Source organism: Fusibacter sp. 3D3 (assembly GCF_001748365.1).
Taxonomy (GTDB): Bacteria; Bacillota; Clostridia; order Peptostreptococcales; family Acidaminobacteraceae; genus Fusibacter_A.
This window is the reverse complement of sequence record NZ_BDHH01000012.1, coordinates 115,344-160,574: the sequence shown is the minus strand read 5'-3', so window position 1 is coordinate 160,574 and position 45,231 is coordinate 115,344. Positions and strand designations below refer to the sequence as shown.

The following is a 45,231-nucleotide window of genomic DNA, read 5'->3' as shown; positions in this document are numbered from 1 at the left end:
TTCATTGATATGAGGGCGTTCATAACGTCGCATGTCTTGATTGGTAGTGGTCTTTTGATGGATCGCAAGGTGCTTGATAAAGCGATTGACCGTTGATTCTGATAATTCAGAGGGTTTTATACTCCCRGTTTCTCGAAGCTGCCTGAAAATTGCAGCAGAAGACATACGCGGGTAGTTGGATTTAAGGTATTTAATCTGTTCTTGAAGCTCATCATCAAGTTTGCGAGACTTTCCCGTATCCGATCTAGAGGCAGGTAGTAGTGCGTCGAAACCGCCACGTTGATAACTGTTATACCAATGTTTAATGGAAGCGGGTGCAAAATGCTTAATGGTGCCCTTTGGGGTACTGACACCTTTACTTGAGGCATCACGAAAGAAAGCCTCCTTAGATTCGTATTGATCAGATAGACCAGAAATAAGTGGAGCGATGATAGAATAGCGCATCAAAGCGATTGCATGAGTTTGATCGTGAGTCATAGTATGTTCCTCCTTTAGAATTATCTTCATTATAGGAGCAAATATAAAGTTGGTCGTGTTAGGTTATGTGGGTTTTAGAAAAAGGAGATTAGGCGTTCGTTTAATCTGCATAAACTGGCGATTGAAGTTTGAAAAAGAGCGCTTTACTAAATTGTTTGAAGGGCAAAGAGGTAAAGAAGCAGCAAGGAGGCGGTTTAACCAATGACAGAGATATTGTTTAATAACATACCGAATATTGCTCTCATCGATAGAGGGCGTGTCTTCCATGATAGGCGTAAAGTCATCAGAGCGTTTATGGCAGTTTATAATACGAACTTGGTCATGGAGAGAGATCTGAGAATAAGGGACTATGGAGGCTAATAGAATGGCATGAGTTGTTTTACAAAATGAACAGATGACACGTCTGATGCGTAAGGTTACTGAAGCATCTTCATACTTAATATCACGGTTATAGTAACCATGAATAGACATGCATCCCGAATGGCCACAAATACATCCCAACTGATGATTCTGAAGATTATTTAGGACATTATCGTATAAAATTTGAGAAATAGGATTGCAATTATCCGTTAAAATCGTTATCATATGAATTGTTATAGACGAGGTCTATCTCCTCTCTGTAATGAGTTTCAGCAGAAGTCAAACTTTGGTCGGGGAGACTTCTGTTGTATGAATGAAACTTAATGTATTCATGATAACATAAGAAGTTAGCGAATAAAATAATTTGATGCATCATGCAACAGATTAAAATGTCCACTAACTTCTTTTATTTTGACTGAGATAGGGTTATTCAAAAGTAAATAATGTGCGGGATAACACTATATGAAAATTTTAATAGATCGTTGCGAAATAAAAACCAAAGTTATCCACAAGCAAAATTGAAATATCTAAAAAAGTTCAAAAAAAAAGCGCAACAGAATAAAGACTTACTCAATTTCGCAGTAAGTTATTCTATGCAACCATAGTTTTTATAGACAAATGACCAATGTTTAATTTACTTTTATGAATGATAATGAAAGCAATCAATTGTGTGATGCCAGCTAAAAAGATGTTTGATTTCAGGGTTAAGGTTTTATTGACTTTGGAAATATTGATTTGCATAAAGGATTTAAGTTGTGCGATGGTTCTTTCACAAACCGTTCTTATTTTGTAAAGATTGATCCATTCATTACTATTTCGAGGCATAGCAGCATTGAATCTGAAATTATGGTGAACAGTGATGTTTTTAATTCTTCCATATGGTGAATTGGTACAAGGATTATCACAATCAAGAATAACGGATTTTACTGAATCAGACATTGTAAGAGATCTTTTAGGGCAAATAAACTGAATACGATCTGCTCTATTGGCTCCTTTAATCACCCCAGCATAGGTCATTGGTAACTCAGGATCGTTGGGACAAGTAGGGATACCGTCTTCATTAAACAGGGGTTGAGGCAGCGTAGAATTATTTCGAGGATTAAGGTTGATGATAGGTATGATGCCTTTTTTGTAAAGATACGCATAATTATCAACTGCATCAAAGCCTGAATCCCCAAGAAAGTAGTTGAATTTAGAATCTGGGTGTAAATCGAAAAACGTTTCAAGTGAAGGGATAAGAGATTTAGCATCATATTCATCTTTGATTTCTTGAGGCGTAAGGTTAAGCTGTAGCGTATTGTCGGCATTATAAAAATTAATATCTCGAATTAATCCAAACCCGTTGGTAGCGAGGATGACCTTTTGATAGTATCCGAAATGCCCATTAAGATAAGTCAGTTTAGCTTCAGGGTTAGAAGAACTTTGTTTTGGCATCTTTGATTGGGCATATTTTTCTACATCAAAGGTCTTGTCGTACTTATGAGATTTAGCGTAAGTTTTAACGGTTTTAAGAATAGATTGATAGAATTTAGGGTTATTTTCCTTAACGTATAACTCGAAACCAGTTGTATCGGTAATGAGTATTTTGGCGAGGCGATCATCTGCATCTATTGCAAAATCAGAGGTAAAATCAACAAGATGATGAAACATTTCGAGGATTTGGTCATAAAAGAGAGTCTTGAACCTAGAAAACTGAGAGGGATGAGGTGCTCTGGAAAAGCCTAGAAATTTTCTAAAATCACTTGAAATGTTGATGATAAAAATGAGAGTGGAAATGGTAGGTAGACCGAGCAAGTTGTAAAAGATAAATGCTTTGAGCATACCTTCAAGTGGAAAATCTCTGTTTTTTCCAACATTAGAGTAGTAAACACTGTAGAAAGATTTTGGAATAACATCATCTGTGTCAATAAACTGGTTAAAAAGAGAAAAAAGTTGATCTGATTTGTATGAAGTGAGTTCATCAAACTCAGCATCAAGATCAAACAGGGAAACCTGATTAGAAGCAGAAATTAGCATTATTACCTTCCTTTCTTTTGAGTATGAGTTATCAACAGGAACACACCTTATTTATACCCAAAATGGAGGGTAATATGCTATTTCTATAAATAAAAGCAAGTATTTTCAATGCTTACAGAGTTTCGCAAGAAACTAGTCACCTATACCATAGGAGATAAAACTGTATATGATCAACCCATGTATGAAAGAAGCGAAGAACTGAATGACAAAACTGAAGCTGGAAATAATTATGCCTATAGAATTCCAGATAATCAGATTTTAGAAACTGCTCCAAGCTTCACCTTTACAATTACTGCAATAGATGTTGCTGGTTTACAAACAGTTTCAGAACCATCGACAGTCTCCATTATTCACAATTATCACGTAACAGTGGGACCACCTAGTAGTGCTGATGACCATACTCAATTAAAACCTGCCACACCTACTCAAGACAATAACACTGACAACAATACTGATGATTATACTGACAATACGCATGTAACAACGATCACTTCTACGATTAAGGAAGTCCTTGCACTTGAAAGCGACACAGAAAATATCACCGTTACAGGACAAATTGCTTATTTTGCAACAAATTATGCGCATCCAGTTATTCACGCTATCATTGATGGCACCCCTTATTCACTCTATATCTATGGCTCAGCACCTGCAGACTCTAAAATTGGGGATCTAGTAAAACTAACAGGTACTTACTCAATCCAGACTGGATTACCGATGCTTAGAGCAATTACCGCTAGAGAAATAGTAGGATCTAGTACTCAAGTGGCACCAGAAACAGTTACTATATCAGACCTAAAAACAAATGGGTTAAACATGCTCGGTCGATTTATTAAGATCAAAGACGTTACACTCGGCACTTATAGGGCATTCGGATTAACTGAAATTTCAGATGTCACTGGTAATATGAATATTTATAAAGCTGCTGCCTATCCAACACTTGTAGAAGCTGGTGATAAGGTTGATTTATATGCTACAGTTGCTTGTGATGGCTCAACCGTACAGTTAAACACGGGGACAAAAGAAGCCAACACCTATAATGTCTATGATACAATTAATGACACTACCCCCCCCCTTGGTTATCGTGCCAGATAATTTAGCCGAGGCTCAAACAAGTCAAGATTATTTTATTTCAGTTACTGCTAAAGACAATAAGGATATTCAAGATGTTACCATCACATATACCATTGCCAATAAAACTGTATCTGATCAACAAATGACTCAAAACACCTATAATGGCAATTATGATTATAGAATTCCGCAAGATCACCTTTTAGCAACTGTTCCAAATTTCACATTTACAGTTACCGCAACAGATGTAAGCGGTTTGAAAACAATTACTAAGATATCCACAATCACAATCAATGACAATCTTAAAATCACTACTATATCGCCCTCTCCTGACACTAGTACGGATTGTAAAACCCTTCCTATAGGTGTAACATTTATAAATGGTGGGGCTTCTCCAAAAATCACTTATACACTTAAAAACAACGGCGAAGAAATCATTACAGATAAAGAAATTCCCGTTAGGAGTGCAGGGATTGCCCTTGACGAATTAGGCCCACTCCCAGTGGGTAATTATACTGCAACGGTTAAGATTGTGCGATCAGAAGACGGCACAACGATGAGCCGAGAATGGCACTTTACAGTAACTGAATAAAACTTAAAAGCTTACTCTAAACAACTTTATACGCTTACAGCTGAGTACAGCGACGCTTTCAAACATATAAATAGAACGCCTTTGTTTTAATAAATTACTTTATTAAAACTTAAGCGTTCTTTTTAAATTATTTGTCATCCGTATTTTAAATTTATACTATTTGTGGTTTTCATCAACCCACGCTTTTGCAATTTCAACGGCTTCTTCAGATGGAATAGAAACACAAGACTCTTTCTCATAATGATCTATGTCTGCCCAAGCTTCAGTCGCACCGCCACCAAGTATTGAGGATAATCTTACGCCATTTGAATCATAAACAATGCGTTTATTTTGATATGAAATACTGTGTTCCGCCTTTTTCACTTTTTTCGTCTTTTTCGTATTTTTCGCCTTTTTCACTTTTTTCACTTTATTCACTTCCCTTCTAGTGCTCTTCTATATGGTATTGTTACCCCTTTATAAAAGAATTAAACAATAAACGAAAACGGTTCTCAATTAGATTTTTATTCTGTGTTTTTCTCTGCTCTCTCGTAAAAACAAATTCAGTTGCTTTGGCGTTTTCAGGGAATCTTCAAGCTCTGTTTTGTGGAATATAAATTTGGGGTCCGAAAAAACTTTTGCCGATGTTGGACATCGCTTGACGCAGGCACAACATTTAATACAAACACCTGTGATCAACGCGGGATGTTCTTGGTCTATAGCGCCCATTGGACATATATTGATACAAAGACCACAATCCGTACAGGCCTCTGTGGTTATAGGCTTGATCGTCCGAAAATCAAATAAATCACCGTTTGCATTCTTCGGCCTATAATAAGGTTTTAAGTCATCACGAATATAGGCTCCCCCTAATTGATCGAGTAGTCTCTGATTAAAAAAAACACGCTCTTTTTTTTCCGCTTCGTCACGCATTTGAACTTGCTGAATTTCATGAAGTGCCTCCGAAAATTGTCTCATCACTTTAACATCCTGCTCATTCGGTCTCCCCATAGCAAGTTTATCCGAAAAAGAATGCTCTCCAATAAAAGCGGCAGCTCCCAGAAGTGAAAACCCTTTTTCGTGTAATATGAGCCCAAGTTCATTGAGTGCAGAATCATAGTGTCTGTTGCCATAAAGCACAATTGGTACCGCATATGCTATTTTAGCCTTGGGTATAGAGCAAAGTGCATCAAGCGTTTTCAAAAGGATATTTGGGATTCTCCCCGCGTAGACAGGAACGCCTAAAAGGAGTACATCTGATTCTTGAACGTCTTCAAGAGCGGTCTCAAAAAAAGACGGAAAACTTAAACGCGATTCTGATCCTGTGAAATCATAAAATTGAATGGCTTCATCTGCTCTGTATCTTGAAAGCCCTCTACATACCGTTTCAATTGCAATTTTCGTAGTGCCTGTAGCACTAAAATAAAACCCTCTAATCATGATATCCCCTTTTCTTGTATTTATGCCTCGTATTTATGCTTTGTATTTAATCCTTATTTTATCATCTATGCCCTGTACTGACAAAGCTATTTGAATTTTGAGTAAAGTCATGTTAAATATTTGCGCAAATATTGTAAAGTCTTAACAAATAAGCTGTCTGAATATTGTAAATATTATTTTTTTTATATATTATGAGATAGGTACATATATAAACTTTTTTATATGCAATGTATCGCAAATTTAAACATTAAAAGGTAGGGGATCCATTTGAAAAAATTACAATATGCTTACATGTATAAAATCATCCCATTGGTGATGACTGCACTCATTTTATGCGCTGCAATATACTTGCTCAATACACCCGCTAAAGGTGAAATTCCCACTGCTGCAAGCAAACTGATCTTTGAAAAAGCACATGTCTCCAAACTCTTAACGGAAAACGCGTCGCCAGACTATTGGACTGAAGGGCTTCGATTGGGGACGCAAGAAGTCATCGTCACCATAGATAGCGGCGACTATGAAGGTGAAGAATTACACGTTACGAATTATTTAAACGCGTACGCAAATGTGGATCTTAAAGAGAGTACTCGAATTGTTGTCCGTCTTGATGTAGATGAACAGAATAATCCCTATATTGTCTATATTGCCAATTACGATCGAAGTATCGTCTTGATTGCGCTTGCACTCTTATTTGCAATATTACTCATCCTTTTAGGCGGTAAGAAGGGCATTTCGGCTCTGTTTGGGCTCTTATTTACAATTCTAAGTATTTGGTTTTTACTCATTCCACTTATACAGCGTGGTGTGCCTTCAATTCTTGCCTCTATTTTAATCGTTGCCATTACAACTGTTGTCTCTCTATTTTTACTCAATGGTTTTTCGCTTAAAACATTTTGTGCGACCTTAGGTTGTATTGGTGGGGTAACCATAGCAGGCCTTATGGCTTATATGACTGGGATTATGACGCCAATAAACGGTTTCAACATGATGGAAGCTGAGGAACTCATTCTACGCGCGTCTGACAGCGGTCTTAAAATCAGTGGCTTACTGGTCAGCGGCATCTTAATTGCCTCATTAGGCGCCGTTATGGATATCGCTTTAACCATCACTTCTGCCGTTTCTGAATTACACGATATGAACCCAAAGGCAAGTCGAAAGGTACTTTTTAAATCCAGTTTGAATATTGGGCGAGATGCCATGGGCACAATGGCAAATACACTTATACTCGCATTTGCAGGCGCTTCGCTAAATACACTCATTCTCTTTAGAGTCTTTGATTACCCTTACTTACAAATTTTTAACAGTGATATGATCGCTGTGGAAATCATACAAGGCCTTGCGGGTTCTATCGGCATCATCCTCACCGTTCCCTTTGTGGCCGCGCTTAGTGCCATGATGTACGCCAAAGCAGAAAAGTAATCTTTCTCAGTTGAATATGTTTGAGCCCTAATCTAATTGTTTTTTTGGGCGTTCAAACATACACATATAGCATTTTACACTAGAATTAAGGAGGAAAGCATGCGCATTAAATTCAAACGCTTTAAAGCAAAACAGTACGTAAGTTTATTCTTGGCTTTTGTGCTCAGTATTGGAACCACAAGTATACCTGTAAGTGCCGACAGTCCGTCGATCGCCAATCACGTGATCATCAGCCAAGTCTATGGTGGCGGTGGTAATTCTGGTGCACCTTACACAAACGACTTTATTGAACTCTACAATCCAACAAGTGCTGCAGTTGATTTGAGCAGTTGGTCTGTTCAGTACGCAAGCGCAAGCAGTACTTCATTTGCCGTTACGAATTTATCTGGCAGTATAGTCTCAGGTGGATACTACCTCATTCAGCAAAAAGCAGGGACTAGCGGAAATGGCACAGCACTTCCAACGCCAAATGCGACTGGAAGCACTGACATGAGCGGTACTAAAGCCAAAGTTGTCTTAGTCTCCAACCAAGACTCAGTGACCTCAGTGACGGACTCTGACATTGTGGATTTCGTAGGCTACGGGGCTGTTGCCACTGGTCACTATGAGGGTTCTGGTGCAACGCCAGCGCCAAGTAACACAACTTCAGTTATTCGAAAAACTGTCGGTGTTGACAGTGATGACAATGCTGCAGATTTTGAAACTGGACCGCCCAACCCAAGAAGTGGTCCACCCTCTATTGAAACTAAATGTGCAACCCCAACAGCAAGTATGCCTTCATGTGCAGTAACATCGGGTCAAGCCATTACCTTTACAACCACTACAGCAGATGCAGTCATTGAATATAATACCCTCTCAGCAGATGCCCCCGCACCGAATTGGACCTCTGGCAGCAGTGTTACAGTGACTGTTGATACGGATTATTACGTGCGTGCCATTAAATCTGGACTAGATGGCAGTAATGTTGAAAAATTTTCTTATACAGTAGACAACACAACCCCTGTAACAATTGAAACTGCCAAATTAGCTGCTTTAGATACAGAAAATATTAAAGTAGAAGGTGTCGTCACTTATATCAGTGGTAAAAATGTCTATATTCAAGATACGACTGGTGCTATATGCTTATACTTGACTTCAAATTCTGCCCTATTAAAAGTGGGCGATGAAGTCATTGCAATTGGTAAACGTGCCCTTTACAATAATCTTATCGAATTATCTGGGGTTATTGAACCCGCTGTATTCATCAAATCGCATGATCATGCGATTCCAGACAGAGGCATCACAACCATTGCAGATCTTATAGCGACCCCAACTGATAAAACGCTTGGCTACAATCACATGGGCGAGATTATTAAAGTAAACGCAGCAACACTGACAAATACGGCGTCTCTTTCACAAGAGGGTTCTGAATTAATCATTAATCCATCCGTCAACTTATCTCACTTTCCTGGTGTTTCCCTAGGCGATTCCGTGGATGTCACGCTTCGCATGTATGATGCCTCTGGCACTTTGAAAGCTGAAATCATTGATATGGTCAAAGCAGGCATGGCAAATCACCTTTTTGTCACAGCTTCTCCAGAATCCAGTTCTATTAAAAATGGTAGCAAAATAACTTTAAATTGTAATGAGCCTTCTGCACGTATCTACTACACTTTAGACGGTACTCATGTGACGTCAAGTAGTTCAGTTTACGTAGATCCAATTACCATTAATGGCAATATTGGCGATAAAGTAACTTTAAAAGCTTTTGCCACAGCAACTGGAAAAGTTGACAGCACAACAATGAGTGCAGAATATACAATTAAAGATCCTAATGTCGCTTCTACCATTAAAGAAGTCTTAGAACTGCCTTCTGAAACTAAAGATATTATCGTCACAGGACAGATCGTCTATTTTGCAACTGGTTTCTCTAATCCAGTCATTCAATCCGTCATCGATGGTAAAACCTATTCACTGTACGTCTTTGGTGCTGCGCCAACGGGTGCTCAAATAGGGGATCAAGTTGAATTTACTGGGACCTATACCCTCTACAGTGGTTTACCTGAACTTAAAAACATCACCGCTTCAAAATTATTGAGTTCTGACACGCCAATGGCACCAGAAACAGTTACAATAGCTGACCTTAATGCCAATGGTTTAAATATGCTTGGCAGATATATTAAAATAAAAAATGTCACCCTTGGTGAATATAAAGCCTCTGGTTCAACGACAATCACAGATGCAACAAGTTCTATTAATCTCTACAAAGCCACTCCATATCCAGCACTTGTGGAGCAAGGTGAAGTGGTCGATTTATATGCCATGGTTGCTTGCTATAATACAACAGTTCAGTTGTACGTTGGTACAAAGGACGCGAATGGTTATAACGTCTACGATGTGGTCAACGACATTAAAAGCCCTTTAGTGACCTTGCCCGATAGCTTTTTAGAGGCTAAGACAAACCAAGATTATACCATTTCAGTCACTGCAGAAGATAATAAAGATATTCATTCCGTCAGCATTAGCTATGTTATCGGTGATCAGACGGTATCTGATCAACTGATGACTCAAAATACAACTACTAAGAAATATGAATATAGTATTCCAAGTGCTCAAATTATAGCCACTGTTCCAAATTTCACATTTACAATTACTGCAACGGATGTAACGGGTTTAAAAACCGTTTCAAATCCAATTACAGTCACGATTGATGACAAACCTCAAGTAACCGCTGTCACACCTGCTCGCAACAGTAGCACAGGCGACGAGAAGGCACCTACTATTTCTGTATCACTTGAAAATGCAGGGGCATCACCTACTGTTACTTTGACACTTAAAAAAGACAACGTAAACCTCATTACAGATCAAGCCATGACTAAAACGGATCAGACGACCTCTAACACTTACAGTTATAAACCAAATACGCTTGTAGATGGCAGTTATACTGCAACGGTTACGATTGTACGTTCAGAAGATACCAAAACTAAAGTCGAATCTTGGCTCTTCACAGTGGGCGAATCCAAATACAAAGCTTATTTTGGACAGCTCCACGCACATACCGCGGAGTATTCTGATGGTTCTGGCACACTTCAAGACGGTCTGAACTATTTAACGCACATCCCTGAGAGCGACAATGTAGATTTTGTCTCATTTACAGATCACTCCAACTACTTTGACACTAAAGATTCAGCCAATCCAGCTGAAGCGCTCAATGACAAAAGTAAAATGACTGCTGAAAGTCTTTTAAAATGGGAAACCTACGTTTCTGCTATGGATACTTTCAATCAAAGTCACGCGGGTTCACTATTGGCTTTTTCTGGATTTGAAATGACATGGTCTGGCGGTCCTGGCCATATCAATACTTTCAATTCAACAGGTCTTGTGAGCCGTAACAACACATCGCTTAACAGCAAGACTAACGATGCTGGCATGAAAGCATACTACGAAACCTTAATTCAAAATACAGATCCACTTGCAAACTTATCACAATTTAACCACCCTGGAAAAACATTTGGTACATTTTCTGATTTTGCTTACTGGTCACCCGCATATGATAACAAAATGGTCGCTGTTGAAATCGGTAACGGTGAAGGTGCGATCAACTCTGGCGGTTATTTCCCGAGCTACAGTGAATACACCAAAGCACTTGATAAAGGGTGGCATGTTGCCCCTACAAATAACCAAGATAACCACAAAGGCAATTGGGGTAATGCGAACACTTGTCGTACCGTCATCATCACTGATAATTTCAATGATGATGGGTTGCTCACTGGTCTTAAGAATATGTCTGTCTATACAACAGAAGATAAAAATCTCAATATCAATTATACAGTTAACGACCTTATGATGGGCAGTATTATCAGTGAAATTCCGACGACACCTTTAAAGTTTGCCATCGACATTGACGATCAAGATTTAACAGACACCATTTCAAAGATAGAAGTCATCACCAATAGTGGTCGTGTTGCAAAAAGTCAAACTTTCACGAGCAATGTTGCCAATTGGGCTTTCGAACTACCCGCTGTTCAAGGTTATTACTATGTCCGCGTTACTCAAGCAGACAAAAATATTGCTGTAACCGCACCAGTTTGGATTGGACAAGCACCACTTGTTGGCATCAGTTCTGTCAATACAGAAACTAAAATGCCCATTACAGGAGAACCGCTTAAACTCACCACCACACTCTTTAATAATGAAAAAAGTGCTGTAACGCTTAACTCCATTCAGTATGCTCAAGGTGATACAGTCCTTTATACTGAAAACCTTAACAAAGAAATCGTTTCAGCAGGCACAGCAACACATGCGTTTGATTACACCCCAGCTGCCGCTGGCAATACGTTGCTAACAACCACCGCAACTTTCACAATAAACGGACAAGAAAAAACATTTACCTCTAATGTTGACCTTAATGTCCGTGCAAGTGAAAATCTTGTTTACGTGGGCATTGATGCCAGTCATTACAACGAGTATGTAGATGGAAATTACAAAGACAGCATGGGGAATTTCACCAACATGGCCGTCGATTATAACGTCCGTGTCGTTGAACTCCGCACAAGCGAAGCCTTAATTGAAGCTACAAAAAATCCAAAATACGAAATGCTCGTTTTAACACCGCCCACACGTCGAAATGGTACTGCCTTTTTATTGGGCTACAAAAACTACACTGATGCTGAAATAACGGCAATTTCCGAATTTTCAAAATCAGGTAAAACCGTCATTATCACGGGATGGGGCGACTACTATGAAGGCTATACAAAGTATTCGGATGGTACCACGTACACTTTGCCTGCAGATGATCAAATGTCAGCACAGCAAAATAAACTGTTAGCTGCTCTTGGCTCAACCCTCCGCGTCTCTGATGATGAAATCAAAGATGATGTACAAAATGGGGGTCAGGCGCAAAGACTGTACCTTACCAATTATGATCTGTCGAATCCTTTCTTATCTGGTGTTAAACCAGCAGAGCAAGTCTACTCCAATTATGGAGGTTCCACAATATATGCTGTGGGCGCAGAAGGTAAGCCAAGTGAAATATTATCATCTAGTGTGAGCCCAATGGTATTTGCTTTTGAAACCAGCTACTCTTCAGACGATGATAAAGATGGTACAACTGGCATTGATGGTGTATCCGTTCCAAAGTACGACAATAAATACCTCGTAGCAGCTTCAGAAACGGTTACACATAGTGGCGGTGTTAATTCTACCGTTATCGTGGCTGGATCTGCATTTATGAGTAATTTTGAAATTCAAGCGACAATGGATAGTTATGCCACACCTCAGTATAGCAACTACACCATTTTAGAAAATGTGATCCAAAAAGTTAATCCACAACTCATTACAGATATTTCAAAGGTTCAAGCTGCTCTTGAAGGAGAGTCTTTCACCATTCGCGGAATCGCAACCTCTAATGCTTCTGCATACGATAAAAACACTGCATTCTTCGATTGTATCTATGTTCAGGACAGCACTGCAGGTATCAATGCCTTCCCCGTTTCTGAAAACATTAGGGCAGGTCAAACTGTAGAAATTACAGGTAAAACAAGCTCTTACAACGGCGAACAACAAATTGCTGTAGAAAAAATAAAAGTGATCGATGAAACCCTAAAAACATTGCCAACCCCTATTCACTTGACAACTGCACAAGCTAAAGATGGCAGTCATTTAGGCAGTTTAGTCACCGTAAATGGCACGGTTACTTCCATAACCACCCCTAACGGTGTTGTTGAGAGCATTTATATTAAAGACAGCTCTAACACAATCTGTCGCATTTTCATCGATGGTTATATTACCAGTACGAAGACCATCGAAAACTTAGCTGTTGGCTCAAGCATCGTTGCAACTGGACTCTCATCCATCGACACCGAGGGCGCACGTATTCGCATACGCGATAGAGCTGATATCGTTTTAGACAATAGTTCTGGTGGCGCCTCAAAGGACGATAAAGATGATAAACCCACCAACACAAATACAGGTACAAGCACTGGTCCTAATACCAACACACAGACAAGTTCTAAGACAGAAGATGTCTCTAACACTGAGACTACAACAACTTCAACAACTGTGACAGGTAAAACGCAATCACCAGATCACATCAAGGCATCCATTTCAGACACCACCGCCACAGACCTCATCGCAGGTGCAAAAAAAGCGGAGACAGCAGGTAAAAAATCTGTCATTGAAATTAAAATGGATACCACTCAAAAGGAAAATACAGTTGAAGTGGTCATCACTAAGGAGTCCTTCAATAAGATTGCCACAGAGACTAAAGCTGAAATGAAAGTCAGCACAAATGTCGGCGCTCTTAAATTTAATCAAGAAGCTGTGAAGCATATCAACAATTCAGCTGCAGAAGGTGACGTCAGTATAAATATTTCTAAAGTTGATCCAAAGACGCTTTCAAATGAGATGCGTGATGCTGTCAGCGACAGACCTGTCTATGACTTTTCGGTCAATGTCGGCGAGAAAAAAATTGCTTCATTTGGCGCAGGTAGTGCTGAAATAAGCGTGCCGTATACACTTCAATCCGGAGAAGACCAAAATGCAGTCGTCGTATACTATGTAGATGACACTGGTATGCTTCAACCGATAAGAGGTAATTACAATGCTTCTACTGGCACAGTCGACTTTATGACAACGCATTTCTCCACTTATATGATCGGTTACAACAAAAAAACTTTTACAGATGTCAATACCTCAAGTCCATATTATAATGCCATATCAAACCTTGCTGCTCGTGGCATCACCGCGGGTACATCAGAAACCACGTTTAGTCCAAATGCATCCCTAACAAGAGGGCAATTTATCGTCCTTATGATGAATGCTTATGGTATATCACCAGATGCAAATGCCACAAACAATTTTGCAGATGCGGGTAACACGTACTATACAAATTATCTTGCAACCGCTAGACGCCTTGGCATTGCAAGTGGGGTAGGCGATAATAAGTATGCACCAAATGCATCCATCAGCAGACAAGATATGTTCACACTGCTTTACAATGCACTTGGCACACTGAATGAATTACCTGAAAAAACACCGACAATTGCTATCACCCAATTTAGTGACACCTCCACAGTTGCATCTTATGCATTCATGCCTACAAAGACTTTTGTAGAAAGAGGTTTAGCTTCAGACCATAATGGCATGATTGAACCAAAAGCATTAGCGACAAGAGCTGAAATGGCAGAACTCCTCTACAATCTGCTCTTAATCCAATAAAGCACTTTCTAAAATAGCACTTGATTCAATCAAGATAAGCCACACCAATGCTATCATTAAAAACAAAGGGATGAAGGTTTAAATCTTCATCCCTTTGTTTCATTTATTTTATATGCCTTTATATTTTTTTCACCGGAATTTGAAGTTCAGTAAGCCATTCATTTTCGTCTTCCTTATTCCAAATACCGTCAATATAAGACTCACGCGGCAACCCTCCCACCACATACGCATTCGTCTCTATCCATGAAAAAGCAAATGCATACGCATCGGGTAGTGTAGTATATGGGCCCTTATGCATCACACATAAGGCATTTTCCACGGCATCTATCTTCTTATACTTAACTTTTTCAGAATCTTCACAGTACGCCACAACAGCTTCACAAACTTCTAAATCAATCTCACTTTCTTTGTACTCGCCATCATGATAAATATTGAAGCAATACTCTGGTACTGCACATACGGCACCCTTTTCTCTCATTTCTTCTCCCATTTTAGGAATAATATCAAAGTAAGACTCATAATTAGGAGCGATTAACCGCATAGAAGCCACAATCACTTCTGGTAACGCTTTGATTACAGGTGAATAATTCATATTCTGCTCTCCTCTTAAATACCTCGAATAATTTTGAAGCCGACTGAGCTTAGAAGTTTCTTCTTTAATCTTAATCTCAATTTCCTTTTCCTTAAGTGTTAAAAAAACATCTATGCCCTTCTGTTGATCTATCAACTCTTGAATCTCTTGAAGACTAAGTCCTAATTGTTTAAGCGCAATGATTTTATTGAGCCTGAGCAGTTCTGCACTGCCATAATAGCGATAACCCGTCTGTTGATCCACAAAAGCAGGTTTTAGAAGGCCTATCTCATCATAGTGTCTCAACGTCTTGGTGGTAACTCGATTCATCTTTGAAAATAGTCCAATTTGAAACATGGGCACACATCCTTATCGGCTTAAGATTCATATTCGTATTTAAAAGTTCTTACTGCTATAATCATACCCAAAATCGCAGTAAAAATCAAAATCCAAATTGCATTCATAGAATCTGTTTGCCATTCACCCAAAGAAGTCGCTTTCAAAAGTTTTATGCCTTGTGTCAGCGGCATAATGTCTGCGAAAAACCGAAGCCCCTTTGGCATGAGTTCGTAGGGAATCGTCGCACCCGATAAAAAGAACATGGGAAAATAGAAAAGCGTACACAGCATATTAGCGATTTTTTCAGATTTGGCTATACTTGCAATCATAGCGCCAATGGCATAGATTGCCACCATGAGTAACCCATAGGACAATATAAACAAAACCGGATTGCCAATCATTCTATAACCAAAACCGAAAACCGCTATGCCCACCACTGCCACACTTGAAATAATCGCATAGGTCATATTATTGAGAAATTGCGCTAAAATCAATAGTAGTGGCGATGCAGGCGATGCTTTGAATCTTTTTAATATTTTCTTTTCTCTGTATCCCGAAAGTGTTAAAGGGACCCCCATGAGCCCCGTTGCGCAGATGCCTACAGTCAGTACCGCTGCAACAGATTGCTGCAAAAGCGTATAAGGTGCGTTTTCATAAGCGAGTTTATCCCCATAGAGTATGCCCAGTAAAAGCATAATGCCAATGGGGAGAAAAATTCCAAAGAGGACACCCGAAAATTCTCTAAATGCAAGTTTAAATTCTGTTTTATAAAATATCAAAAGCGACTTCACCATGAATCATCTCCTTCTCATCGATAAAATACAAATAAGCTTCTTCTAAATTCTGCATGCCTGAAAGTGCAATAATATCTTGTGGCGTACCCGAGGCCACCGAAACCCCATGATTGATAATATTCACTTCATCACAAAGTGCCATGACTTCATCCATATAATGCGATGTTAGAAAGATCGTCAAGCCGTTTTGATTCAGTTTTTTTAACAGTGTCCAAACTTCACGTCTGGCCTTAGGATCAAGTCCCGTGGTGAGCTCATCTAAAAATACCATTTCAGGTTTCTGAATCAGTGCCAGTAAAACAGACAGTTTCTGCCTTTCTCCACCTGAAAGTGAAGCCACATAATGTCTGGATTTTGCTTCTAAATTGAATTGCTTGAGCAACCCACGCCAATCATCTGGACTTTTATATAGTGCCGAAATCATTTCACATATTTCATAAACTTTAATGCGCTCTGGATAAAAACTAGATTGAAATTGAACGCCTACACGTTGATAGAGCTTTTTTCTATCTTTTGTTGGCGATAACCCTAAAACCGTGATTTCACCTTTTAGATAGGGTTTCATGCCTAAAACACAGTCAATTGTCGTGGATTTTCCCGCACCATTTGGTCCTAAAAGACCATATATTTTGCCTGCTTCCACCTTTAAATCAAGATCATTCACAGCGGTTAAATCCTTGTATTGCTTTACAAGACCCTTTACTTCAAGTGCTATTTTGCTCATATTTATCACCTCTCACTTTAAGTCTAAAGGTTCCCCTAAGGTTAAAGTCAAGTACTCCATTTCGATTTTAAAAAAAAATGACTATAGCAATCCATTTTTAGATTGTTATAGTCATTCTTAAGTTAAGGCTATTTTGCAACAGCGCCTTGAACATTGGCGACTTCTTTTAGAGCATTTATGCCGTTTATGGCGGAAGGGAAACCAGTGTAAACGGTCATCAAGTACATAATTTCTGTGATTTCTTCTTTTGAAAGGCCTATATTGAGGCCCGCTTTTATGTGAAATTTCAGTTGTGGTTTTGCATTTCCCAAGGCTGTAAGTGCTGCTATCGTTGCGATTTGTCTATATCTTAAGTCTAAGTTATCTCTTGATATCACATCTGCATAACTATTCACCACTAATTTGACGAGATCGGGGGCAAAGTCATTGTAAGTACTTTCAAGTATTGCCAGTTGCGCTTCATCTAAAACAGCAAGCATTTTACTACCTTGCTTAAACCGATCCGGTTCTGAACATGTTTTAGTCGCCAATGCGCCTTCTTTATCTTGAATCCCTTGTTTTTTACGAGCCTCCAAAACTTCTTTTAAAGCATTCATTGCGTTGATTGTGCTTGGAAATCTTGAATATCCAGACATTTGAAGCATTACTTCTTTAACTTCATTGATGCTACATCCCACATTTAAAGCCCCATTTATATGTACCTTTAACTGAGGTTCAGCGGTGCCAATTGCGGTTAAAGCTGCTACCACAGCAATTTCCTTGGACTTTAAATCTAGTACCGGTCTTGCATATGTCTTCATCTTTTCTATTGGCATACCCGTCGCTCTTAATCTCATGATCATATCAAGCCAGACTAAATCCTTTTCTGAATAAGCCCTTTTTCCCGATGCATCTCTCTCTATGTTTTGAATCAATCCAATACTTTCATAATATCTCAAAGTATGTGCTTTTATCTTGAACCGTTCAGATACTTGACTAATTTCCATTTCATGTCCTCCTTTATAAAGTTAAACAACAAACATTTATCGTTATACGATAAATGTTTGTTGACATTTTGTGTATGGATCCGTATAATCAAAGTAACTAGTGGCAATCTTATGATCCCCCAAAATGAAAGGAGCCTTTATGAATCAATTATCGCTATCGAAATGGCTAAATCTAATTATCGTTATTGTTGGTCTATGTGGTTTACTCGTCTATGCATGGATTGTACCGTCACTTGGACAAGCTATGGTGGCAAATTACCCAGAGTTTGCATTCAGTTATTGGCCTTGGTTAATCCTGATCATGATCACGGCAGTTCCGTGTTATATTGCCTTAGCCTTTGGCTGGAAAATCTCTAAAAATATAAGAGACGACCACTCTTTTTCAACTGAAAACGCAAAACTATTAAAATGGGTCGCTGTACTCGCCGTTGCAGACACAGGATTCTTCTTTGTGATGAATATCGTGTTTTTGCTCCTAAACATGAACCACCCAGGGTTTGTGCTGATCGCTCTAATTTTATTAATCATTGGAATTGCAATATCAGCAGTTTCAGCCACGCTATCCCATCTTATAAGAAAAGCTGCAGACCTTCAAGAACAAAGCGATCTAACCATATGAGGAGGCCAATATGAACGATGAAATTATTTTCAACATTGATGTTATGCTTGCCAAGCGCAAAATGAGCGTCACCGAATTAGCGGAACGCGTAGGTATCACGATTGCCAACATTTCTATTTTAAAAAATGGCAAAGCTAAGGCTCTAAAAATTTCCACTTTGGCGAAACTTTGCGCTGCACTTGACTGTCAGCCTGGAGATCTACTGGAATATAAAAAAGAGGCGAATTGAAAATGAAACGATTAAAAGTATTAAAGGGTTTATTCATCATTGGCTGTATTTGTGCCTTATTTAGTTGCTCACATAAATCAAATATAGATTACATCTCTAAAGATTTAAGAATTAGCTTCCCTGATAATCTTGAATATAATCTTGTTGATACACATGGTGGATTTCATGGCGATGGCGAATTACTAGTTACTGTGAACTTCGATGAAAAGAGCAGAAAAAATCTACTGGAGGATATTAAAAACAACAAGTCTTGGAACAAATTGCCTCTTGCACTTGATTTAGAACTACTCATGTATGGCGGCGAGCGAAATGGTCTAACATATAGTTATAAATTAGCGGAAGACGTTGGCATACCAACTATAGAAAATGGCTATTGGCTATTTATAGATCGATTTAATGACATAAATATCATTCATGATTCCAAAAATATTTTTGATAGAGGTTCATTTAATTTTACATTAGCTCTGTTTGACACTGATAATAATGTCTTATACTATTATGAGTTCGATACTTAATAGTAATATCACTTCTACCAATAATGATTCGTAAGCGCACGCATTTCCTCAATCTTTTCAATGATAATATGCCGATCTTCAATAGAAATAAGCCCCTTATCCTTTAAGTAACCAAGACTGCTGGTCACCGTTGGACGACTAAGTCCCAAATTGTTGGCAAGGTCCTCGTGCGTATACTGATGCTCAATTCGAGTTCTCTCTATGAGATCACAACCTTCTTGCATAGAGCCAATCCTCAAGATGGCACTGGCAATGATCCCTATGGAGTCGTTAAATCTCGCATCTGCAATTTGAAGCATCAGCAATCTATACTTGCGTGCGATCGAGTGTATAAAATAACGATAAATTCTAGGCGTTTCCTCAAGTGCTGCCTCTAAAACTGCCCTTGATACAATACTGACCTCTGCTTTTTGAGTGACGTAAGTGATCTCACAGGTCCGATCACCGTCAAAATAATCCATTTCTCCAAATATAGTCCCCCGTGTAAGTCTAAAAAAGGTTCTCTCACTGCCATCCATGCTTACGAGGCCTTGACGACATTCGCCTGAAAGCACAATATAGACATACTCTGCATCTAAAGGGTCAATCCATGTATTTTTCTTAAATGTTTTAATCATGCCCTTAGGTGCAAGTATCTCTGCAAAGTAATTGGTCATCATTTCCTGATTAATAGGATCAAATAGTTCTCGATACATTGAATCACCTCATCTAATCTAATTTTTAATATCATATCACATTCACAAGGGTTTTGAATCATTGAATTTTGAATCTTAATAATGCTTGACACTAAACCGTATCGCTAGTATAATACAGTTATACCGTATTAATGCGATAATACAGTTTGAAAGGTTGACCCATGATTTCATTTGATCACTTTACAATTGAAGAGGGAAGTCCCATCTACACCCAAATTACAAGACATATCAAGCATGGGATTATAGCAGGGATTATTCAAAATCAAGACGAAATGCCCTCTAGACGTATGCTGTCTGCACTATTGGGTGTAAACCCTAATACGATCCAAAAAGCTTATCGCCAGTTGGAGGCAGAATGCATCATCACGTCTCATTCGGGTGCAAAAAGCTATGTAACCCTCACCGATATTCAAATCACAGATATTCGATCTCAACAGCTTGAAGGCGATGCCAAGTCACTGGCTATCGCTATGAAACAAATGGGGGTTTCCAAAGAGGAAGCCATTGAATTGCTATCAAAAGTTTGGGACTGAAACAAGGAGCGCTAAAATGAAAAAATATTTATCGGTATTAATGATTGCATCAAGAAGCACCCTTTATAAAGTAATCGGACTCCTATTTTTGATGACTGCAGCTGAAATCTTAGCTTTTGTTAAGTTATCAAATTCTGAGAATCTCTATACTCTGGAAACTTTCATCACCGAAAGTCACATTCCACTCATCAGTGGTATCGGTTTTCTTGCTCTATGCTTTATTTTGAGTATGGTGGGGTTTGAGACTTCTGGGAGCAAGATTCGATATAGTATAAAGAGACTTCCTGTTCACGAGAAGACGATTGTTTCGCTATGGTCCCTCTATCACATGGGATGTTTCCTTATATTTTGGGCCCTCCAATTGCTCATTCTTTTATTTTTATGTTATCAATATACGCGTATCACAGATCCCCTGTATTGGCATAATCAAACCCTTTTCCTTGCCTTCTACCAAAATCCATTTCTACATAGTCTTCTACCTTTAGAAGAAGGCAGTCGATGGGTACGAAATGGCGCCATGATATTTGCACTTGGGATCACTTCTGCTTCTTTTTCACTCAACCAAAGGCGAGACAAAAAAGGCATTTCAATCGTCGTTTTGGCTGCTCTGACCTTTCTAAGCTTTTCTCAGGACATGGGCGATTTTGGTGCCGATCTTTTTCTTATAATCGTCACTTTATCGGTTTCAATCTATGCCTTCTATAAAATTTGGTGGGGTGACTGTCATGACTGTTAAGATAGGCGATTACACCCCTATGGGTATTGACTACAGACAAGAGATGAAGTGGATATGCATTGGCCTTTGTATAAGCACGCTCTATAGCTTTGGTTTTCTTTTTTCACTTTCAAATTACTATCATGCGCTCTTTACCACGATCAATCAAAAACGCGTACTCATAAAAGGGGCGTTTATGCCTGATTTTGTCGAGGTATTGGGGCAACATTTAATAGGGTTTTTCATCGTTTCACTCTGTATGATTGCACTGGTTATATACCATTACTTCTATCACTATCAAGATAGCAAGAGTATTTACCTGATGCGAAGGCTTCCCAACCGTTGGGCGCTTTTGAAACGATGCGTATCACTTCCTCTTTTTTCAGTACTAACGGCCATACTCATGGCACTGTTTCTATTGCTCTTCTATTTTGGAATTTATTTTTGGGTTACCCCAGAAGCTTGTATGACACCAAATCAGTGGCATAAACTATGGCATATCTATTTAGGAGTATAACGATGTTAGAGATAAATGATGTAAGTAAAAATTATAAGGGTTACCGAGCACTTAAACAGGCTACATTAACGCTTCCAAGAGGTGAAATCATTGGTCTTTTCGGTGAAAATGGCGCAGGTAAAACGACTTTGATGAAATGTATTCTCGGCTTTTTAAACTATAAAGGCCAGATTACATTAGATGGGCATCCCATCAGCCGAAAAAACATTGCACGTCTTTCCTTTGCAACTTGTGAGCATTCTTTCTTCCCAAATTTAACGGCTTCAGCACATAAAGCGTTTTACGAACTTCATTTTCCAACCTTTCGTGAAAAACGCTTCAATGGCCTTATGACTTTTTTCGAACTCCCCACGCACAAAGCGATCCGTCATTTTTCAGTTGGTCAAAAAAATCAATTTGAAGTTATTTTGGCACTCTGTCAAGGTGCTGACTATATATTGATGGATGAACCCTTTGCTGGCAATGATGTCTTTAACAGAGCAGATTTTTATAAAGTTTTATTGGGCATTTTGGAACCCACAGAGACTGTTCTCCTCTCCACACATCTCCTTGAAGAAGTCGAGCAGATTATCGGTCGAGCTATCTTGATTCGTAAAGGTGAAATCGTCGGAGATATCTCTATAGAAGCTCTAGAGGATTCTGGAAAGACACTTATAGATATTGTAAAAGAAACCTACCAGTATAAATCAGATCGCGTGGTCAAAGCACTTTCTGATTTAACCGATGAACGCTAAAGAAAGGATTTACCATGCGGAAAAGTCTATTTTTAATGTTTTTTTTATTAACCTTGTCTGTTGGAACGCTATATAGTGCAAATACTTGGGTTAACGGCTACAAGACTGCTATTGAAATTAAGGAAACCACGCTATTCGGTGATAAGTCCGCTGCAACAGGCATCACGATAGAGAGCTTGACACATTATGCGAATCATCTTTTTTGGGAGACACAATTCACGACAGAAGACCCTCTAGAACTTACAACAGCGTTTACTTTTTCTCAGGCAAGAAAAAATGCCGAAAGGACTAGCCCCCCTCAAATGATGTTATCTTCCAATATTGATTTTGGTATGAGCGGAAACGGCCTTGATCTCGAAGCAGAACAAAGCCTTGCTCTAAAACCTGCCGCAGATGTTGCCACTCGTACGCCAAATGGTGAGATGAGAACTGAAACGGTCTTGCTAAGTGACTACTACGCTTTTTATCCTCTATCGATGGATGTCGATACGCCAAACGGTTTCGATAATAAAACGCATACGGCGCATATTGTCACGAATTATTTTCAAATACCAGTTCCCAAACGCCATATGCTTGACGTTTCCGTGACTAAAAGTAGTACCGGACAGCTTACTACCATTGATACCCAAAGTATTTCAGGTAGTATTTCACTTTACGCAGAGTCCCTCTTATCCAGTTCAGGATACTACTATATTATTAAATCCTATGACGAACACAACGGCAATTCTATGGTGTTGCCTCATAAAGTATCGGGGATTCACTTCCTCCCATTTCAAAAGGTAGGCGGTATTTCAGAACCGAATCTTACACACATGAACTGTGTCTACACTTTTGAAAATGAAACCGTCAGGGCTCTTAGCCTCATGCAAGATGTTGAAGATCAGACTTTGCTTTTGATTACAGAAGAAAATGATGTGATAATGCTCTCCGTAATTGACCAAGATTCGATGACATTGATCCAAAAAACAGAAATCACAAAGGCATCCCCTGATGTATCCTTTTCTGAAATCAAATCATTTGGCGATTTTTTAGTGGCGTATTTTTCAGATCAGCGCTTTTACTTACTCTCAAAAACAGCCGATCGACATTATGAACTTCAAATGTCTGAAAATTTCCCTGAAATTGTAAATATGGCTTATATGCCCTTTGATCGCATGCAGATGACCTACGCTCATGACCGTCTAGCGATTGCATTTTATAAGGAGCAGTATAAAAGTAGCCTCTATCTAATCGTTTACGATAAAACTGGACTTGCATATGTTGGGCAATACGACCAAAATACAGATCGAACACCGGAACGACAAAACCATAAAAACGTTGTCCCCTTGGATCAAGCGCCGCTGAGAATCACATTTATATACAAATAGGAGGCTAATGTTTTAAACAAAAGAAGCTGTTGCAAATCTAGTCACCTAGACGATTGCAACAGCCTCTTTTGTTTCTTTCTTATCAAAGCGCAAATACTCAGTCCGATGCTCTACCTTCGTAACCCTTGCGCAATCCTATCGATTTAACTAACAGATTGTCCCCTCCGTTTGTTTCAAATCTATATCCACTTCACACGCCGTTTTCACTGCGATGCCAAGCGCTTTCGAAATGCTTTCAAGCCCCATAGAAGGCATATTGGGTTTATCCAGTACTTGTTCTTCTAAGAATGGGACATGTATGAAGCCTCCCTTGATCTCGGGAAACTCTGTGCTGATCATGTGCATAAGACCATACATAATATGATTGCATACATAAGTTCCCGCCGAATTAGATATGGCAGCAGGTACACCACCAGCTCTGATGGCATTTGCAATTGCCTTGATGGGCAATGTGCTAAAATAGGCAGCAGGCCCCCCCTCAACAATCGCTTGATCTACAGGTTGATTTCCGCCATTGTCTGGAATTCTCGCATCATCAAGATTAATGGCAACACGTTCAACACTTACTGTGAATCTACCGCCAGCTTGTCCGACGCAAATCACAACTTCAGGCTTTTCTCTTTCAACGGCACTTTTTAAAACCTCGATGGATTTATAAAACGCTGTTGGGATTTCAGCCTTAACGAGTTCGATTCCCTCAAATGCATCTGGGAGCAGCTTCACAGCTTCATACGCTGGATTTTTACTTTCACCACCAAAAGGGTTAAACCCTGTGATCAATACTTTCATTTTTAAGTCCTTTCTGAAATGATGTCTAATTTACGGTGTCATTAATCTCTAGAATGCTAGAAAATACATAAGTGCCACATGTGTTACCCAAAGTGATAACGCTATTGGTGCTTGTGCAATGATAACTCTGTAAGGATTCTTCGTTTCAAGCACTGCGGCTGGAACAATATTAAAATTCGCTGCCATAGGCGTAAGCAGTGTGCCACAGTACCCCGCAGTCAGTGCAAGTGCACCTGCAATTGCAGGATCTGCCCCTTGGGACATGACAAACGGTACACCAATACCCGCTGTGATAACTGCAAATGCCGCAAACGCATTGCCCATGATCATTGTAAAGATCATCATCCCTGCACAATATGCAACAACTGCAAGTAATTTACTATCATCTGTAATTACACTGCCAATACCGCCTGAAATCACTTCTCCAACGCCTGCTGCTGTGAAGAGTGCACCCAGTGCTGCTAAAAGTTGTGGTAAAATACTGGATGGGCCTACCTGCTGTAACAATCTACTCCCATCATAACTTAACTCGGATACCGTCGCTTTCGTGAAAATAACCCCTAAAATAGTGGCGATAAATGCTGCGATTCCAAGTCCCACAAGCGCTCCCAATGAGGGCACAAACTGTGCAACTAAAAAAGCCACCACACCAATCGCCAGTGCTGGAATAAAAAGTTTATTCTGAATCGTCTTGGCTTTTTCTTGTCTAAACTGTTCTTCTGAATTCTTAAGCGAACCAAAAGTGACTTTTTTAGTCGCCGCAAGGAGCGCCATAACCACTAATATTATACCTGAAATGTACCCTGGCATATACTGTCCAAAGATAAATACGATTCCTAAAAGCGTCCAAAATAATGCCGTAATTTTTGCAGAAGGATGTGCCTTATCATTAATTGCATAAACAGCTGTTACAATTGCAACAAGTCCACAGAGGACGTACATAATTTCAAGCAACATATCTTTCATGACCATCACACTCCCTTCTCTGAAACAGGTTTAGACTTAGCAGATAACTTTTGATCCAATTTCCAATAAGAGATGCCCGAATAAATAAAAGCAATGATTGCAATTGGAATAGAAGCTTTGGCAACATCAAGCGGATTTGCTGTGGTTCCCAGTTCTTCTAAAGTCCCCACGATAAGCAATACACCTGCTGATGCAACAAATAGATTTTGTCCAAAGAAGTTGCCGTAGTTCTCTGATGCTGCTGCATGCCCTTTAATAATTTCCTCTTCAGCTTCACCTACCATTGGATTGTTATTTTGGGCAGCACCAAATGCCATTGGATTAATCAGTGGTCTGATAAATTGTACATGACCTCCTAATCGCACTGAAAGCGCGCCTGCGATTAACCGAATCAATGTGTAGATCGAGAGCACACTACCTGCTGTCACTTTCTTCATAGAAGAAATTAAATTCGCCGCTTGCTCCCTTAAACCGTAACGCTCCAGTATTCCAATAACTGGTAATGTCAGCAAAAAGAGTGACATATATCTCGTCTTAACAAATGAGGTGCCAATCACATCGAAGATTTGCATCAAATCCATTCCCCCAACAAGACCAGTTGCAATACCTGCTGTGATGACCACAGCCAAAGTATCATACTTCTTAATAAAACCAATAACAATAATTAAAATGCCGATGAGCTTTAACATAAAACGTTCCTCCTTTTCCCCTGCGGTTATTATTACTTTATTGTAATTTGTGAAAAAAAGCTGTTATCATCTCATCGTTTTTTTGTCATCTGGCTTACATTTTTTTTGTAAGATAAATGACTTTCTTATAATCCGTTTCGCTCTTCTAAAAAATTTAATTATTTTTCGATCACCATACACATGGTCTTAGAAGTTTCTTCAAACGGCTTCCCTGCAACATCTGAATAAAAGTCCATTTGGTTATAGGCAAATGCACCAAGCCGTTCTCTAATACTTCCTTTTGAAAAATAATGCGTCCAGACCCTCGCCAAGCTCATTTTTTCATGTGCATCCATCACAAGATACTGAAAGAGTTTGATATCTCCCTCATAATCAAACTGTTGCGCCATACAAATATAAGGATTTGGTTTCCAATAACCTGATTTCTCTTGTAAATGCCAAACAGCGGTATCACCTTGATCTTCAAATTGATGTTTCGTCAAAACATCAAAGATGAGCTTGCCCCCTGGTTTGAGCCATCTGTCGATATTATCAAGCAATTTAAGCTGCGCCTCTACTTTTAAAGCGCCAAAATCACAATAAATCAGTGTAATGACATCAAATTGCGCCTCTATATTCACATATAAATAATCCGCACACAGATAATCAATCTCTAACCCTTTTATAACACTCTGTTCACGTGCATACTGAATAGAACGCTCTGAAAAATCTACGCCAGTGACCTCATATCCTTTTTTTCTGAAACGCTCTGAATAAAGGCCTGGTCCACAACCTAAATCGAGTAACTTTGGGAAAGCAGTCACAGGTGCAATTTGAATAATCCAGTCCACAGAGGCATCCATAAAATCATCATTTCGACTTGCCGCATCCGTTGATTTTGACAAATGAGCTTCTAACATGCCCATCGATATATGTGCGTCTTTCCAAATATGCAGATCACCCTCTTCATAAAGTTTTGGCCTATTTAATTTAGAAGCCAGAGCTTCAAAGGTGATGCTTTCTTTTGTAATATTCTTTTTATCTAACATTGCAAATGCCTTTCTCAGCCTCTCTATGGAGGCCTAATTAAAAAAGCGCTATAGATTAGATCTATAACGCCTCAGCAATTTATTCTATGCCTAAAGCTGGAGATCTAAACTCAAAATCTTTCTGAATAAAAATGGAATCACAAATCAACCCAGTCTAATGTTTAATAGACCACGGTCGTTCCACTTCTATTGAGTTTAAGATTTTTGCGTTCATCTCCATGCTCTTCTTACACTTTTCGATTATTAAGCATCAAGCAAAGCCGGATGGCATACCACCTTTCAGTTCTTCTTATATACACTCTCATCATAATTTTATATCTTTATACCGTCAAGAGAAAAAACAATTATAATTTTTCAGCCAATGATTTCCCAAAAGATTCACAACTCTTAATCGCGTCTTCATCGGGCTTCCACAGAATGCTTAGACCCTCTTCTAATATTTCAAATCCACATTTTTTGAGTTCTTCAGTCATAATTTTAGGGGATTCTCCACTCCAGCCATAACTCCCAAATCCAGCTGCTTTTTTATTCTTAAATTTTAGCCCTTTTATGATTTCAAGGGTTGAAGCCATTGCTGATAATATTCCCTTGTTGATCGTAGATGACCCTGCCACAATGAGTTTTGCTTTGAAGACTTCAGCAATCACGTCATTTTTATCTGCTTTGCTCACATTGAAAAGTTTGATATTTAAAGTCGGATCAACTGCCTTAATGCCCGCTGCTATGCCTTCAGCCATGGTTCGAGTGGCATTCCACATGGTATCGTAGAGTATCGTCACTTGATGCTCTTGATAATTGTCCGCCCATTTCAGATATTGTTCTACAATCTGCGTTGGATTATCCCGCCAAATGACACCATGAGAGGTACAAATCATGCTCACAGGGACATTTAACCCAAGGATCTCATGAATCTTTTTAATCACAAGTGGGCTAAATGGCGTTAAAATATTAGCGTAGTATTTAAGCGCCTCTTGATAGAGTTCTCCTTGATCCACTAAATCATTATACATAAACTCAGAAGCATAATGTTGACCAAAAGCGTCGTTGCTAAATAAAATCGAATCCGCTGTATAATATGAAAACATACTATCTGGCCAGTGGAGCATCGGGGCTTCAATAAAAACCAGTTTTCCTGAACCTAAATCCAAGGTGTCCCCTGTCTTAACTTCAACGAAATTCCAATCTTGATGATAATGACCTTTTAAAGATTTAACACCATTTTTAGTGCAGTAAATCGGCGTATTGGGAATGAGTTTCATGAGCTCTGGCAGAGCACCACTATGATCAACCTCTGCATGATTGGCTATGATGTAATCAATTTTATTAAGGTCGATTACGGATTCTAAATGACTGACATATTCTTTTGAAAAAGGCATCCAAACCGTGTCGATTAAAGCGACTTTTTCATCTTGAATCAAATACGAATTGTATGACGACCCTCTATGCGTGGAGTACTCTTCGCCATGAAATTTTTTAAGTTCCCAGTCAATTTTACCCACCCAAGTTATTTTTTCATTTATTTTAAACATACACTTTCTCCTCTCAATACCTCAGTATATTCATACCTCAGTATATTCATACCTCAGTATATTCATACCTCAATAGCATAGCCTCTAAGCACTTAATAATAGAGGCCCTCTTCAATCTGCTTTTTAATGTGCTTTTTAATCTGTCAGCCTTTTAAAAAGGATATTATTTTCAACGTGCACGTGCATATACATATCTGCCACTAAAGCTTTTAATTTTTCATAAGTAAGTGCATAAGTTGTACAGGCATTCTCGGGTAATGTAAAATGATCTGTCAAATCTGTCAATTTGTGAAGTGCCTCTCCAGCACCATCGTGTTCTGCTTCAAGTTCCAGTATCAATGCTTTTACATCAGTATCTTCTGAAATGATCTTAGGAAATAGTTTCACTTCTTCTTTCACTAAATGTGCTTCAAGTGCCATCTTTAACTGCCCAAACGTCTTGTGAATTTCATACAATTCTGGGTGTCTCTCTCCATGCACGTTTAATAGCTTGAAGAGCAACTCTGATATTAAAGGCAATTCTTCACGAAGATAAGCATGATGCATGGTCACAATTCTATTAATCAAAGCCTCGCTACTGAGCTCACCCATCATGAGTTGATCTTCTTTTTCAAACTGATCAAGCGTATTCAAAAGTTCAGTATTTATCTTTTCACTGATACGACCACAATCTGTTTCAATGGCTTCTTTAACAGTTCGATGACCCCCACAACAAAAATCTACATGATACTTCATATAGACTTTCACCAACTGCGGGTAATGTGTAACACTATCTCCAATGGTTTGTTCATAATTAAAAGTTTTCATATGCGCCTCCTAAATTTTTATAATCTTGCTCTTATTTTCTGCTGTTCTTGTCTTTACTATACGCCTTCTCTCTTTTTAAACCTGTGATTGACCTCACACTTTTAAAACTTTGATTATATTTTTAAAGTTTAAGCGGACGCAAATGATGGTTAGGGTGTCAAAAGTCAGTTTCGCATCCCCCCTCTATCCTATGCTGTATTGCGTACTCCCCGTAAACGACATCATATGGTAGTGGGATGCTCAACTTTTAGATTTGACACCTTAAACATGATATAATTATAAAGAACCTATTGCATCGAAAGGAGCTGGATATGACACCCTTTAAAATTGTACCTCAAAATGGATGTGCCACTTGTGGTCATAAATTATGCGCAAGAAAAGTATCCTTATTTTCTAATATGGATGATCTGCAGTTGCAAACCCTATTGACTTTAATAGAGCGCAAGCATTATAAAAAAGGAGATGTCGTCTTGAATCAAGGCGATACTTTTGAACGCTTATACATTATTAACTCTGGGGGACTAAAGGCGAGTACATTCGGTGAAGATGGCAAAGAGCAAATTCTGTACATTCTAAACGAAGGCGATAGCATTGGTGAACTCTCACTCTTAAAACGTGAAACTGCACCTTATAACTTAATCACTATTAAACCCTGTCATCTCTGTACGATCCCAAAAGACCGCTTTGACTCTTATTTAAAAGAAAATCCTGAAATGATGTTTTCGATTCTCGAGTCTGCCCATGAAAAAATTACTTCTTTAGAAAACCTCGTTACGGCAATTTCTTCATCTGATGCAGATGTGCGCTTAAAATTTTTGATTCAAAGGCTCTGTAAACAAAGCGGAAAAATCACGCCAGAAGGCATCGTTTTGACACTTGCTTTAACACGTGAAGACATGGCAAATTTTGTAGGTGTCACTAGAGAAACCATTAGCCGTAAACTCTCTAGTCTAAACGCAAATGGCCTTATTGATTTTATAGATCAAAAAACCATAATGATCAAGTCAAATGACTATTTTGATCTCTAAGGAACAACCCACTCAAACTGGCATAAAACAATCCATCTATTGTCAGGATCACATTAATCCTTAATAATAGATGGATTGTTTTATACTTTAGGTTGTAATAACTTCTCAATTGCTGAAATCATTTTTTCTGGAGATGCTGAGGGCGCATATCGCTTAACGACATTTCCACTTGGATCAATCAAAAATTTAGTGAAATTCCATTTGATTTCGGATCCCAAAAGCGAGCTTTTTTCCTTCGAAAGATACTTAAACAGCGGATGAGCATCATCGCCTTTGACATCCACTTTATCAAACAAGGGAAACGTAACACCATAATTGATTTCGCAAAAGTTTTTGATATCTGCATTAGAGCCTGGCTCCTGATGCGCAAATTGATCACACGGAAACCCCAAGATCACAATCTTTTCCGGACCATATTGCTTGTATATTTTTTCAAGTTCTTGGTATTGAGGTGTAAATCCACATTTACTCGCCGTGTTCACTACCACCACGATTTTCCCCTCATAGGCCTTCATACTCACCTTTTCGCCATCAATTGTTACCGCTTCAAAATCGTAAAATCTCATGATGTCACCTCTTTTCTTCAATGCTATTTTGTTTATATCCATTAAAGAAATTTTCAAGCATATATTGATTTTATTTAAGATTTGGCTCCTATAAGTCAACTCTTCTTTGAGATGCTCTTTAAAGTTATTTTTCACATCTGATCAATAAAAAAAATTTAAAAATACGAGTAAATCAAAATAATATGTGTTAGAATGTATGTTGCAATACAATATTTAATTAGGAAGGATTTTAATTTGAGAAACAAATTTGCACTAAAAATTAACAAGTACTTTTATTATGGCTGGATTGTTTTGCTCATGTCAGCGCTGAGCACCTTCTTCTCTTCTCCTGGTCAAACTTATTCCATTTCAGCATACATCAACTCCTATGTATTGGATTTTGACTATTCCAGAACAATGCTTTCTACACTCTACACCTTTGCAACCCTTTTATCTGGTGCTCTAATCATTTTTATGGGAAAAGCTGTTGACCGTTTTGGTCAAAGGCGTATGTTAGTTATATCAGGATTAATGCTGTCTATAGCATGTCTTTTTAATAGCTTTATTGTCAATACTGTAATGATCTTTGTGGGCTTCTTTTTATTGAGATTTTTCGGTCAAGGTTCTCTTACTTTAGTCCCTGGAGCACTCATTCCTCAATGGTTTGATAAAAATCGTGCATTGTCGCTCAGCCTAATGGCTTACGGTAACATGATTGGCAACATGATTGCACCTACAATCAACACGTTCATGATCACTCATTACAGCTGGCAAGTAGCGTGGCGCGGATGGAGTGTACTTCTGCTATTTATCTTTGTACCTCTTGTCTCCTTTTTTATCATCAATAAACCCGAAGATATCGGATTGCTTCAAGATAATCAGAAAGCAAAAGATCAAAAAGAGATTCATGCAGAGCTAAAAAAAATGGCCCAAGAATCTTTTCATCTTAACGAAGCTATAAAAACTAAATCTTTTTGGTTCATTGGTGCGATTTCAATGTTGACACCACTGATTAGTACCGGCATGATGTTTCACTTTTTCTCTATTATGAAAACTAAAAATGTAGATCCCACAATGACGGCAATCGTCATTGGACTTGTGGCAATTCCTGGATTTTTTATGCCCATTGTGGCAAGCGCTGTCATAGATAGATACCGTTCAAGGCATATTCTCACCATTACTTCTATCCTCATAGGTCTTGATTTGATCTATATGCTCTTTGTCCATAATTTTATGATGGCTTGTATTTTTATTTTAATCTATGGCCTCATTTCAAATGTTCAAAATTTAACCATCAATGTGATTTGGGTGAAGTACTTTGGCAGATTGCATCTTGGCAGTATTCGGGGGGCAGCCACTGTATTCACTGTTGTCGGGTCAGCCTTTGGGACGATTCCATTCGGACTCTCATTTGACCTTACTGGCGGTTACGTCCCTGCTTTTATCGCCATGGCTTGTCTTTCTATTATGGGAGCGATGATGTCAATCTTCATTCGGAAGCCTTCTAAGAGTCTTTAACTTTAACATTAATTTTAACTCAATCCTATAAATTTAAAGGAAGGAACTCTTTATGAGAACAAAAAAGTTTGTAGTGCAAAAAATTATCTCTGGATTCATTGTTGTATTAGGATTGAGTTGGGTTCATGGTCTAGATACAAAGAGCGATCGTGAATTTTATATAAATATTTTATTATGTTCTATAATCGTCTTTATATTACTTGGATTAAATCATTATATTTTTAAAAAAATAAACCAAAAGCGCTGATCCCTTACTTATACAGCTCCTATTTTAGAAACCCTTTTAAGTAAGTCATCAGCGCTTTTTATTTTATTGATGTGGGATTAACCCTTATTCCTTTCAATAAAATTGATACGCTTTTATTGCTTGCTGTAATGCATCTCTAAAATCGGGATGTGCAATTGCAATGAGCCTTTTTGCACGTTCTCCTATAGTCTGCCCTCTTAATTCAGCCACACCAAACTCCGTAACCACATAATCCACATCATTCCTCGAGAGCGTTACCACTGCCCCCTCTTTAAGAGTCGGTACGATTTTACTCACACACTTTCTTGAGCCATCAGGTTGTTTCACCATTGCGGTGGAATAGAGCGTTATAAAGGATTTCCCATTTTTTGAGTATTGCGCCCCTATTGCAGTATCCGCTTGACCACCCGTACCCGAAAATTGTTGATAACCCATACTTTCTGAACAACACTGACCAGTGAGATCGATTTCTATCGTCGTATTGATAGAGACCATGTTATCATTTTGTTTAATCACATGAGGCTCATTCGTCCATCTGCCTGGCATAAACCAAACGCTTGGATTGTTGTGAAGGTATTGATAGAGCCTTTCTGTACCCAGTGCAAAAGTACAAATTGTCTTGTCTGGATAAAGGGTTTTATGCTTGTTGTTCACTGCACCAGATTCCAGCAAATCAATCATGCCATCAGTGAACATCTCCGTATGAATCCCTAGATTTTTTTTGCCAACAAGCGCCTTGGCAACAGCGTTTGGAATGCCACCAATGCCTAGCTGTATCGTAGAACCATCTTCTATGAGCTCACTGATATACTTTCCTATAGCTTCATCTTTTTCTGAGCAATCTGCAACTGGTAAAAGTGGAGGCTTGCGATCCGTCTCCACGATCACTGCCACATCCGATAAATGAACTTGATTATCGCCAAATGTCCTTGGAAAGTGCGATGATACCTCTAAAATCACTTCGACCTCACCCGTTCTAATGAGTTGCATCTCATAAGTGTTGCCGATGGAAAGACTAAAATAACCGTGTTCGTCCATACTTGCAGCAGTGGTCATTAAGACTTTGCGTCTTCCTGTCATGGCCACTAACCTTTTATCCAGTGCGCGGTGCAGATGTTGAGGCTGGAACGAAAGATGTCCTTTGGGATGATTTTTCCTAAGGGGTCCCGTATAAAACCAACCATTCACACGCACACTTTCACTGTATTTCGGGTCGTTAAAAAGTGGATAATCGCCCATGGGCAAGGTATTAGAGAGTTCACAGCCTCTTATGCCCTTATCGTATAATTTATGCAGTTCGTTCATTAAAGGCATGGGCTCACTACCGCCTAAACCCACCACGATAAAATCTTGATCTTTGAAATGATCTAAAAATGATTCTAAAGTGCTTACCTTCTCACGGTATAATTGCGCTAATTTTTCCATACTCATTTCCCCCACTTAATCAAAGAACAAGCAAAGGCATATCCAGTACCAGCCCCCAACATGGCCACGATGCTCCCATCCTTAACCTTGTTTTGCTCCAGACCATATTTCAGTGCTAAGAACTGATCCACATGACCACAGTGACCATCATCCGATAAATAGACACTTTGAGATTTTTCAAGAGAAAGCCCTTCTAAAATAGCATCATGTGCTTTGGGATTAATGTGCGTTATGCCAATAAAATCAATAGGTCTGTCTAATTTAGACTTTGATTTAGCAAGGTTGACAGCTCCTAAAAAGCCCGGCATCGAACGTTCCCCAAGTCTTTTTTTCATGCCTTCAGGATCAGGCATATGAATGAGTTTGGCTTTTCTAAGCTTTTCTGGATCCGCAGCAATTTCTGCGTCGATTGGATACAGCGATCCCCCCCACTTGCCAATGACATCATCACAAAATACGGCGTCGGTGATAACACCCGTTTCCAAAATAATATTTTCATCGTGATCTTTCTTTAGTAAAACAGCAATACCAGCAGGAGACATATCGAACATAAAGGATTGATTTCGATCTTTATAGTCGATGAGGTACGCATTGGTGTTCCCTCCCGCTATAAGCACCGTTTTAAGCGATTCATCTGCAATCATCATATCTTTTGCCACCTTAAGTGCCAGCGGTGTACCTGCACATCTAAATCCCATGTCCCATGCATATGCATTATCTGCACCCAAGACATTCTGTATTTTTATAGCTGCTGTCCAACAGACATATTCACAATACGTTTCTCCAGCAAATAAGATCATGTCCAAGTCTTTTGCATCTGTATTTGTCTTTTCAAGTAACTTCTGTGAAGCCTTAGTTGCCATCATCGCCGAATGATCTTCTGGACCACCCACGTGTTTTTCGCTAATGCCCATTTTATTTCGCAGTACTTCTGCAGGAATGTTCACCAGTTCACTAAGTGCTTCTGCTGTAATTTTTTCTTCTGGCAAGTATACTTCAAAATCCACTATACCTATTTGAGTTTGATTCATAATGATTACCTCCTTCATCTGACTTTATATACTGCAATTTTGTTGCCAAAGAATAGATATCACCAAAGGCTTGTAAATCGCTAAAGTGATTAATAGTACTTAATTACAGCATGTTTTCATATTGATACATATAACATATTTGTTACAGTTCTCAAGCGTGCATTACAATGATATAATGAAGGAAAATGAAGGGAAGGTGATTATAAGGTGACATACCCTCACAATCAGAAGCTTGATAAATTTATGGAAAATATTCCCGAAAGTTTATTTAACGAACTCTCTTTGCCGATCAACTTTGTCGATCACAACTGCACGATTTTAGTGATGAACAAAGCCTTTTTAGAGTTTCTTGAGTTGCCACTTAAAGATGTGGTAGGTCAAAGTCTCATCGACATCGACAATACCACACGATTTCCCATTGTCATGCAAACGGGGATTCCCGAAATCGGCAAACGTCATCGCTTTAAATCTGGCAAAGAAGCCATTGTAGACCGGATTCCTATCTACGACGGTGACCGGATCATCGGTTGTGCTGGTATTATTGTGCCCTCACATCTCCCCCCTGATAGTATTGAATGCAAAATCAGACATTCAATCATCAATAAAATCAGACCGGACTACAGAACGATCATTGAAACCACTTCTCCTAATCTAGTGCCTAAGTATACCTTTGACGACATCATTGCCAAATCCAAACTCATCCAACACTTTAAGCAGCGTGCCAAATCATTTTCTAAGACTGAACTGCCTGTGCTCATCACCGGAGAAAGCGGTGTGGGCAAAGAACTCTTTGCACATGCAATTCACAGCGCAAGTCAAAGAGCAAATAAACCCTTTGTCTGTATCAATTGTGCAGCCATACCAGATACCTTGCTGGAATCCGAACTCTTCGGTTATGAACCTGGATCGTTTACAGGGGCTCATAAAAACGGCAAGCTGGGCAAATTTGAAATTGCAAATGGTGGGACCATCTTTTTAGATGAAATAGGCGATTTACCGCCCATCATGCAATCCAAGCTGCTTCGTGTTTTACAGGAAAATCAAATCGAGAAAATAGGCAGCAGTGAATCCAAAGAAATAGATGTCCGCGTCATTGCAGCCACAAACGTAGACCTGCTCGATAAAATTGAAAATAAGATTTTTAGGTCTGATCTCTACTACCGCCTAAACGTCCTTAACCTCAACATTCCATCCCTTAGAGAACGCTCAGAGGACATCCCGCTTTTGATTGAACATTTTAAATCACTCTTTTACCAGAAAAACGGCATCTATAAAACCTTTTCAAAAGAGGCCCTTAAAATCTTAAGTGGTTACACATGGCCTGGTAACATCCGAGAGCTTAAAAATATCGTCTACAGACTCATGGTCATCGCAGAAGGCTCAGAAATTGGATTCGATCTCATTCCGCAAGATATTCTTGAAGCCAGATATCATTTCTATGTGGATCACTATGATCCAAATGACATCTTGGAGAACAAGAGCACACTCACCAACATCATGAAGGAAATTGAACTCCAAATTATAGAAGACACCTTGAAGCTTTGTGATAACAATAAGTCGAAAACAGCAGATGTCTTGGGTATTCAGAGGATGACGCTGTATAGGAAAATCAAGAAATAGTGGCATGATAGACATTTGTGTTTGATACAATCTAATTCATAATGAATAGGCTCACAAACTTGTTTTCTAATCAACGTCTAATTAAAAATTAAAGCCCCTAAAAAATAAATATTTAGGGGCTTTATATGTTTAGTTAGAGTGTCGAACGTCATAATCCTATTTGAGCAATCTAAAAATATTATAACGCGTAAAAACAACAAAAACGTGTAGCATAATAGTCTTCGTGAGATTTTTAACGCATTCATTTAATGCCTGATATATTTAGTCTCTAAATAATTTAGCAAAGAAATTACTAATTTGTTTTTACTATTTTTGAAAACCTGAATATACGTTTGTACAAACATTGTCAATATCAAGTATCCTAAAAAAACACCCAAAACATTTGCTATACTGTCATTGATGTTTATATTTCTAAATGTAAAACCTTGAATAAATCCAAGCAAAATCTGAATTATTTCAATTCCTAGGCCTAATATTATCCCATATTTTATTATTTGAGATATATTTTTTTTATTTATACAGGGGAGTAAAAAACCCATTGGAAAAGTCATTATTACATTTAAGAAAAAATCTTTAAAGCTAAATCCTTTAAAAAATGGTATTAGATTCATGTTGTTTATTATATTTCCACTTGTTGACTGTGTTTTATGAATTTCTTGAGCAATTGTAGAGTTGATATATATAGGCATTATTGAATATTTTAATAAGCCCAAAATATACATCATAAATATTCCCATAAAAATATATTTAAAATATTCTTTATCTTTTAAAATAAAAACGTTATAAAAAATATATCCTATTATTGGCATAGAGAGAATAATTGCTATTGGTATGTTCATATTTATTATCATTTTTAATTATTATACACCTGTCCCCATCCCGATCGGTAGTAGCCATCTTCCTCTGTTATCCAAATTTTCAAGTAATATTTACCCGTGTAAATGCTCCCACATCCTGCGTAAACATTACCTTCTTCATCTCCTACAACTGTTCCTATTTCTCTATCAAAAAATCCGTCTTTCACCAATGTAAAATATACATTGCGTTTTGGTAACGTTGATACGCCTCCGACAATAGCCCCTGTTCCAGATATTATAACATTTCCTTCGTCCAAATAGTGAAATTCTCCATTCGCTTTCCCATCCACCATTCGGTGTTCCATATAAAAAGAATATCCAGAAGAAGCCGCAAAAACATTTGTTGTACCTATTCCTAATATGCACATTACCAATAAAATTAAACTGAGTTTCTTTTTAAACATACTTTCCTCCTTAAAAAAATATTTAAGCATCATAAGCTCTATCTGCATGAAAAAGATATCAAATTTTTGTTGAAAAGCTTATCTTATCTCACCTCCATAAAGAACCTGTTTTTGTATTATATATTTCAAATAGCATTGTTGACTTGTTATAGCGTTACTATTTACAGCCATTTAATTTCAATTTTCATGCAAAATAATTGTATCAAATAAATTTAAAATACACACCCCAATTTAAGTTGGGGTATTGGCATAACCTTTGAGGAGATGTCCCCCACTTCTTAAAGTGGGGGTTCCTATTCTTAATCCATTGTGAGTCCAAACTCCCAATGGATGCAATCCGATAGGATTGCAAGGGGGTTACGAAGGTAGCGAAGCGGACTGAGTATACGCTTTGAACACAACTTTGTTCCAATTCGGACGTTTTTTGTTCCAATTAGGCCACAGTAAGTTGAAACAGTTTTATTGTATGATATAATGCACCTAGGTTCTTCATAAATTCAGCTCTATATGGATGTAAAATTTACCGTGGAATCTAGGTTATATGACGTACTCATTATACGTAGCGAAAAAAATTTGAGGCGCATTAAATATGAGGTATCTTACAAAATTACACTATCTTCAGTTAAAGTTGGATTAAAAAGCTATTCATCGCGTCCATTATACTTACGATTGCTTTTAATTTGATTCTATTTATAATGTTCATACAATCTGGCGCTGAGGTTGGATTAGACTATTTAGTAAAACCTTTTTCAGCATATTTTGAGACCTAGTTAATGATTTTTGGAATGCTTATATTTTATAGATATGTTATTCATTTCTTTACACATCTATGATTGGTTAGAGATTTTTTCGTTTTTTATAACTCAAAGGGGGTTTGTGAAATGAATTTTTTTTCGATTACTTTTATTTTTCAACTCATTAATACAGCTCTATTGTTGGGAATTCTTTATTTAATTATAAAATTTTTAAAAAGCAAAAAGTAATTCTTAAATTTGAATGCATGAGATGTTGCCTTCGAGGGGGACATTACTTGATCGTAGCGATACCTATCCAAAATTTAAATTTTTAAAAAAAAAGACGCTCCTCAGTTTTATAACTGCTCAGCGTCTTTTTTAATAACGTTAAAATTTAGGGATTTTACGTCACATTAAAGTGTTATTTTCTTTTGCGATGAGTTGCGCTTATTGCTTAAATTGCATTTGTTATGCCTTAATTTTTGTCAGCAAAAAGTCAATATTCTCAGCCAAATGTGCCATGATACTGAGGCCTTCTGCATCTTCACTGGCGTTGACACTTCCAGAAGTACCCGCAGTGCCTACATTCCAATAATTCGAACCTACTGTGATGAGATCATTCACTTGTGCCCAAAGGGTCAATTGAGATAAGGCAAAGGTTTGACCTGTCTTTCTTGCCACCGTGATGGGTGCAAAAAGTTTACGCGAAAAGACCATTTGGCCCCAGTCATATTTGCCATTTTGCGTACTGAGTTCATTCTTCATCCATCTTGCTGAAAAACCCGCTCGATCTAATAACGCTTTCAATCTAGGGGTGATCGAACCGTTATAAACAGGACTTCCCACAACGATGGCATCTGCCTCCATGAGGTGTTTAAACACTGCTTGAAAATCATCCTCCACCACACATTGATGTGCTTTCACACAGCCGTAACACCCTTCACACTGCTCTATTTTCATATTTTTTAAGGGGATAAACAGCGTCTCATGCCCCTTACTATTAAGACTTTCTAAAACCGTCTTAATATAATACTCGGTATTCCCCTCGCGAGGACTACCACATATGCCAACAACTTTCATTTATGCCTCCATTATAATTCAATTACCGCATCCACACGCTTGTCTAGATTTTCATCTTTACAAGATTTTGTAAAGAGCGATACCACCACCGTAACCACGATCGAAAGCGTGATAACATTTACATACCAAGGCATGCCACCTGGCCATTTAAAACCGTTACTTGTCATAAGTAGCGCTCCGATGTTCGTCACAAATGCTGTTATAAGCCCTGCGAAGACACCTTCACTGCTTGCCCCCTTCCATGTTAACCCGATGATAAAAGTTGGGAAAGTAGCAGACATGAGCGTTCCCCATCCAAAGGTTCCGAGTATCGCTACCGCTTCACCACTGGAAAGTGCAAACATGATGGACAAAATACCTATGATGACCGTAACACCTCTGGAGAGGTTCATTTGCTTTTTATGTTCTAGCTTAAAGCCAAACGCACTTGGCAAGTCCCTAGAAAGAATATTCGCAGAAAGTGTCAAGAACATACTTGCTGTAGACATAGACGCCGCTAATATCGCTGCATAGACGAAGAGTTGTGCATAGACGCCTACATAATCTGCCACTGCGAAGATCGCATTATCTGCATTGGCAATCGGCGGTATCAGTCCCTTTCCTACTAGGTAAAGTGCTGCATAGCCCATTGTCACTGCAAAGAATCCAACAACCATATGTCCAAGTGCTGCATAAAGACCGAGTTTTGGCATATCTTTAGGATTTTTAAGCGCATACATTCTCGTTAAGACTTGCGGTTGTCCCATGGTGCCTATAATCGGTATGATCATCCAAGTCATGGCAATCGATCCGGGAAGTGCACCCCACCCATTCATTGAGTTCGGCGAAAAATTCTTCACAACTTCTGCGCCATCAACCACTGCTGTTGTACTTGGCGTCATGGACACCACATCAACCACGGCACCAAATCCACCTGTCATTACAAAAAATGCTACGATCATGATAAGACCCGCAAGCACCATGATAAAGCCTTGGAAAGCTTGTGTTAAAACGCCGCCCACTTCACCCGAAAGTGTCGTATAAAGCGTCAAGATCCCAAAGATGATAAAGCCCGCCACATATGGGTCCCAACCGAGTAAATGGCCAAACAATGCCGAGCAAGCACTGATTTGTGAGGCTAAATAGGCAATGGCCCCTATGAACAATACCATCGAAAGAAGCGCTTTTATCCCACGATGATTGTCATATCTCAGATCAGCAATGTCACCCAAACTTGCAATAGGCCCCACTTCCGCCATTGCTCTTATTTTCTTTCCAATGGCGAGATAGGCCATCGCAAAAGCACAGGATGAGAGCATCCAAAGATTCATTGTATTCCCGAACGAATACACAAGCCCTGGTACGCCCACCACTGCAAAAGCACTTGCCACTGCTGCCACAGTGGATAACCCTACGGTTACAGGTCCAAATAATGCTGTACCACCAAAGAAGGATTGCGCATCTGATGCTTTTTTCTTCGCAGCCCACCCGATTAAAAACGAGACTAAAATCATGCCAAATGAAAAAATAACAACCAACCATTTTACACTACTACTCATGTGCACCCTCCTTTTGATTTAATTGATCCATTTTTCGCTTAAAGGCATCCCAATTTTCATCCGAGAGCCAAAGCGCATCAAACTTAACAAGGCCCAGTGTCAATGTCAATACTCCACCGATCCAGTAAGCTAAGATAATCGCTGCAAACGAAGGATGGAAACCTAAAATCTTAAAAGTCGGTGCCATGTTTAAAAATAAATCTGAATAATACTTTGAAAAGAAAAATCCTGCGATCCAAACCACAAACCACGTCAACAACGGATACATAAAGAGTTTCCTATCAAGCTTGCCATTTTGCGCTGCCCCCATCATCATATGCAATAACATCAACAAGACCCCCATGAGCAACCCCTCAAACCATCGCCCAGTCCAACCACAAATCGTAATCAAGACCCAAAGTACAGTGATCGCCAAAACAATACCGGTTCTGTTCTTACCTATCTCCATAACGCCCTCCTGTAAATTCCCAACTATTTTTTTTAATGCCAGGTACCTTTTATAATTGCAAAGACAATGCCAAGTTTTTATGACCTCCCGCACAATATGAAAGTGTTTAAATTGGAGCATTTTGTTTACAGTCATCCCCTATGCGGGTACTGTATCAAATAAAAAAAGCTGTAACATAAGCGTTACAACTTTTTTTGCTTTAATATGAAATTAAAATGTAATCAACTTTTTTCAGAATAACAGTCGTAAAACTGTGTTGAAATAACACTTTTTCTATTGGCTTATGCAATTGGGTTTCGTAAAATCATACAGTGGCATAATCGTTCCTTAAACGATACCTGTCTCGGCTACTTCCGGTCGATTGGATATCGTTCGGTTGCTTCCGGCAGATAATACTGCTCACTCTAAAATTTTATATCCTGTGGCGGGCCCATTTCCAACTTTTATAATTTTACCAGCTGCTCTAAGTTTATTGATCAATTCAATCGTTTGAGATTTTTCAAGATTAATAAGGCTTTGAATCGTCACGCGTTTAATCATTGGATTCTGTCTTATGATGCGATAAATCTCATTTTCTTTCCCCTCAAAGCTATCTTCTTTTACAAATGAAACGTTGAAATGCGCTTTCTTTGATTGTTTCATAAAAGGTAATATGATAACAACAGCATTTTCACTGGTCAAAAACTGTGGTTTAACATCTTGGTCCATATACTGTTCTTTAATACGACGAATACCTGTTGCAAGTTTCTCAATAATTTTAAGCCGTAAAAACAGATCAGCAATCTTACGATTTCTTGCCTTTGATATTCTCCCTTCAATAAATTCTTCATTCAGCAAGCCTATTGGCAATCCTCCTGGAGATATAACTTCTATTCTATCTGAAAATATTTCAATTCTAGCATCTACAGCAACAGAATAATCTCTATGGACAAGCATATTTGCAACGGCTTCTCTATAGGCAATTATCGGAACATCTTCAACAGTCTTTCTGTATGCAGAATCTATGATTTCGCCCATATTGATGTGTTTTCTATAAAAAGACATACATTTGTCAAACTGCTGTAGCAAAGAATACGAATCAAGAGTTGCTTTATCTTTAATTCTATTCACTGTCGCATCTGAAAATGCTATCAATTGAACAACAGAACTCTTCAAAGGATTTTCATCAGAAATTAGTGCTGCTGCGTTGTTATATTGGTTATTATCAATCAACCCCAATGTTTTTAAGAGATCCTCTGACAAAGTTGTTATCTTAAGCTGTTTTCTCATCAATTGCTTAAAGTAATCAAACGTTAAGCTTTGCTCTGCTGAAATTAAATCTTCAAACCCTAGATTTCGACCAGCAAGAATCAAATTTTGATTCATAGTAGCATCAACCTGAACTGTCGAAGTATCTCTTCGCATATACGCTTTATTTTGGTACGTATAGGGTGTATAATCGCCTTTATAGACCCTAATGACGAGTAATTTTAAAGCTTTTACTAAATGAACTTCAAATTCATAATATGGTTTTGGAATAATAGCATCATTTATAGCATTTTCTATATTGAGTTTTATTTCATCGATCTTATCAACACCGACAATTGTGCCGTCATCCCTTATGCCCAGTACGATTATACCATCATGAAAATTAGCAAATGCACATACTGTTTTTAAAATTGTTTTAGAATATTCTAATTTGTACTCAACACTCTTGTTTTCGCCCTCTAAAAACATAAAAATCGACCTCCGATTACGGACGATTTTCGATCGTCCGATTTCAGAATATCATATACAAGTACATTTTTCAAGCGCCAGCTCTAACTTTCTCAAAAAACAGCCTGTACACTACCCCCATAGCATACTGACTGTTTCTCTTTTCCTTATCTATTTTATAACCCTATTTAATAAAACTTTCCCCCATGAGATATTCATCCACATGTTTTGCAACTTCCCGACCTTCTTTTATAGCCCTTACGACTAATGATTGTCCACTTCGCATATCCCCCGCAGAGAATACACCTTCCACCGAAGTTTGGTATTTTTCATCTGTCAAAAGATTCCCCCTAGAATCCAGTGCCAGTCCAAGAGATGCCACCATCCCTTCATATTGTGGTGAAACAAATCCCATGGCAAGTAAAATCATGTCAATTTCCAAAGTAAATGCACTATCTTCAATGGGTTTCATGATCATACGACCATTTTCATTCACCCATTCAATGCGCTCAAGAACCACTTTTTCCACATTTTCCTCACCCAAAATCTGCTTCGTATTGATCTCCCAATTTTGAATACAGCCTTCTTTGTGTGAAGACGTTTCTTTGTGCAGCCTTGGATAAAGCGGCCAAGGTGTTGACGCATCTCTTTCCATAGGTGGCTTTGGCATAATTTCGATCTGGTATACAGATTTTGCACCTTGTCTATTCGCCGTGCCGATGCAGTCAGAACCCGTATCACCTCCACCGATTACCAAGACATTTTTGTCCTGGGCATCAATTGCGGTGCCCTCTGTATCCACATCATGAAGCCTCTTGGTATGGTTTTCAAGATAGTCTACAGCATAGTATACGCCTTTAAGATCTCGCCCCTCCACATTTAAGTCTCTTGGAATGGTCGATCCTCCAGTGAGCACCAATACGTCATAGTCTTTTAGCAAAGCATTAGGCAGGACATCCTCCCCGACACAAGTGTTCATTTGAAAAGACACCCCTGCCGCTTTCATCACATCAATTCGGCGATCAATCACTTCTTTTTCAAGTTTAAAGTTTGGAATCCCGTAACGCATAAGTCCCCCTGGTTCAGCGTTACGTTCAAATACCACACAGTCATGCCCTACAGCAGTGAGTTCGTCTGCAGCGGCAAGTCCCGCTGGTCCCGAACCTATGATGGCAATCTTCTTGCCTGTTTTCATCTTCGGAATTCTTGGCATTACCCACCCCGCCTTAAAAGCATGTTCAATGATCGTATATTCAACTTCTCTTATGGACACGGGTTCGTGATTAACCCCTAAATTACAGGACGCCTCACAAAGAGCAGGGCATACCCTTGAAGTAAATTCAGGAAAATTACTGGTTCTACTGAGC

41 protein-coding genes (1 of these 41 cut by a window edge) are annotated in these 45,231 nt (G+C 38.7%); 15 read left to right on the top strand and 26 right to left on the bottom strand.

What is annotated here, in order from left to right:
- The 3 genes from F3D3_RS14635 to F3D3_RS14630 form a co-directional block, all read right to left on the bottom strand.
- On the bottom strand, positions 1-477 hold a 477-nt coding region (locus F3D3_RS14635; protein WP_175438388.1), incomplete at its 3' end, for a helix-turn-helix domain-containing protein.
- A gap of 63 nt (positions 478-540) precedes the next feature.
- Entirely contained in the window at positions 541-1,062 is a 522-nt protein-coding gene (locus F3D3_RS24190; protein WP_175438246.1) for a DUF6431 domain-containing protein, read from the bottom strand.
- Positions 1,063-1,428: 366 nt separating this feature from the next.
- A complete protein-coding gene (locus F3D3_RS14630) occupies positions 1,429-2,853 on the bottom strand; it encodes a transposase (RefSeq protein ID WP_069871022.1) in 1,425 nt (474 codons plus the stop codon).
- A 108-nt stretch (positions 2,854-2,961) separates the two neighbouring features.
- Here F3D3_RS14630 and F3D3_RS14625 point away from each other — a divergent pair, with 108 nt between their 5' ends.
- Positions 2,962-3,945, top strand: coding sequence for a hypothetical protein (locus F3D3_RS14625; RefSeq protein WP_069875061.1), 984 nt, complete (start codon positions 2,962-2,964; stop codon positions 3,943-3,945).
- Positions 3,935-4,513: a hypothetical protein gene (locus F3D3_RS14620; RefSeq protein ID WP_175438387.1), complete on the top strand. Its 579-nt coding sequence runs from the start codon at positions 3,935-3,937 to the stop codon at positions 4,511-4,513. Before F3D3_RS14625 ends, F3D3_RS14620 begins: the two co-directional genes overlap by 11 nt.
- A 156-nt stretch (positions 4,514-4,669) precedes the next feature.
- On the opposite strand, the gene F3D3_RS25055 is transcribed toward F3D3_RS14620, so the two are convergent.
- Together F3D3_RS25055 and F3D3_RS14610 are read right to left on the bottom strand one after the other, a co-directional pair.
- A complete protein-coding gene (locus F3D3_RS25055; RefSeq protein WP_306455960.1) occupies positions 4,670-4,921 on the bottom strand; it encodes a DUF3787 domain-containing protein in 252 nt (83 codons plus the stop codon).
- An 87-nt stretch (positions 4,922-5,008) separates the two neighbouring features.
- Complete coding sequence (locus F3D3_RS14610) at positions 5,009-5,932, bottom strand: 4Fe-4S binding protein (protein WP_069875056.1); 924 nt, start codon at positions 5,930-5,932, stop codon at positions 5,009-5,011.
- A 267-nt stretch (positions 5,933-6,199) separates the two neighbouring features.
- On the opposite strand from F3D3_RS14610, the gene F3D3_RS14605 reads away from it, so the two are divergent.
- Both F3D3_RS14605 and F3D3_RS14600 read left to right on the top strand, forming a co-directional pair.
- Positions 6,200-7,351 carry a YibE/F family protein gene (locus F3D3_RS14605; RefSeq protein ID WP_139132102.1) on the top strand — a complete coding sequence of 384 codons (1,152 nt, stop codon included), beginning with the start codon at positions 6,200-6,202 and terminating at the stop codon, positions 7,349-7,351.
- Between the two features lie 99 nt (positions 7,352-7,450).
- Entirely contained in the window at positions 7,451-14,548 is a 7,098-nt protein-coding gene (locus F3D3_RS14600; RefSeq protein ID WP_069875055.1) for an S-layer homology domain-containing protein, read from the top strand.
- A 118-nt stretch (positions 14,549-14,666) separates the two neighbouring features.
- On the opposite strand, the gene F3D3_RS14595 is transcribed toward F3D3_RS14600, so the two are convergent.
- From F3D3_RS14595 to F3D3_RS14580, 4 genes are all read right to left on the bottom strand, one after another.
- Positions 14,667-15,476, bottom strand: a complete 810-nt coding sequence (locus F3D3_RS14595; protein ID WP_069875053.1) for a MerR family transcriptional regulator — start codon at positions 15,474-15,476, stop codon at positions 14,667-14,669.
- A gap of 20 nt (positions 15,477-15,496) precedes the next feature.
- Positions 15,497-16,252: an ABC transporter permease gene (locus F3D3_RS14590; protein ID WP_084389072.1), complete on the bottom strand. Its 756-nt coding sequence runs from the start codon at positions 16,250-16,252 to the stop codon at positions 15,497-15,499.
- A complete protein-coding gene (locus tag F3D3_RS14585) occupies positions 16,224-16,976 on the bottom strand; it encodes an ABC transporter ATP-binding protein (RefSeq protein WP_069875052.1) in 753 nt (250 codons plus the stop codon). Before F3D3_RS14585 ends, F3D3_RS14590 begins: the two co-directional genes overlap by 29 nt.
- A gap of 128 nt (positions 16,977-17,104) precedes the next feature.
- Complete coding sequence (locus F3D3_RS14580; RefSeq protein WP_084389071.1) at positions 17,105-17,962, bottom strand: carboxymuconolactone decarboxylase family protein; 858 nt, start codon at positions 17,960-17,962, stop codon at positions 17,105-17,107.
- A 139-nt stretch (positions 17,963-18,101) separates the two neighbouring features.
- On the opposite strand from F3D3_RS14580, the gene F3D3_RS14575 reads away from it, so the two are divergent.
- The 3 genes from F3D3_RS14575 to F3D3_RS14565 are packed head-to-tail and all read left to right on the top strand — an operon-like array spanning position 18,102 to position 19,325.
- Entirely contained in the window at positions 18,102-18,581 is a 480-nt protein-coding gene (locus tag F3D3_RS14575) for a DUF2975 domain-containing protein (RefSeq protein ID WP_069875050.1), read from the top strand.
- Between the two features lie 10 nt (positions 18,582-18,591).
- Complete coding sequence (locus tag F3D3_RS14570; RefSeq protein ID WP_069875048.1) at positions 18,592-18,810, top strand: helix-turn-helix transcriptional regulator; 219 nt, start codon at positions 18,592-18,594, stop codon at positions 18,808-18,810.
- 2 nt (positions 18,811-18,812) lie between these two features.
- The gene (locus F3D3_RS14565; RefSeq protein WP_069875046.1) at positions 18,813-19,325 is read left to right on the top strand and encodes a hypothetical protein; all 513 of its coding nucleotides are present in this window, start codon (positions 18,813-18,815) and stop codon (positions 19,323-19,325) included.
- 14 nt (positions 19,326-19,339) lie between these two features.
- On the opposite strand, the gene F3D3_RS14560 is transcribed toward F3D3_RS14565, so the two are convergent.
- Complete coding sequence (locus F3D3_RS14560) at positions 19,340-20,020, bottom strand: Crp/Fnr family transcriptional regulator (RefSeq protein WP_069875044.1); 681 nt, start codon at positions 20,018-20,020, stop codon at positions 19,340-19,342.
- A 161-nt stretch (positions 20,021-20,181) separates the two neighbouring features.
- Here F3D3_RS14560 and F3D3_RS14555 point away from each other — a divergent pair, with 161 nt between their 5' ends.
- Genes F3D3_RS14555 through F3D3_RS14535 form a run of 5 tightly spaced genes read left to right on the top strand, consistent with a single transcriptional unit; the run spans position 20,182 to position 23,886 of the window.
- Positions 20,182-20,553 carry a GntR family transcriptional regulator gene (locus F3D3_RS14555; RefSeq protein ID WP_069875043.1) on the top strand — a complete coding sequence of 124 codons (372 nt, stop codon included), beginning with the start codon at positions 20,182-20,184 and terminating at the stop codon, positions 20,551-20,553.
- Between the two features lie 16 nt (positions 20,554-20,569).
- On the top strand, positions 20,570-21,289 hold the full coding sequence (locus tag F3D3_RS14550) for a hypothetical protein (protein ID WP_069875041.1): 720 nt from the start codon (positions 20,570-20,572) through the stop codon (positions 21,287-21,289).
- Positions 21,279-21,785 carry a hypothetical protein gene (locus F3D3_RS14545; protein WP_069875039.1) on the top strand — a complete coding sequence of 169 codons (507 nt, stop codon included), beginning with the start codon at positions 21,279-21,281 and terminating at the stop codon, positions 21,783-21,785. The genes F3D3_RS14550 and F3D3_RS14545 overlap by 11 nt, the downstream gene beginning before the upstream one ends.
- 2 nt (positions 21,786-21,787) lie before the next feature.
- A complete protein-coding gene (locus F3D3_RS14540; protein ID WP_069875038.1) occupies positions 21,788-22,519 on the top strand; it encodes an ATP-binding cassette domain-containing protein in 732 nt (243 codons plus the stop codon).
- A gap of 35 nt (positions 22,520-22,554) precedes the next feature.
- Positions 22,555-23,886 carry a hypothetical protein gene (locus tag F3D3_RS14535; protein ID WP_139132101.1) on the top strand — a complete coding sequence of 444 codons (1,332 nt, stop codon included), beginning with the start codon at positions 22,555-22,557 and terminating at the stop codon, positions 23,884-23,886.
- Positions 23,887-24,033: 147 nt separating this feature from the next.
- Here F3D3_RS14535 and pcp read toward each other — a convergent pair whose 3' ends face one another.
- The 6 genes from pcp to F3D3_RS14505 all read right to left on the bottom strand — a co-directional run bounded on the left by pcp (position 24,034) and on the right by F3D3_RS14505 (position 29,694).
- The gene (pcp, locus tag F3D3_RS14530) at positions 24,034-24,675 is read right to left on the bottom strand and encodes a pyroglutamyl-peptidase I (RefSeq protein ID WP_069875034.1); all 642 of its coding nucleotides are present in this window, start codon (positions 24,673-24,675) and stop codon (positions 24,034-24,036) included.
- A 48-nt stretch (positions 24,676-24,723) separates the two neighbouring features.
- Complete coding sequence (locus F3D3_RS14525; RefSeq protein ID WP_069875081.1) at positions 24,724-25,641, bottom strand: DUF979 domain-containing protein; 918 nt, start codon at positions 25,639-25,641, stop codon at positions 24,724-24,726.
- 5 nt (positions 25,642-25,646) lie between these two features.
- Positions 25,647-26,330 (bottom strand): DUF969 domain-containing protein, encoded by a 684-nt coding sequence (locus tag F3D3_RS14520; protein WP_069875032.1) that lies wholly within the window; start codon positions 26,328-26,330, stop codon positions 25,647-25,649.
- A gap of 158 nt (positions 26,331-26,488) precedes the next feature.
- Positions 26,489-27,358, bottom strand: coding sequence for a class I SAM-dependent methyltransferase (locus F3D3_RS14515; protein ID WP_084389070.1), 870 nt, complete (start codon positions 27,356-27,358; stop codon positions 26,489-26,491).
- A 344-nt stretch (positions 27,359-27,702) separates the two neighbouring features.
- Positions 27,703-28,887 (bottom strand): anaerobic nitric oxide reductase flavorubredoxin, encoded by a 1,185-nt coding sequence (locus F3D3_RS14510; protein ID WP_069875031.1) that lies wholly within the window; start codon positions 28,885-28,887, stop codon positions 27,703-27,705.
- Positions 28,888-29,022: 135 nt separating this feature from the next.
- Positions 29,023-29,694: a DUF542 domain-containing protein gene (locus tag F3D3_RS14505; RefSeq protein ID WP_069875029.1), complete on the bottom strand. Its 672-nt coding sequence runs from the start codon at positions 29,692-29,694 to the stop codon at positions 29,023-29,025.
- Positions 29,695-30,005: 311 nt separating this feature from the next.
- On the opposite strand from F3D3_RS14505, the gene F3D3_RS14500 reads away from it, so the two are divergent.
- The gene (locus F3D3_RS14500; protein WP_069875028.1) at positions 30,006-30,722 is read left to right on the top strand and encodes a Crp/Fnr family transcriptional regulator; all 717 of its coding nucleotides are present in this window, start codon (positions 30,006-30,008) and stop codon (positions 30,720-30,722) included.
- Positions 30,723-30,802: 80 nt separating this feature from the next.
- Here the strand turns inward: F3D3_RS14500 and F3D3_RS14495 are convergent, their stop codons facing one another.
- Entirely contained in the window at positions 30,803-31,288 is a 486-nt protein-coding gene (locus F3D3_RS14495) for a glutathione peroxidase (protein ID WP_069875026.1), read from the bottom strand.
- Positions 31,289-31,522: 234 nt separating this feature from the next.
- On the opposite strand from F3D3_RS14495, the gene F3D3_RS14490 reads away from it, so the two are divergent.
- Positions 31,523-32,785, top strand: a complete 1,263-nt coding sequence (locus tag F3D3_RS14490; protein WP_175438386.1) for an MFS transporter — start codon at positions 31,523-31,525, stop codon at positions 32,783-32,785.
- Between the two features lie 340 nt (positions 32,786-33,125).
- On the opposite strand, the gene F3D3_RS14480 is transcribed toward F3D3_RS14490, so the two are convergent.
- Positions 33,126-34,457, bottom strand: coding sequence for an acetyl-CoA hydrolase/transferase family protein (locus F3D3_RS14480; protein ID WP_069875022.1), 1,332 nt, complete (start codon positions 34,455-34,457; stop codon positions 33,126-33,128).
- A 2-nt stretch (positions 34,458-34,459) separates the two neighbouring features.
- Positions 34,460-35,488 carry a 3-oxoacyl-ACP synthase gene (locus tag F3D3_RS14475; RefSeq protein ID WP_069875021.1) on the bottom strand — a complete coding sequence of 343 codons (1,029 nt, stop codon included), beginning with the start codon at positions 35,486-35,488 and terminating at the stop codon, positions 34,460-34,462.
- A gap of 243 nt (positions 35,489-35,731) precedes the next feature.
- Here F3D3_RS14475 and F3D3_RS14470 point away from each other — a divergent pair, with 243 nt between their 5' ends.
- Complete coding sequence (locus F3D3_RS14470) at positions 35,732-37,108, top strand: sigma-54-dependent Fis family transcriptional regulator (RefSeq protein WP_069875075.1); 1,377 nt, start codon at positions 35,732-35,734, stop codon at positions 37,106-37,108.
- Positions 37,109-37,353: 245 nt separating this feature from the next.
- Here F3D3_RS14470 and F3D3_RS14465 read toward each other — a convergent pair whose 3' ends face one another.
- The 7 genes from F3D3_RS14465 to F3D3_RS14435 all read right to left on the bottom strand — a co-directional run.
- Complete coding sequence (locus tag F3D3_RS14465) at positions 37,354-37,947, bottom strand: VanZ family protein (protein WP_175438385.1); 594 nt, start codon at positions 37,945-37,947, stop codon at positions 37,354-37,356.
- A gap of 14 nt (positions 37,948-37,961) precedes the next feature.
- Positions 37,962-38,369, bottom strand: coding sequence for a hypothetical protein (locus tag F3D3_RS14460; protein ID WP_069875018.1), 408 nt, complete (start codon positions 38,367-38,369; stop codon positions 37,962-37,964).
- A gap of 1,202 nt (positions 38,370-39,571) precedes the next feature.
- A complete protein-coding gene (locus F3D3_RS14455) occupies positions 39,572-40,183 on the bottom strand; it encodes a flavodoxin family protein (RefSeq protein ID WP_069875016.1) in 612 nt (203 codons plus the stop codon).
- An 11-nt stretch (positions 40,184-40,194) separates the two neighbouring features.
- Positions 40,195-41,721, bottom strand: coding sequence for a hypothetical protein (locus F3D3_RS14450; protein WP_069875015.1), 1,527 nt, complete (start codon positions 41,719-41,721; stop codon positions 40,195-40,197).
- Entirely contained in the window at positions 41,714-42,169 is a 456-nt protein-coding gene (locus F3D3_RS14445) for a hypothetical protein (RefSeq protein WP_069875013.1), read from the bottom strand. Before F3D3_RS14445 ends, F3D3_RS14450 begins: the two co-directional genes overlap by 8 nt.
- Positions 42,170-42,568: 399 nt before the next feature.
- On the bottom strand, positions 42,569-43,885 hold the full coding sequence (locus F3D3_RS14440; protein ID WP_069875011.1) for an RNA-binding domain-containing protein: 1,317 nt from the start codon (positions 43,883-43,885) through the stop codon (positions 42,569-42,571).
- A gap of 163 nt (positions 43,886-44,048) precedes the next feature.
- A protein-coding gene (locus tag F3D3_RS14435) for a glutamate synthase subunit beta (RefSeq protein ID WP_069875009.1) crosses the window boundary here: on the bottom strand, positions 44,049-45,231 show its 3' portion. 245 nt of this gene lie beyond the right edge of the window; only the last 1,183 of its 1,428 coding nucleotides appear in the window; its start codon lies beyond the right edge, outside the window — the gene reads right to left on this strand; its stop codon occupies positions 44,049-44,051.

Coding starts and splice junctions, on each gene's coding strand:
- F3D3_RS14540 (WP_069875038.1), top strand. CDS start 21,788: ATGTTAGAGATAAATGATGTAAGTAAAAATTATAAGGGTTACCGAGCA.
- F3D3_RS24190 (WP_175438246.1), bottom strand. CDS start 1,062: ATGATAACGATTTTAACGGATAATTGCAATCCTATTTCTCAAATTTTA.
- F3D3_RS14505 (WP_069875029.1), bottom strand. CDS start 29,694: ATGAAAACTTTTAATTATGAACAAACCATTGGAGATAGTGTTACACAT.
- F3D3_RS14560 (WP_069875044.1), bottom strand. CDS start 20,020: ATGTATCGAGAACTATTTGATCCTATTAATCAGGAAATGATGACCAAT.
- F3D3_RS14590 (WP_084389072.1), bottom strand. CDS start 16,252: ATGGTGAAGTCGCTTTTGATATTTTATAAAACAGAATTTAAACTTGCA.
- F3D3_RS14565 (WP_069875046.1), top strand. CDS start 18,813: ATGAAACGATTAAAAGTATTAAAGGGTTTATTCATCATTGGCTGTATT.
- F3D3_RS14580 (WP_084389071.1), bottom strand. CDS start 17,962: ATGGAAATTAGTCAAGTATCTGAACGGTTCAAGATAAAAGCACATACT.
- F3D3_RS14575 (WP_069875050.1), top strand. CDS start 18,102: ATGAATCAATTATCGCTATCGAAATGGCTAAATCTAATTATCGTTATT.
- pcp (WP_069875034.1), bottom strand. CDS start 24,675: ATGAAAGTATTGATCACAGGGTTTAACCCTTTTGGTGGTGAAAGTAAA.
- F3D3_RS14525 (WP_069875081.1), bottom strand. CDS start 25,641: ATGAAAGATATGTTGCTTGAAATTATGTACGTCCTCTGTGGACTTGTT.
- F3D3_RS14535 (WP_139132101.1), top strand. CDS start 22,555: ATGTTTTTTTTATTAACCTTGTCTGTTGGAACGCTATATAGTGCAAAT.
- F3D3_RS14545 (WP_069875039.1), top strand. CDS start 21,279: ATGACTGTTAAGATAGGCGATTACACCCCTATGGGTATTGACTACAGA.
- F3D3_RS14510 (WP_069875031.1), bottom strand. CDS start 28,887: ATGTTTAAAATAAATGAAAAAATAACTTGGGTGGGTAAAATTGACTGG.
- F3D3_RS14625 (WP_069875061.1), top strand. CDS start 2,962: ATGCTTACAGAGTTTCGCAAGAAACTAGTCACCTATACCATAGGAGAT.
- F3D3_RS14555 (WP_069875043.1), top strand. CDS start 20,182: ATGATTTCATTTGATCACTTTACAATTGAAGAGGGAAGTCCCATCTAC.
- F3D3_RS14550 (WP_069875041.1), top strand. CDS start 20,570: ATGAAAAAATATTTATCGGTATTAATGATTGCATCAAGAAGCACCCTT.
- F3D3_RS14460 (WP_069875018.1), bottom strand. CDS start 38,369: ATGTTTAAAAAGAAACTCAGTTTAATTTTATTGGTAATGTGCATATTA.
- F3D3_RS14610 (WP_069875056.1), bottom strand. CDS start 5,932: ATGATTAGAGGGTTTTATTTTAGTGCTACAGGCACTACGAAAATTGCA.
- F3D3_RS14470 (WP_069875075.1), top strand. CDS start 35,732: ATGGAAAATATTCCCGAAAGTTTATTTAACGAACTCTCTTTGCCGATC.
- F3D3_RS14455 (WP_069875016.1), bottom strand. CDS start 40,183: ATGAAAGTTGTTGGCATATGTGGTAGTCCTCGCGAGGGGAATACCGAG.
- F3D3_RS14475 (WP_069875021.1), bottom strand. CDS start 35,488: ATGAATCAAACTCAAATAGGTATAGTGGATTTTGAAGTATACTTGCCA.
- F3D3_RS14570 (WP_069875048.1), top strand. CDS start 18,592: ATGAACGATGAAATTATTTTCAACATTGATGTTATGCTTGCCAAGCGC.
- F3D3_RS14595 (WP_069875053.1), bottom strand. CDS start 15,476: ATGTTTCAAATTGGACTATTTTCAAAGATGAATCGAGTTACCACCAAG.
- F3D3_RS14600 (WP_069875055.1), top strand. CDS start 7,451: ATGCGCATTAAATTCAAACGCTTTAAAGCAAAACAGTACGTAAGTTTA.
- F3D3_RS14480 (WP_069875022.1), bottom strand. CDS start 34,457: ATGGAAAAATTAGCGCAATTATACCGTGAGAAGGTAAGCACTTTAGAA.
- F3D3_RS14515 (WP_084389070.1), bottom strand. CDS start 27,358: ATGTTAGATAAAAAGAATATTACAAAAGAAAGCATCACCTTTGAAGCT.
- F3D3_RS14630 (WP_069871022.1), bottom strand. CDS start 2,853: ATGCTAATTTCTGCTTCTAATCAGGTTTCCCTGTTTGATCTTGATGCT.
- F3D3_RS14465 (WP_175438385.1), bottom strand. CDS start 37,947: ATGAACATACCAATAGCAATTATTCTCTCTATGCCAATAATAGGATAT.
- F3D3_RS14500 (WP_069875028.1), top strand. CDS start 30,006: ATGACACCCTTTAAAATTGTACCTCAAAATGGATGTGCCACTTGTGGT.
- F3D3_RS14445 (WP_069875013.1), bottom strand. CDS start 42,169: ATGGAGATAGGTAAGAACAGAACCGGTATTGTTTTGGCGATCACTGTA.
- F3D3_RS14440 (WP_069875011.1), bottom strand. CDS start 43,885: ATGTTTTTAGAGGGCGAAAACAAGAGTGTTGAGTACAAATTAGAATAT.
- F3D3_RS14520 (WP_069875032.1), bottom strand. CDS start 26,330: ATGTTAAAGCTCATCGGCATTTTAATTATTGTTATTGGTTTTATTAAG.
- F3D3_RS14585 (WP_069875052.1), bottom strand. CDS start 16,976: ATGAGCAAAATAGCACTTGAAGTAAAGGGTCTTGTAAAGCAATACAAG.
- F3D3_RS14495 (WP_069875026.1), bottom strand. CDS start 31,288: ATGAGATTTTACGATTTTGAAGCGGTAACAATTGATGGCGAAAAGGTG.
- F3D3_RS14450 (WP_069875015.1), bottom strand. CDS start 41,721: ATGAGTAGTAGTGTAAAATGGTTGGTTGTTATTTTTTCATTTGGCATG.